Source organism: Butyrivibrio sp. (genome assembly GCF_017635265.1).
Lineage (GTDB): Bacteria > Bacillota > Clostridia > Lachnospirales > Lachnospiraceae > Butyrivibrio.
Genome location: NZ_JAGBLU010000150.1, coordinates 1 through 50,474, shown reverse-complemented (window position 1 = coordinate 50,474; position 50,474 = coordinate 1). Strand labels below are relative to the sequence as shown.

Sequence of the window (50,474 nt, the reverse complement as noted above, 5' to 3'; positions counted from 1 at the left end):
CTACAGACATGTATAACTGTTAGTAAAGCTCCTTGATGATATCTGATGAGAGGGGAATCCTCCCTTCAATCATTACTTAGATTTGGAAATAGAAACTATTAACTGTAGTCCTTAATGACTACATCATTACTATACTAGGATGATTGAATATGGAAAGTTACACACTTAAGGAAGAAAGACCTTATTTAAAGGTTATTACAAATATTTTTTTAGTCTTTTGGGCTATTGTAAACCTTTTTCCTATTTACTTCATGTTCACGTTTTCATTAAAATCCAACGAAGAAATTTTTGGAAAAAATGTAATTGGTCTTCCTAAGCAGTGGCTGTGGTCCAATTACTCGTCGGCCATGAATACGGGAAATATGGGATTGTATTTTTTTAACAGTTTACTGGTTACAACACTTGCTATAGCAATTTCCATGATGGCAGCCATGATGGCATGTTATGCAATTACCAGAATAAAATGGAAATTCAGCGGACTTGCAAATGCATTTTTTATGCTGGGACTGACAATCCCGATTCAGGCATCAATCGTGCCTGTTTACGTTGTTTTGTCAAAGCTGCACTGGCTCAATAAGTATTCGACGCTTATCGTTCCCTATTCGGCCTTTGCGCTGTCAATGGCAATCCTTATCTGTTCGGGCTTTATGGCAGAAATACCGACAGCACTTGATGAAGCGGCCAGAATAGACGGATGCGGGCTTTTCGGAACATTTTTTAAGATAATACTTCCTCTTATGAAGCCTGCGGTTTCAACTGTAGGAGTTTACTCATATCTTCAGTGCTGGAACGAGTTCATGTTTGCCAATGTATTTATTTCCGATTCGGCACACAGAACACTTCCTGTTGGTATAAAAGCACTTTCAGGTCAGCATACAACAGATTGGGGACCGATTGGCGCAGCACTTGTTATAGCAACGTTTCCAACCCTTATATTCTATATATTCCTTAGCGGCAAGATACAGGCCAGCTTTATAGCTGGCGCCGTTAAGGGGTAAAGAGACGAATCAGGTTTTGCTCAGTTTACCAAGTTCATTGGTCTCGATGACTACAAGGAGTGTGGTATCGGAAGTAAGATTTCGGGTAGGGTCGACAAAGCCCCACTTTGTCCGGTTGTTTTTAACAGCTACAACATTGAGCTTGTATTTTTTACGAAGATCAAGCTCCATAAGATTTTTGCCTATCCAGCTTTCTTTTGGTTTGATTTCCACCATTGAGAGGTTTTCATCGAGCTGGAAGTAGTCAATAAATGAGTCTGAGATCAGGATTCGTGCAGATTGCAAACCACCAAAGTCCTCAGGAATGATGATCTTGTCTGCTCCGACTTTTTTGAGTATTGAAGACATCCTTTCTGAGGAACTTTTTGCTACAACCAAAGGAACGCCCAGCTCTTTTGCAACTGCAACAGACATGATGCTTGCAGACAGATTCCTGCCCATGGCACAGACAACAATGTCCATGTTTTTTATATCAAGTGCCTTTATTTCTTCTTCGTTTTCAAGGTCGGCACATATGCCAACGGTGCAGAAATCTGCCATTTCCTTTACAAGATCTTCATTTTGATCAGCAACAAGCACGTCTGCACCCATTTCAAAAAGACTTTTTGCAAGGCTGATTCCGTATCTTCCAAGTCCTAAAACTGCAACTGATTTTTTCATTTTGATTCTCCTTTATCCTACATAAAAATTGCCTTCGATATATTGAGCTGAATTGTTTTTGGGTTTTCTTTTGGCAAAAAAGATTGCCATGGAAATAGGTCCAATCCTTCCGAGGTACATTGATATAATTACGATAATCCGCCCTGCCGTGTTCAGGGTGGATGTTATGTCCCGGGAAAGCCCGACTGTGGCGGATGCGCTAATTATCTCAAACAAGGCATCGGTAATTGAAACTGATGGGTTTGTTGCCATTAGTAAAAGAGTAAATAAGACAGCCGTAAATGCGCTGACAGTCAGGATTACGGAAGCTTTGCGCATAAGCTCATAAGAAACTTTGCGGTTAAACACAAGATTTTTATCATCATTGTTAATGTAGCTAAAAATATTCAAAGCTGCCAGGAAAAAAGTGACAGTTTTGATTCCACCGGCGGTTCCTACAGGTGAACCACCGATAAACATGAGTAAATAAGCCATGATGCAGGATATATCAGTCATTGATTTTTGTGAAAAGCTTGAAAATCCGGCAGTTCTAAGGGTTACTGATTCAAACAGACTGTTAAGCAGTTTTTGAGAAAACGGCATATTTCCGATTGTTTTGGCATTGTTATATTCAAAGAAAAAGAAAGACAGGGTGCCGAGTAACAAGAGGATAAACGTAAGTGAAAGAACAAGCTTGGTATGTTCGGATAGTCTTTTCCAGATAAGCAGCGGAGTATATTTCTTTTTTATACCATTTACTACTGCGGAGGTAAGGTCAAACCAGACCACATAGCCAAGACCACCAAGGATTATGAGCACCATGGTAGTGGAAAGTACCAATACGTTTGAATTAAAAACAGCCATGCTGCTTGGACCCACAACATCCATTCCGGCATTACAAAAGGCTGATACAGAATTGAAAACAGATGCCCAGATTCCCTTTTTATATCCCAGAAGAGGGATAAAACTGATGGAATAGAGGATGGCTCCGACTAACTCAACAATGAGAGTTCCACGTATGATACGAACCAGCATTTTTAAGATGCCTGATCGCTCATTTAAGTTAAGGGCATCCTTTAGCATTATTCTTTGGCCCATTGAAAACTTTTTTCTGGTAAAGAGCATGAACAATGCGGCGACTGTAATGATTCCAAGACCACCGATCTGCGCAAGGATCATGATGACAGCCTGACCGAAGATACTCCAGTGGCTGTAGGTATCGACCACAATAAGGCCTGTAACGCATACAGATGTGGTTGCAGTAAAAAGAGCTGTCATAAAGTCAGTTGAACATCCACGGGCGGATGATACAGGAAGGAGCAAAAGAACAGTTCCAATTAATATGGCTCCCAAAAAACTAAGTGGTATAAGATGTTCTGAAGAAAAACTCCATTTTTTCAAAAAATTATCCTCCTGAAAAAAGGTTATTAAACAGAATTATACTTCCATGTCATTTACTTAACAAGCAGGCGCAATTTATAAAAAATCGGTTATAATTAAAGCAATATGTAGATTTCAGAAATCCGCATATACTGCGGATTACGTGAGAGTATCATACAAGATTTAAGTGGGTATTCGGGGATATCGGGGAAATGAAATATTGGCTGATCAATAAAAATAATAAGCAAAATACGCTTTCTTTTAGCCTGAAAAGGCTTATTCTGGGAATAGTTCTCGTGGCGACTGTTGTTTTTGCTCTTTCTACTTACATTATTACGAAGCAGGAACAAAGAGATTACGCCATCAGAGATTCTGAAAATGTTCTTAAGACGCTTTCAAGCAACATAAGTTCCGATATACAAAAGTATACATCTCTTTCCAGGCTGATAATGATAGATGACAGAGTACTTACATTCCTAAGGGCCAGAATGCTGTCGGTGGATATCAGTATGATAAACGATGCCAGATATGGCGTTATGGATATTCTGAATGTAACCGAGGGAGTTGACAGCGTGATGATATTCAGAGAAGACATGATAATGCTGGCAACAAACCGTTTTACATATAAATATGATTATGGTCTTATGAACAGTAATGAGTGGAAATGTGACATCTATGAGGGGCTTGGAAGGGCGGTTGTTTCTCTTAACAGTAACAAAATAGCTTCCAAGCAGGACGGAAGACCTGTAGTTACCATCGGAAGAGCAATTTACGATATAGATTCTCAAAAAAGAACCGGAATTCTCATGATGAATATATCATCGCTGGTGTTTGAGAGAATGCTTGCACGACTAAGCTATGACAATATATGTATCATGGGAAGTGACGGGACTTTTCTTGCGGGGAACAAAAAATATGTGGATTTTTTTGATACGCAATTCATAAGCCCCACCATAAAGCATGAGGATGTTTTTATTGGTGGTGAAAAGGAGCTGCTGTCAGGGTGCCTTGTCGGTGACCTCCCCATAGTAATTCTCAGGGTGTCACCCTACGGAACAGAAGGTATTCCTTTCAGAATGCTGTACGTACTGCTTTTTTTGATGATAGTTTTTATTATTCTCGCGGTTTTTGTGGTTTCTTTTATCAGACAGAACATAACAGATCCTATCTTTGAATTGTCAGGCTCCATGGAGAAAAACAGAGAGCTTGGAGAACTTAAGAAGATAAATGTAGATGTTCCGTATAGCGAGCTTGACATGCTGCAGGGAGACTACAACGGAATGATCGATCATGTTAATGACCTTATTGACAAGCTCATGGAAAAAGAAAAGACGCTTCAGAGGGCAGAAATGAGAGTGCTGCAGGAGCAGATAAAACCTCATTTTCTTTATAATTCCATTGAGACAATAGGCTTCATGGCTTTGGATGCCGGGGCCGGAAATGTTCATGATGCCCTTGAAACCCTTGGAAGCTTTTACAGAAATTTTTTGAGCAAAGGCGACAGAGCAATACCACTTTCAAGAGAAGTGTGGATAGTTAAGGATTATCTTTCTCTTCAAAAACTAAGATACGGCGATATTTTGGAAGATGAGTATGACATAGCTGAGAATACACAGGAATTTGTGGTTCCAAAGCTTATTTTGCAGCCGCTTGTGGAAAACAGTATATATCACGGTATACGATTAAAGGGTGAAAGAGGTAAAATAAAGATAAGCAGCAGACTTGAAGATGGTAATCTGCATTTGATCGTTCGTGATACCGGAATAGGAATGAGTCAGGATAAAATAGATCAGATACTGTCCCTTGAGAGGAAGGACAAGAATGATCTTGATACTGAGAGCTTTGGGCTTTGGGGGACTATAGAGCGAATAAGATATTACACCGGAAAAGAGGATGTTGTCAGGATTGAAAGTGAGATTGGGGAATATACTGAAATTGAGTTTGTAATTCCCGGTGTTTTTTGAACTATTTAAGGAGCTGACCGGTACAGGTATTTTAAATATAGATGTTTTGGGAGAGACTATTATGGGAAGAATATACAGGGTTATGGTAATTGACGATGAAGAATCAGCTAGAAAACTTATGAAGGCCGCAATTGATTACGAGAGCCTTGGAATGGAGGTTGTCGGCGAGGCGGCAAGCGGAATTGAAGCTATAAATGTAATTGATGAGATAAGACCGGACATTGCTTTTGTGGACATATCCATGCCTTTTATGGATGGAATAGAGTTTACGGAAATCGCCACCTCAAGATATCCAAACCTTATCATTATTATAATGACGGCGATAGATCAGTTTGAATATGCGAGGAAATGCGTATCTCTTCCTGTTTTTGACTATATGCTAAAGCCTATGATAAGAGCGGAAGTTACAAAGGTTTTAGAGAGAGCAAAAGAAAAGCTTGATGGGGCAGAGCAAAATCTGATGCGAAGGAATAATTCGGAAAGGGATGCTGAAGGAGATGATTTCGATAAACTATCCGGTTTGGAAGAACTTTCCGGAGAAGTTAATTCTACGGAGCTTATAGAAAAGTATGTAATGGAAAATTTCACGGACCCCAAGCTTAATCTTACCTTTATTGCCCAGAATTTTGGGTTTAGCGTAAGCTATTTGTCACGAAAATTCAAAGCAGACACAGGCAAAAACTTTGCAAAATATCTTACGGATCTTCGGATGAAAAAAGCCCTTCGATATGCAGAACTTGGCTACAAAATGTATCAGACTGCTTCTGAAGTCGGGATTCCTGATCCCAATTATTTTGGGAGGTGCTTTAAAAAATATACAGGCATGAGCTATTCGGATTATGTGCTTGAGAAAAGTTCTTAAAATGGAATTATACATTTTATTATTAATAACAAAACAATAAGTAAAATAGTATTAGTAACTGTTTTCAATCAGATAGACATTTATTATATATCGTAATTCCATTAAAATGAGATTATAATTAAACATGAAAGGACATTGCAAATGACGTATTGGATGGAAGATCATGAGAATATGAAGAGGAGGTTTCGGAAAAGATGAATGAACAGATGAAAAAAATCGGCAGACAAATGGGAATCAGAATGGGAATTCTTATGAGCTTTTGTCTTGCTCTTACAGGGACGATTTCTTCAGGTCATTTTACGCCTGTAGGATTTTTATTTAGTTTCATTGTAAGTGCGATCATCAGTATTTTTATCGGATTTTTGGTTCCTGTGGGAAAAATAACCGGTGATGTATGCCGCAGGGCAGGCTTTGCGCAGGGAACTATAAAAGAGCGTCTTTTAAGCAGCCTTATTTCAAATCTTATCTATACACCGCTTATAACTTTCGTTATGGTGCTGCTTGCATATACAATGGCTATGAAGCAAAGTGGCGGAATGGCGCAGCTTTCGTTCATCCCGATGTTTCTTCATTCACTTGTTATCTGCTTTATTGTGGGCTATGTTCTTATATTTATATTCCAGCCGCTGTTTTTAAAACAGCTTATGAAAAAATATAATTAAAATTTTTGCCACAAACGCTATTTACTTCGTATAAATGTACATAAAACAAAAACAATTAAATGGTTAGTTTTTCTGATACAGTTCAGAAGCTAAGCATTAACGTTTTCTTATATGGAGGTTAAGACAATGGCTGAAAATATTAATAAAAAAATGCAGATTACAGATGAGTACCTTGAGGATGTAATTGGTGGTTCAAAGAATCGTAATGCTTGTCCCAAGGGTGGAGACCATGAATTTGAAAAAACCAATGTAAAGGTGTTGAAAAAAGTTGTTCTCAAATGCAAAAAGTGTGGAAAACGCGTTGCATCTAAATAATAACTTAAACTTCCCGCTTGCAGAACCGGGCAGGCTGCCATATATTCTTTTTTCTTGTCTAAGAGAGTTTTGAGGTGTCCATGAGTTTTAAATTTTCTATAGTTTAATCCTGTTTTGTCGCAACATGTTTGAGTATTCAAGGATTTTGCTCTCTCCGGCGCAGTGCAGTTTCGTTTTGCTTCTGACACGAAAATGAAACTTTTCTATGTGCTCATGCAGCTTTTCTTTATTACGCATGCTTCAACTAAAACTCGCAGGGCAAAAATACAGATAAATAGGTCTAGGTGCACTGCACCTATGGCAGAAAAAGAGGCTTTCTTCCAAGCTCATATGAGTTTGGTAAAAAGCCTCTTTACTTCTGCCAAAATGCCCACGAAGTGGGCAAGACCAATTTATCTTTATTTTTGTCCTGCTCAGACAACGTTTCCGCATGCGCAGACAAAGCTGCTTATGAGCACAAGAAAAATGACATTTTCGCGAAATCAGCAAAGCCAAAACTGCACTGTGCCGGAGAGAGCGAAATCCTTGAATATGAGTTTTGCGACATAGGATTAAACTATAGAAAATTTAATACCATGAACACCAAAACTCGAAACGGCAAGAAAAAAGAATATATGGCAGCCTGCCCGGTTCTGCAAGTGGGAGGTTTGAGTTAATGAGTACACAAAGCCGGTGCACCAAAGCGGTTTGAACAGACGTAATTAGCTTACCTTACTTCTGGGAATCACATATGGATCTCCGGTTTCCGGGTCAAGGATAATTGAACTTTCCATGCCGTATATTTCATGCATGAGGTCGGAAGTGATGATATCTTTTGGACTTCCGTTTGCCACAAGTTTACCTTTATTCATGGCAAATATGTGATCGGCATATCTGATAGAGAGATTAATATCGTGAAGAATAGCAACGATTGTTACTTTCTTTTCCCTGTTTAGCCTTGCGAGACAGTCGAGAATCTCTACCTGATATGCAATATCAAGGTATGTTGTTGGCTCGTCAAGGAGCAGTATATCTGTGTCCTGAGCAAGGGCAAGTGCTATCCATACACGCTGCCTTTGTCCGCCGGATAGTGAATCAACCTGCTTATCTGCAAGATCTGTGATACCCATTGCACACATTGCGTAGGAAATAGCTTCATAGTCAGTTTTTGAAAGCTGTCCAAAAAGATTCTGATAGGGAAATCTTCCTCTTGCTACCAGGTCTGCAACTGTTATTCCTGCAGGAACTATAGGAGACTGAGGAAGGAGTCCCACCTTTTTGGCAAGCTGCCTGGTAGGAAGCTCGCATATTGGCTTTCCGTCAAGAAGGATATTTCCTTTTGAAGGCGCCAGGAGTCTTGCGAAACTCTTAAGAAGCGTTGACTTTCCGCATCCGTTTGGACCGATAAGGACGCTGAATTTTCCGGCAGGGATACTTAAGTTCATGTCTTCTATGATCAGTCTGTTATCATAGCCTGCGTTTATTCCGTTTGCAGTAAAAGTGTGACTCTGTGCGATCTTACTCATCAGATCTTTTCTCCTTTTTTGTTGATATTAAGTAACAGCAGTAGTAAATAAGGTGCTCCCAAAAGTCCTGTTATGACTCCAACAGGATAACTGGTTTCGAACAGATTTTTTCCTATAAGCTCAGATGCGTAAACAATTATTGTTCCCACAAGACCTGAGGTTAACATTGCAATCGATCCGTTTTTGGTTAACCTTGTTGCAATGGGGCCTGATAAAAAAGCTACTGAAGCTATGGGACCTGTTGCTGCGGTTGCAACTGATGAAAGCAGCAAAGCACAAATAAGGCAGCAGATTCTTATGAGATTTATGGATGCTCCGAGTGTTGTGGCATACTCATCTCCAAGCTGCATTATTCTCAGCTCTTTGTTACAAAATAAAAGTGCTCCGCCGGAAAATAATGTCATGATTAAAATGGCGGGAACGTCGGACATTTGTACCGGATTTAGGCTTCCACGCAGCCACCTTAAGGCAGTTCCTACATCATATTCCGAACCAACCAACAGCATCCATGAAATAAGGGCGTTTAAAACCGCCTGAAATCCTATTCCGATAAGGATCATTCTGCTGCTGAAGGCTTTTCCTTTCCCTGAGAGAAGGAGAATAAGTCCTGTCACCAAAAGACCTGCAACTACCGAGAATACCGATGCAACTGCACCGCTGATACCAAGTATCAAAATGCAGAAAACTGCAGCAGCAGAGGAACCTGCAGTGACGCCGATTATATCGGGAGATGCCAAAGGGTTTCTTAAAAGATTTTGAAATGTGTACCCTGCAAGCCCAAAAGAAAAACCTGCAAGACCTCCGACAATGAGCTTTGGAAGCCTTAGACTTTTTATGGTGTATGCTGCTCCTTTGGTTTCATCACTGAGCAAAACTCTTATAACTTCCCTTAAGGAATAATTGGTATTTCCTATTGTCATCATAAAAATGCCGAGGATGGCAATGATAACAACAAAGAACACTACGCAGGCGATATTTCTTTTGCTCTGTCTTGAGTATATATTTTTTAAATTTGTTTCCAGATTGGTTGTCATATATTTTTGGCCTTTGTCATCCATACAATTGATATAAATACCGGCGCTCCCATAATGGCTGTAATGATGCCAACCTCCAGTTCTCCGGGACGCCCTAAAATTCTTCCCAGTACATCGGAAATAGTCAAAAGAGCTGCACCGCCAAGGGCAGAGAGCGGAACTATAATCCGCATGTCATTGTCAAACAGCTGTCTTATGACATGGGGGAGCATAAGTCCCACAAATCCTATTGGTCCTGCCAGAGCAGTTACTGATGCGCACAGAAGTACACCGGCAAAAGCAGATATTATCCTTATCTGTCCCACTTTTACACCGAGAGATATAGCCATCTCATCCCCAAGTGACAGGGCATTTAAGGGGGAGGCGCATAAGAGAGAAAGAATCAGTCCGGCTATGAAAAAAGGGAAAAGAAGCTTTACATCTTCCCAACTGCCTCCGCTTATACTTCCAACCTGCCAGAAACGAAACTCTTTCATAACCTGTGAGTCCGGGAGCATTATGGTATTTACTATGGCGCCAAGGGCTGTGGATACCGCAGTTCCTGCAAGGGCAAGCTTTAAAGAGGTTGCACCGCCATAGCCGACACTGGCAATCCCATAGACAAAAAATGCAGTGGCCATAGCTCCGATAAAGGAAAGACCAATCAGTCCAATGCCTGAAGAAATATTAAGATAAGCGATACCGATCACCACCATGAGAGAAGCACCGGTGTTCACACCAAGGATGCTTGGATCCGCTATGGGATTTCTGGTGATTGACTGCATCATTGCTCCTGACACACCAAGGCAGCCTCCGGCGATGAGGCCGAAGACTGTCCTTGGAATTCTGGCTGCTATAACAGCCGAGATGAATGCATCTGTTTCCTTTCCGGTAAAAAAGCTGACAATATCGCCGGGTGCTACAAACTTACTGCCATATACTATTGAAAGGATAGTGCCCGCTATCACAAAAATGATCAGCGTTATTATTCCTATTATTAACTTACTGTTATTGTATTTTGTTTGCTGCTTCATTTAACACTTCCAGATAATCATCAATTGCATAAGGAATCGAAAGAACTGTCGGAGTACTTGCTGCTGCAAGAGCATCGTTTGAATCAAGAAGTACAAATGCTCCGTTGTTTACGGCAGGAATGTTTGAAAATCTGCCATCGTTTTGCATTGCTGTAACAAGGGACTCTGTTCCATAAGTTATGATGATGTCTATATCGCTTAGAACATCTGCGTTTTCAGCACTAACAGTAATTGAAAAAGCAGTAGGATCATCTATAAGCGAAGTTACGCTATCGGGAGTTACAAATCCAAGGTCACCAAGGAATGCTGCTCTTGGATCATTGTTTGTATAAATATAGAAGGTTCCGAGATCATCTTCAGAAAGCCAGAAGAATGCAACTCTTTTGCCGCTAAGGTTAGGATAGTTAGAGAGTTTGTCGGCAATGAGCTGTTCTACATCGGCAACAAGTGCCTTTCCTTCTTCCTCAAGACCAAGGGCAGTAGCATCATTTATGGTCTCTTCCTGCCAGGTGGTAGTCCATGCAATGGTAGGATATGCAACAACAGGAGCAATCTCGCTTAATCTGTCATATTCTTCCTGACTAAGTCCTGAATAAGCAGCCAGGATTACATCAGGCTGGCAGTCTGAAATAGCTTCATAGTCCAATCCATCTGTATCATCAAATACGTTAGGCGTAGCGCCGAGATCTTCGAAAGCCTTAGCTGTCCATGCAAGAAGACCGTTTTCATCTCTCGGGCCGAAGTTTGCTTCTGAAATTCCAACAGGAACTATTCCGAGAGCAAGAGGAACGTCAGGATTTCCCCATGCGATTGCGACAACGTTTTCAGGCTTCTCTTCAATAACTGTTTCACCAAGTCCGTGTGTGATTGTAATTGGGAAAGTGGTGTCAGATGAACTGTCTGCTGTATCGAGAGATAATTCAGCTGTTGATGCTGAATCTGAAACTGAAGCTTCCTCTTTTGCTTCAGTATCGGCTGCTGCAGTAGTATCTGCAGTGGGTGTTTTAGATGCTGATCCGCATGCCACAGCGCTAAGACTAAGAATACCTGCAAATAATGCTGAAATAAATTTGTTTTTCATAATTAACTCCTCTGATGTTTGTAAGTAGATAGGTAATGCTAACAAAAGTTAGCGTTTGCTAACGATAATCTCATATAAAATCCGGATTGTCAACAATTAAATTAAGCAAAGCTGATGCTTTTGGAGGCTGATATTTTATTCCGATAATTTTAATATTATAAAAATGATAACAACAGGAAAGAGTTGATATAATAGATAATGAAGTATTGTGGCGTTTGGGCGCTTTAAATATGAGGAGTTTGAAAATAAGGATTATTGCATGAATAAAAGATTATCTCTGACAATTATATTATCGTTTGTGTTTATTGGTGTTGGTTCTTTTTTGGTTTTTACAGTAAAGGCTGAGGCTGCGCGCGTCAGATGGGAATTTGCGTCCTTTGGCACGGGAACTTCAGATAGAATTGATGATTCGGGATACATGAAAAACGATGACGGATCAGTCACCTTATGGAGCCTTAACAAGAAGGGTAAAATAGTTTCCGAAAGTACTGACGGTTTGTCTTTTTACTATGTGACAATTCCTTCAGACAAGAACTTTACACTTACCGCAACTGCAGTAGTTGACTCCTGGACTTTTACAAATGGACAGGAGGGCTTTGGACTTATGGCTTCCGACAGGGTAGGGGAGCATGGTGATAACGAAGCTTTTTGGAATAACTCCTATATGGCATTGGGAGGCAAGATTGAATATTATTACGATCCTCAAAAGGGTGAAGTTGTTAATGATGAGTCCCATGTAAAGATAACCATGAAAAACGGTCTTGGTGTGCTGGAAAAAAGCGGCGTTACCATGGAAAATCTTTCCCTTTTTGAAGCCAATGACACTGTAGCGGTTAACCAGCAGTTTTCTTCCAATATCTATCCGCTTGAGACATCCTGTGCAGCTTTTGGAACCGGTGTTTATAACATATGGGGCAACGAGCAGAGCGGCTTGGATACTACTGTAAACAGTCCGTTAACTGAGGTTAGATTACGTATTCAGAAGAATAATACAGGTTATTTTGTAAGCTATCTTGATGAAAAAGACAATGTTATCGCCATGAAGAAATTCTATGAGCCGAAAGCTCTTGAACAGATTGATGGGGAAAATGTCTATGTCGGCTTTTTTGCTTCCAGAACAGTTAAGGCAACATATAAAGATATAGCGCTTGCTATTACAGATCCTTTAGATGATGCACCGGCAGAAGAAAGACCGATAACATATGTTGATCCTTCCTACAAAGTAGTGTCTGCATCTTATGCAAACAGTGATGATTATCTGCTGGAATTTTTAGGAAATGCTGACGGAAAGCTTACTGTTACCAATTCATATGGAGAGGAACTTTTCAGAGAACAGACTGTTCGTGCCGGAGAAGTGATAGCCACTTCAACTACGCTTAAAAAGGGGGTTAATTCTTTTAAGGTTGTCTTTACACCGGATGAGAACTTTACTCCTGATAATGACGAGTATAAAAGACTTTCTTCTTATGAAACGGATGAATTTAACTACGCAGTTAAGTATGAAACCATAAATGACGGTGAAAAAATCTACGTATCACCCGGTGGAGATCCTAATGGAGATGGGAACAACGATCATCCTGTAGATATTTATACTGCTGTAAAATATGTAAAACCAGGGCAAACGATAGTGCTGGAAGAAGGGCTGTACAGCCTTGATGAGACAGTTACAGTATACAGAGGAATAAACGGAACTAAAACCCGGCCTATCAGTATGATTACAAATAGTGGCCGAGCAGTATTTGACTTTAACGGAAAGTGCGCAGGCTTTGTTTTCGGCGGTGATTATTGGTACGTAAAAGGAATTGACTGCACAGGCTCAGGAGACGGATGTAAAGGCATACAGATTTCCGGCAGTTTTAATACTTTTGAAGACGTATACACCTATAAAAACGGTAATACAGGTCTGCAAGTAAGTAGATTCCATGCAAGTGACGAATATGAAATGTGGCCCAGTGACAATCTGATCTTGCATTGTATTTCCTGCGGAAATGCTGATTCAGGGTTTGAGGATGCAGATGGTTTTGCAGCCAAGCTCACAGTGGGAGAGAGAAATGTTTTTGACGGCTGTATCTCATACAACAACGCAGATGACGGATGGGATCTTTTTGCCAGGATTGAAACCGGAAGTATTGGTAAAGTGACCATTCAAAACTGCGTATCTTTTTCCAACGGCTACGGACTTGATGGTGCCGGGCAGGGAAACGGCAACGGATTTAAAATGGGAGGCTCAAGTATGCCGGGTCAGCACAAGCTGATAAATTCGGCAGCATGGGGGAACAAGGGCAAAGGAATTGATTCCAATTCAGGTCCGGACATTCAGATATATGACTGCATAGCATTTAATAACGGATCGTATAATGTGGCACTTTATACTAATGGTACTTTAGATACATCATATTATGTGGACGGTCTGATTTCCTATAGGACAAAAGATACCGGTGTGGGCGACAAAGTGGAACTGTATGGTTTCCAGAATGAGGAAGATGTATATAACACAAAGAATTTCTTTTGGAATGATGAAAAGTCCTGCAACAGTCAGAATATTGCTGTAAGTGATGATTGGTTTGAATCTTTGGATATGCCTCTTGCTGATGAAAATAATCCGCTCTCTGTTGCCATGAGCCTTAGAACTGATGATGGATCAGTTGATCTTGGAGATTTTTTGAAATTAAGTAATATCGGAACTATGGAAATTGAAAAGGCCGGTTCGTCAACTGATTCGGCAAAAGAAAGCTCGGTAGATGAAAAAAAGAATGAAGCTTCTTACGAAAATGCTGATGATAGTGAAGTAAATAAAGATAATGAGCAAAATGAAGAGGCAAGTGGCGATGAGATTTTACTTATTGCTGGAATCATAATAGCTCTTTTAGCGGTAATTTTTGTTAAATTTTTTTTAATTTAAATCGCTAAAGCTTGATTTTATAGTCCAAGTGGGGCATGATAAGAAAAGATGCGGTCAAAATAGCTAAAATTAGCTGTTGCAAGGAAACTTGCGTTAAGGAAGGCTTTCAATAAGCCATTTGTGTTGAGGAAGTATATGAAAAAATTAGTTGAAATCAAGGATGTAAGCAAGATTTACAATCCCGGTGAAAATGAGGTAAGAGCACTTAACCATGTGAATCTTACCATTGGTGAGGGAGAGTTTGTCGCTATAATTGGTCAGTCCGGTTCCGGAAAATCTACCCTTATGAATATGCTTGGGTGTTTGGATACGCCAACAAGTGGAAAGTACTATCTCCATGGTCAGGACGTTTCACATATGACAGATGATGAGCAGTCAGATGTCAGAAACAGAGAGATTGGTTTCATATTTCAGGGGTTTAACCTTATACCGTCTCTTACGGCCCTTGAAAATGTTGAATTGCCGCTTATTTATCGCGGAGTTGGTAAAAAAGAAAGAGAAAGGCTCTCTAATGCTGCGCTTAACAGCGTAGGTCTGGAGAAAAGAAAAACCCACAAGCCATCGGAGATGTCCGGCGGTCAGCAGCAGAGAGTTGCCATAGCAAGGGCTATTGCTCAGGCACCGCCTATTCTTTTGGCTGATGAACCCACAGGTAATCTGGATACAGGATCTACAAAAGAAATCATCAGTATAATCAAAAGACTTTATAAAGAAGGAAGAACCGTTATCATAATCACTCACGATCCCGGAATTGCAGCTCAGGCCAAGAGAATTATTACAATCTCAGATGGGCAGATAAAGAGTGATGTGATAAATAAGGACTACAGTGAAGACTAATATGCCAACGCATAGCGCGGCTATATGACAGGGCAGCTACAGATATGGAGGAGAAAAATGTCAGATAACATGAAAGATAAAAAACTTGAAGAAAACAAGGATTTAAATACCAAAGAAACGGAAAACAAAGAAACAACCGTAAATACAGAAATTAAGGAAACAACAGGTTCCGAAACCGAAGTTTATGATGATTATGAGGAGGCAACCTTACCGGACGAGGTTACAGGTAAAAAGAAATTTAAACTAAAGAAGAGATATGTTGTTGGCGGCATAGTAGCTCTTTTGGTTCTGGGTGCTGTCGGAAGGTCGATTATTGCCGGAAAAAATCAGGTGACAATGGTTCAGACAACTCCTGTGGCACTTGGAAGTATCGAAAATGTTCTTTCTATTTCAGGAACAGTTCAGAGTGCTGAAACCAAGACTTTCTTTTCAGAAGTAGCCGCACCTGTTGAAACTCTCGATATTAAAGTCGGAGATAAGGTTTCTGCAGGGGATGTACTTTACTCTTATGATGCAGAGGCTCTTGACCGTGCACAGAAAACAGCTGAGCTTGCTATAACTCAGGCAAAGGGAAGTTACAGTTCGCTGTATTCAGAAGTAGGGGCAGCTGACAGAAAGTACGCTGAAGGAATGACAGCACAGCAGATAAATGACAGGCTTGATGCCATTACAGCGGAAATAGATGCTCTTAATACAAAGATTACCGAGAAAACCAACAGAATAAACCAGACTCTTAAAGATCTGCAAAATGTTGCACTTGATATCAATCAGAATGGCATAGCCGATAGCAGCGAAGGACTGTTTGACAACGGCAGTGACAGTTATATCTACAGAAATGAAAATAATACAAAAGATGATGATGGAAACTATACTGAGCCTACAGAAGAAAACAAACAGGCCTCCCTTGCAATTCAGCAGACTATAAATGATGTGACATATGCTCTCAAATCAGATGCAGAGATACAGTCCTGGAATGATCAGATAACAGCGCTAAAAGAAGAACAGAGCCATCTTTCTTCTGCAAAGGCAGCTCAGATTAACGGCGGAACAGCAGTTTCATCCAAAGCTCAGTACGAATCAACCCAGATTACTCAGGAAGATACTATTGAAAAGATTGAAAATGCAAAAGAAGGTGTAAAAGCTGAGTTTAACGGCGTTGTAACTGAAGTTGCGGTTGTAGAGGGAGCAACAGTTACTGCCGGAACCAAGATGGTAACAATGGCTAATCTTGATGATGTTCAGGTTGCTTTGTCAGTATCCAAAAGTGACCTTCCAAAGATTGCCCTTGGACAAAACGTTGATATTACAATAAACGGCAAGGCATATAGCGGAGAAGTTACCAAAATATCCGGTAATGCTACAAAGAACTCAAACGGTGTCGCAGTGGTAGAGACTATCATTCAGGTTACAAATCCTGACAGTGATATCATTCTTGGAGTTGAAGCTACCAACAAGATTCATGCTGAAAAGGCAGATAACACAATAGTACTTCCATATGAATACGTACAGACAGATGCTGACGGCGACTATGTTTATGTTGTGGAAAACGGTCTGGTGACCAGAAAAAATGTAACTGTGGGAATATCTACAAGTACTGATGCACAGATTGTTGAAGGACTTGCAGAGGGTGATGAAGTTATCACATCCGATGCGACACTTCTGACAGAAGGTATGCCGGTAGCAGTTAACAATATGTAAGTAATGATAAATTAAAATATATCATAGTAATATGTGGTTAAAACATGGGACAATTTGGAGAGTATTTTAAAAGTGCAATCAAGCAGATAATCGGTAATGGCTACCGCACGCTTATGACTATGCTTGGAATTGTTATAGGTATTGCGGCGGTAATTGCCGTTGTTGCTCTTGGCAACGGCATGACTGAGTTTGTGCAAAGTCAGTTAAACGGAATAGCCGGTAACTACGGAATAATCAGTATCAATACCAAAAAAACTTCGGATTTTTTTACAAGCGAAGATATGAGAATCATCGAGGAGCAGCTTACAGACATTAAGGGCATATCTCCTAATTTTAGCGGCTATGGAAAAGTAAAGGCAAAAAGAGGTACTTTTGAAGCCAGCGTAAGTGCCGGAACACAAGCTTTGGAGTATGCTCTTGGAAATGGAATTGTGAAGGGTTCGTATTTTACAAGGCAGCAGGTTGAAAGCGGGCAAAGAGTATGTGTAATGCTCATAGATGATGCGGTAAAGCTTTTTGGAACGGAAGAGTGTATTGGAAATGAAATAGAGCTGACCATGTGGGGAAAAACTGCAACATATACTGTTGTAGGGCTTCGTGATCACATGAATGAAATGTACACTTTTCTTATGGAGGGACAGGATTATTTTGCCACAATCGAAACTCCATATACCGCATTTTGTGCAGACTTTGACTACGAAGCTGAAAAGCTTTATAATCTGGTTCTTTTTGCTGATCAGGGAATATTAAACGACAGAGTTACAGAAGCTAAAAATATTCTTATGAATATTCATGGTCTTAGAGGAACCAATGCCATAACAGGTTACAGTATGGCTGATTTTTCACAGCAGCTGGATCAGATTCTTGGCTATGCCTCATCATTTCTTTTGCTGGTTTCAGTTATATCCCTCGTTGTAGGCGGAATTGGAGTAATGAATATCATGCTGGTTTCCGTAACGGAGAGAACAAGGGAAATCGGTATAAGGAAATCTATCGGTGCCAAGACAGGGGCCATAATGTCGCAGTTTTTGTTCGAAGCATCTATCCTGACTTTTCTTGGAGGAATTGTAGGGATAATTTTGGGAATAGTGCTTGCAAATATTATTTGTTCGGCTATAGGATTTAGTGTTATCATAACGCCTTCATCGGTTTTGGGAGCAGCATTTTTCTCAGTTCTTGTGGGTTTGTTCTTCGGACTTTATCCCGCAAGAAAAGCTGCAAAGATGAAACCTATAGATGCGCTCAGGTTATAAGGAAGATAGAATGGGAACTTTTGGAGAATATATAAAAAGTGCGTTTTCAAGCATAAAGAACAATAAGGGAAGATCTTTTCTTACCATGCTTGGAATTATCATAGGAATAGCAGCGGTGCTTACTGTTCTTATTATCGGTGATGGAATGAAGGCAACAGTAAACAGCGAGATGGATTCCATTGGCGCCACTACAATAAGTGTTTCACTTGACAATACCAAAACGGATAAGCTTTTTACCAAAGATGATCTGGAAGAAATAGAAGCAGCAATTGATAATATTTACGGAGTTTCTCCAAGCATCAGCGTGTGGGGCGAAACACAGGTCAGAGGCGAAAAGTATGATATGGACATAAGCGGTGGAAGTCAGGCAATGGAACATGGCTCCGGAGTGAAGATGGTTCACGGCCGTTATTTTAGTGCCTCAGATGTGGAAGATGGAAAAAAAGTTTGTGTACTTAGCCAGATTGCTGCCAAAAAACTCTTTGGATATGAAAATGCAGTCGGAGAGACTGTTACTATCACGGCTTATGATCTTACAGCGGATTTTCAGGTAATTGGTATAAGGGAAGATACTTCAATGGATGAGGCCTATGCCAGCTATATGGAAGAGCCGGCATATATGGGAGATGTACCTTATACTGCGGCTGCCGGAGCATTTAGTCTGAATATAGACAATATGAGTAGTTTTACAATTTATCTTGAGAGTGAGAATAAGAATGCTGTTCTGTCAAAGGCACGGTCTGTGGTTGAGAATGTTATGGGGCTTAGAGGTGAGGGAGCAGTAAAGATATCATCAGGTTATGGATTTGATCAGACTACGGATACTATACTTACGATTATTACTTCGGTTGTGGCAATTATAGCTGCAATTTCACTTCTTGTCGGCGGAATTGGCGTAATGAATATAATGACGGTTTCAGTAACGGAGAGAACCAGAGAGATAGGTATAAGAAAGTCTCTCGGTGCCCGTACTTCTTCGATTCTGACTCAGTTCCTTGCTGAAGCTGCAATTCTTACCTTTACAGGAGGAATTATAGGAATAATACTGGGGATTTCCTTGTCGTATTTGATCTGCCGTATAATTGACTTCTCTTTCACGGTAAATCCTATGCTTGTGGCACTTGTAGTGGCAATTTCTACAGGTATCGGACTTTTCTTTGGAATATATCCGGCCAGGCGTGCTGCAAAGCTTGATCCGATAGAAGCCCTCAGAACAGAGTGATTGTGTAATCCTCTTACAGCGACAGTACTAAAAACATCCTCAGTGTGATATACTAATTATCAAGAATGTTTTTTGGGGTGAGCTGGTGAGAGAGATAATTGATAGGCTCCTTAAGGGGCAATTTGAATATGAGGATAAGAGCCTGGATTTTTCTGTGCCCAGAGTTGAGATAGCTTTGGGACCGGATGAAGAAGTCGAAGGCTCTTTTACTATATTCGGATCGGAAAACAGCCCATCTGTTGGCAGGGTTTCGGCTACAGACCTGCGTATGGAAGTCATTACTCCTGAATTTTCAGGATCTCCCTATGAGGTTTCCTACAGATATAATGCAAGAGGCCTGTCAAAAGGAGATGTACTTCAGGGGGAATTTAGAATTATATCTAATCAGGGTGAGTACACATTGCCCTTTGTTATTACCGTCAGACATGATCATATTTCATCAAGTCTTGGCGATATCAAAAATCTTTTCCATTTTGCAAATTTAGCTAAAACTGACTGGAAAGAAGCTGTGAGTCTTTTTTATTCAAGTGAGTTTATCAGTATTTTTCAGGGAAATGACAGTCAGTACGAAAGCCTTTACAGAGGGCTTTCTGCCCAGTATATGAACGAGCAGAATGTCGAAGAGTTTCTTATCAGTATCAACAAGAAAAAACCTGTTGAATATCTTCTTGATCAGGAAGAGATACGCATAGATTTTACCGGAACCAGCCATGAAAACGGCATAATGATAACCAGAAACGGATGGGGCTACACAGCTCTTCATGCCGAGGTTTTGGGGGATTTTATATATCTTGATAAGACCAGCTTAACTGAGGAGAGTTTTAGCGGAAGCTCATGCCATATAAAAATAAGGTTAAGGACAGAGGCACTCCATGAGGGCAATAATTTCGGTAAGATTGTTTTTTCCAATGCGTTCATAAAAAAAGAACTTCCCGTAACCGTTGCCGTTGAGCTTACAGGTAAACACCCAACGGCGGATTATCAGGAGAAAAAACAGCTACTAGTTGATCTTGTAAGGGCATATGAAAACTACAGATGTAAGAAGATTACTGCAAGGGTGTGGGTTTCTGAGACAGGTAAGATTATTGCCAAGATGAATGCCATAGATGACAAGGACTTGGAATTCAGGTTATATACGGCTCACTACTATATAACAGCCGGAAGAGTCAATGAAGGCAAGTGGATCCTTGACAGGGCAGAAGCAGAGGCGCTTGATGCACCGGGAGATACCCTATACAGCTATTATTTATATTTGTCTACTCTATGCAGCAAGGAAGAGAGCTTTTTAAATGATGTGGCCGAGAGGCTTGAGGGAATATTCAGAAGAAATCCCGATAACTGGCGAATTGCGTGGCTATTGCAGTATGTAGCCGAGGAGTATTCCTCTTCAAGTCCCAGAAAGTGGATGAGCCTTGAAGAGCAGTTTGCACTTGGATGTCGAAGTCCGATTTTATATCTGGAAGCTATGGGACTTTTAAACGAGACACCATCCATGCTTACAAGACTTGAGGACTATGAGCTCTATGTCCTTGAATATGGTGCCAAAAAACAGATCATAAGTCTTAACCTTATTGATCAGATTGTGTATTTATCCGCACGTGTAAGAGGGTATAGTGAGAAACTGTACAAAATACTGACGGCGTGTTATGAGGTAAAAGAAAATGATCTTATTTTGGAGGCTATTGTATCTCTTTTGATAAAGGGAGGCAAAACAACCAAGGGAGCTTTTGAGTGGTATCGTCTGGGAGTTGACAGGCAGCTTCGCATTACAAGGCTCTATGAATATTACATGATGTCCATCTACACTACCGAAGAGGGACTTTTGCCCTGTGAGATCAGCAAGATGGTCCTTATGTATTTTTCTTACCAAAGTGACCTTGAGTATGACAAAAGTGCTATTCTTTACAGATACATACATGAGAGGAAGGACGATTGTCCCGAGCTGTACGAGTCATATGTGCCGCAGATAGAAAAATTTTTAATGGCCCAGCTTGACAGAGGCAGAATAAATAAGGATCTCGGATATCTTTACAAGAATCTTCTCACTAAAAAGATGGTGGATGCTTCCAACGCACCTAAAGTTTTGTATGTGATCAATACTGCAGAAATCAGAACTTTGGATAAAAGAGTTAACAGTGTCTGTGTGGTATATGACAAGTGTGAAAAAGAGATGCGCTATCAGGTGATAGATGGAAGGGCTTATGTTCCGCTGTACGGAAATGAATACACAATTCTTTTGACGGACAGGGATGATAACAGATATGCAACATCTATTGCCTATACCAACATAAGGATGATGCTTCCCGGAAAGCTAACAGGCTTTGCACTTCCCTACATACAAAAGGGAAAAGAGAATCTTGATCTTTTCCTGTGCGATCTTGGCAAGAATGCATATACCATTGATATGGACAATGTCAGCAGGTACAGGGATCTTGCGGAATCGGATCTTGTAAGGAAAAATGTTCGTAACGAGATCAGGAATAATCTTATTAAGTTCTATTATGACAATGATTTTACAAGGCAGCTTACCGAATATCTTGTGAATGTTGATCCCCTTGATATAAGCAGTCTTGAGAGAAATGAGCTTTTAGAACTTATGGTAATGGCAGGGCTTTATGATAAGGCTCTTGAATGGGTTAAGGCATACGGAACACATTCACTTGATCCAAAGGTGATTCTTAGGATGTGCGGAAGGATGCTTGACAGGGATATCTATGAAAATGAACGCCAGGAAGTTGAAATTGCCTACTACGCATTTTCGAAGGCTAAATATGACGAGCAGCTTTTAAAATATTTGGTTGCCAACTTTAACGGAACCATAAAAGAGATGCGCGATGTGTTCAGGGCAGCAGAGTCCTTTGGACTTGACACATATCCTCTTGCTGAGAGAATGCTGATACAAATGCTCTACAGCGGTTCATACGTGGGAGAAAAAATTGAAATCTTCAGGTCTTACGTTAAGAGCGGCGCCAATACGGATGTGGAAGTTGCGTTTTTGTCTCAGAGTTCCTATGACAGCTTCGTCCGTGGAAAAATAACGGATGGATTCATATATGAGAGGATTGAAAGCCTTGCGCTGAACGGAGTTCCTCTTTTGGATGTGTGTAAACTCGGTTACCTTCGTTACTATGGAACTGAAAAGAAAACCGGAGAGGAATACAATACTGATGTGGCGGTTTCTTTCCTGAAGGAACTCATAAATGAGAATATTTACTTCCCGTTCTTTATTGAGTTTGAAGATCTTTTACCTGAAATGGTTCAGTTTACGGACAAGACTATGCTTGAGTACAGGACAAAGAGGGGGAGTCACTGCTTTGTACACTACAGACTCTCGGCTGATAGCGACAATGATTACAAAAGTGTTGAAATGCGCGAGATGTACGACGGAATATATGTGGCTTCCTTTGTACTTTTCTTTGGAGAGCAGCTTCAGTACTACATAACAGAGGATAATGAAGGAAAAGAGGGGACTCTTACCGAGAGCGGAACTATCCAAAAGAGCGATATAATTAAGAGTCAGACAGGAAGCAGATTCAGCTATATCAATGATATTATGATTGGCGAAACGTTGCAGGACTATGACACTGTAGATAAGCTTCTTTTGGAGTTCAGTAAAAAGAGATTTGTTTGTGACAGGCTGTTTACAGCCCTTTTAGATGATGGCGAAGAAGGATGACAGGATATGCTTTTTGGCAGTTTGGATGAAAAGCACTTTGTGCTGGGATATGATTTGGGAGATAAGGTTTCACAGATAAGCTATTTGGCTTCTGATGCTGATATGCCGGAGACTCTCTCTGTCCTTGCAGGAGCAGAACTTTATAATATTCCTACCGTGCTGTGTAAAAGAAATGACGTTAACCAGTGGTTTTATGGAAAGGAGGCTGTACGCCACATAGATGATGGTGATGCGCTTCCTGCGCCTGATCTTTTATCTTCTGCCAGGGCGGGCAAACCGGTAATGGTGGGCGATTGCGAGTATGATCCTATAGCTCTTTTGACGCTTTTTGTAAAAAGAAGTTTGTCGCTTCTGTCACTTGAACTGTCACTTGATAATGTGGATGCCATAATGATAACCACCAGAAGTCTGGATCACAGAATGGTGCAGGTACTTAATGCCGTAACATCAGCCCTTGAGCTTAAAACCCGGAATATTTTTTATCAGAGTCATAAGGAAAGTTTTTATAACTATATGCTATATCAGCCGGTTGAACTGATGCATCATGTGATACTTGCCTGCGACTATGATATGGATGACCTGAATGTTTATGAGATGACGTTAAACCACAATACTACGCCTATTGTGGCAACGATTGATGACAGCTCTTTTGATAATCTGAAGCTTGAAAACAGCTGTTTTCCAAAAAATGCAGCCTTGTACCATAAAACCTGTGAAAAACTTGATGATGAGTTTTTGACTATCATGCAAAAGGTCTGCGGTGATAAGATCATATCCACTGTATTTCTTTTGGGAGATGGATTTAGAGATAAATGGGCCAAGAGATCTCTGGAATTTCTGTGCAGGACCAGAAGAGTATTTCAGGGAAACAATCTCTTTAGTAAGGGAGCAAGTATCGCCGCAAGAGAGAGGATAAAGCCCTCGGAACATTCCGGAAAGTACGTATTTCTGGGAGAAGATAAGCTAAAATGTAATCTCGGAATGAAACTGATGAAATGCGGAACAGAAGTATACTGCGCACTTCTTGATGCCGGTACCAACTGGTATGAGGCGGAAGTTTCCATAGAAATCATAATGGATCCAAGCGGAATACTAAATGTTGAAGTTACGCCTCTTACAGGCAAGAGCCCTAAAGTGGTGCAGCTTTATCTGGAAGGTCTTGAGAAAAGACCAAACGGCACCACGAGACTTCGCGTTTTGATGCATATGAATTCTGTAAATGAGGTGGCAGTAAAGGTTCAGGATCTGGGCTTTGGTGAGCTGTTCCCATCCTCCGGTAAGACCTGGGAGCAGATTATAGAATTGTAATGAGGATGTTTTATGAGTAAGCCAATTCTTTGTATAGGAACATATGCGAAGACTCCTTTTCATATTGAAAAAGTCGGCAAGAATGTCTACTGCATAGAGGAGCTTTGCTACATACTTGTAAATAATGCATTTCTTTTGGATGAGGACAGCTTTGGTGATGATCTCTTTGACTGGATCGAACACGAATGTTCTTTGGAGAGGTTGTCAGATGAACTTAGAAGCATGGCTATGAAGAAATGCTCTATAGCGTCACTTGCGGGAACTATACTTGATTATGTCGGATACAACAGCAAAAAAGAGGTAGACAGGACAGAGGAAATATTAAGAGCAAACGCCGGAATGGACGTTTATCGCAAAAAGATGGCAAGGGCGGACTTTCTTCTTAAGAACGGTCGCTACAGCCTGGCCTTTAAGGAATATGAATTTCTTTTAAAAAATACGGATGAGCTGGACAAGAAGGCCAAGGCAAAGATAGAGCATAACGAAGGGGTTATGTATGCAAGACTCTTTTTGTTTGAAAGGGCTGCGGACATGTTCCTTAAAGCATATAAGGATGGCGGAGACAAGGAGTCTTTAATACAGTATTTGGGGGCTATGAGAATGAGCCTTTCTGATAAGGAATATGTTTCTTTTGTGGCTGACAATGAAGAACTGTATGAGATTTCGCTGGTCCTTGAAGGAAAAGTCAATGAGCTTGAAGAACTTTTTGGAAGCAGTAAGACCAATCTGTCAGTGGGAACCATGGCGGTATATAAGGCAGAGGGCAAAATGAATGAGTATTATGATGTGGTAGGAAACATCACGCAGCAGCTTAAAACTGAGTACAGAGATCTCGTAAAAGATAAAGTGGGGTAATCCGTAATTAATCTAGGGGGAATTAGAGTATGGGGCTTTTGGATCTTATTTTCGGTAAAAACAGACCTGACGATAGGGTGATGCAAAATGAGCTTGAGGACTGGAATGATATTGTCTATACCAGAAATGATCTGGATATGGATGATCCGGTTCAGCGAAGAGAGTACATTGAAAGCTGTTTGCAGCAGATGGAAGAGGCTTCGAGGCAGCTTGATGCTCTTGAAGTTGAATATGCAGATGTTACCAGTCATTTGAGAGACATGGAAGAGATAGATGCTCTTCCTCCCGAACAAAGGGCTGAAGTCACTGATTGCGCCCAGAGGATAATAGAGGCTGAGCAGCAGCAGGATAAATTTACCAATCGCAAGAGTAAAATGAGCGATGAAGAGTTTGAACATATGGAGAGGCTTCAGACTGAAGCTAAAATTGGCGCAGAGAAGCTTCTTGAGGCAGAAAACTACCAAAAGAAGATTAAAAATGATTTAAAGAGACTTGATTCGGAGCACCAGGCTTATCTTTTCAGACAAGAGGAACTTGAAAGAACAATGGATACATCCAAAAAACTGACTGTAGCTGTTGGAGTAGCTCTTTGCCTGATAATTGTCTTTTTATTAGTATTACAGTTTGGGCTTAAGCTTAACGTTAGTCTGGGCTTTATGATAAGCATTCTTTTGGCTGCAATTGCTGCAACTGTTTTGTATGTGCAAAGTACAGGTGCTGTGGTGGAGCTTAAGCTGGTAAAAAAGTCTATTTCAAGACTTATAATGCTTCAGAATTCAGTAAAGATCAGGTATGTGAACAATACTAATCTTATAGATTATCTGTGCATGAAGTACAGAGTAATGAATTCAACGGAGCTTAATAATATGTATGACAAGTACATAAAGGAGCGCAAGGAAAGGAAGAAATATGAGGATTCAATGAAAACTCTTGATGCAAACAAAAAGGATCTTATCTATATTTTAAGGCATTACAGAGTAAAAGACCCTGATATATGGGTTCATCAGGTTGAAGCTCTCATAAGTCACAATGAGGAAGTTGAAATAAGGCATAGCCTTAATACCCAGAGACAGTCCCTCAGAAAGCGAATGGAGTACAATAGAATGGTTGTGGCAGGCAATGCCAAAAAGGAAATTGAAGATACTGCCAAACTCTATCCGCAATATGCGCAGGAAATACTTGATATGGTTTCAAGATACGAAGAAAAATACCCAAATGTTTAAAACATTTGGGTGTTTTTTACATTGTCATAAAAAAAGATAGATGGTATTATTTTGGTGTTTGAGCATTAATTTCACATTAGTTTCAGAGGAGAACCAAATGGTGGGAGAAAACAGATTAGAGAATTACAAGCACCTGGGCGAGGAGTGCGGTGTCTTTGGCATGTACGACTTCGATGGTGGCGATGTAGCAGAATCTATCTATTACGGACTTGTTTCGCTCCAGCACAGAGGACAGGAGAGCTGTGGTATTGCTGTGAGTCAGACTAACGGTCCAAAAGGCAAGGTTTCAAGTTATAAAGATATGGGACTTGTCAATGAAGCATTTACACCGGATATTTTAGATGGACTAAAAGGCGATATCGGCGTTGGTCACGTCCGCTATTCTACAGCGGGAAGCAGCACCAGAGAAAATGCTCAGCCTTTAGTTCTTAATTATGTAAAAGGTACCCTGGCACTTGCCCATAACGGTAACCTTGTCAATGCACCGGAGCTGCGTCAAGAGCTCGCTTACACAGGTGCGATTTTCCAAACAACTATTGATTCAGAAGTAATTGCATATCATATTGCCAGAGAGAGACTTGTGACAAACTCTGTTGAAGAGGCAGTGGGAAGGGCTATGATCAAGATAAAAGGCGCATACAGTCTTGTTATCATGTCACCGAGAAAGCTTATTGGTGCAAGGGATCCGTATGGATTTAAACCTCTTGTTATAGGAAGAAGAGAAAACTGCTATATTTTGGCTTCTGAAACCTGTGCTTTGGACACCATCGGTGCGACCTTTATAAGAGATGTGGAGCCCGGCGAGATAGTTACTATTTCTCCTGAAAACGGCATTGTATCAGATAAATCAATGTGCATCGAAAAAGAAAAACATGCAAGATGTATATTTGAATATATTTATTTCTCAAGACCTGACAGTACAATTGACGGAGTCAGTGTCTATGATGCCAGAATAGCTGCCGGAAGATTTTTGGCAATAGATTCACCTGTTGATGCAGATATGGTTGTTGGCGTTCCTGAGTCGGGAAATGTTGCAGCCCTTGGCTATGCTATGGAGTCAGGAATTCCATACGGACAGGCATTTGTTAAGAATTCATATATTGGAAGAACCTTTATCAAGCCCAAACAGAAAAACAGAGAGAGCAGCGTTCAGGTCAAGTTAAATGCTCTTGCCAGTGGAGTCAAGGGCAAAAGGATCATTATGATAGATGACTCTATCGTAAGAGGAACAACCTCTGACCGTATTGTCAGGATGCTTCGTGATGCCGGGGCAAAAGAGGTGCATATGAGGGTAAGTTCTCCTCCGTTTTTATGGCCGTGTTATTTTGGAACAGATGTACCGGCCAGAGACCAGCTCATTGCATATAACAGAAATGTTGAGGATATCTGCAAGATAATCGGAGCAGATTCACTTGCCTACCTGAATATTGAAAGATTAGAGGAAATGGTTGGCGGAAAGCTTGGAATATGTAAGGGATGCTTTACAGGAAAATATCCTGTTGATCCACCAAAAGAAGATATAAGGGGGTACTACGAGAAATGAGTACAGACAGATACACAAGTCCATTATCAGAGCGTTATGCCAGCAAGGAGATGCAATACATCTTTTCACAGGATATGAAGTTTAAGACCTGGAGAAAGCTGTGGATTGCACTGGCAGAAATAGAAAAGGAACTGGGCCTTAACATTACTCAGGAACAGATAGATGAGTTAAAAGAGCATAAGGACGACATAAATTATGACGTTGCAAGAGCAAGAGAAAAAGAGGTTCGTCATGATGTAATGAGCCATGTATATGCCTATGGTGTGCAGTGTCCCAAGGCAAAGGGAATCATTCACCTTGGTGCTACCAGCTGCTATGTCGGTGATAATACAGACATCATCATAATGACAGACGCACTTAAGCTTGTGCGTAAGAAACTTGTAAATGTAATTTATGAGTTGTCAAAATTTGCTGACAAGTATAAAGATCTTCCAACACTCGGATTTACTCATTTCCAGCCGGCTCAGCCAACAACTGTCGGAAAAAGAGCTTCTTTGTGGCTTCAGGATTTTACAATTGATCTTGAGGATCTTGATTATGTGATTGATAATATGAAGCTTTTGGGATCAAAGGGAACAACGGGAACACAGGCATCTTTCCTTGAGCTTTTTGACGGAGATCTTTCCAAGGTAGACAGACTTGATCCTATGCTCGCAGAAAAGCTTGGATTTAAGGGCTGCATGGCAGTATCAGGTCAGACATATAGCAGAAAGATAGATATGAAGGTTATAAATGTTCTTGCGGGAATTGCTTCATCTGCAACCAAGATGGCGCAGGATATAAGGCTTCTTCAGCATCTTAAAGAGGTAGAGGAGCCCTTTGAAAAGAGTCAGATCGGTTCATCTGCTATGGCATACAAGAGAAATCCTATGAGAAGTGAGAGAATATGTTCTCTTGCAAGATATGTTATAATAGATACTCTTAACCCGGCTATTACAGAAGTTTCACAGTGGTTTGAAAGAACTCTTGATGATTCTGCCAATAAGAGACTCTCTATTCCGGAGGGATTCCTTGCAACAGACGGCATTCTTGATCTGTGCCTCAATGTTGCTTCAGGACTTGTTGTATATCCTAAGGTTATTGAAAAGCACCTTATGGCTGAGCTGCCTTTCATGGCTACCGAGAATATCATGATGGATGCGGTAAAGCTTGGCGGAGACAGACAGGAGCTCCATGAAAAGATCCGTGAGCTTTCAATGGAAGCCGGAAAGACAGTTAAGGTAGAGGGTAAGGACAATAATCTTTTAGAGCTTATTGCAAATGACCCTGCATTTAAGCTTTCACTTGAACAGCTGCAGGCTTCAATGGATCCTAAAAAGTATGTGGGATGCAGCGCTCATCAGGTTGAAAAGTTCCTGAAGGAAGTTGTAAATCCAATCATAGAGGAGAATAAGGAGTATCTCGGAGTTACGGCAGAGATCAATGTATAAAGGGAAAAGTATGAAAATAAGAGATATTTTGAAGGAAAAAGAAGTAACTCTGTCATTTGAAGTTTTTCCACCAAAGACAGATAATGGTTATCCGGCAGTTGAAAAGGCTGCAGCTGAAATTGCAGCTCTTTGTCCTGACTTTATGAGTGTCACATACGGAGCCGGTGGCGGAACCAGCAAGAATACAGCCAATATTGCTGCTGATCTTCAGGATAAATATAATGTGCCGGTGCTTGCTCATTTGACATGCGTTTCTTCCGACAAGGAGCATGTAAAGGCTATGATCAATACCTACAAGGAAAAGGGTATTGAGAATATTATGGCACTTAGAGGCGATATTCCCAAAGAGGGAAGAACTCATTTTGATTATGACCATGCTACAGAGCTGATATATGATATCAAGTCTATCGATTCTGATATCTGTATCGGAGGAGCGTGTTATCCCGAGGGACATATTGAGTGTGCAAGACAGTCTGAGGACATTCAGCATCTTAAGGAAAAAGTAGAGGCAGGCTGTGACTTTTTGACTACTCAGATGTTTTTTGACAATTCGACACTTTATCAGTTTCTGTATCGCATAAAGGAAAAGGGAATTGATGTTCCTGTGATTCCTGGAATCATGCCAATTACCAATGAAAGACAGGTTGCCAGAAGTGTTGCGCTTTCCGGTTCAACTATTCCGCAGAAAATGAAAATTATGGTTGACAGATTTCAGGATGATCCTGAAAAGCTTAAGGAGGCAGGTATCATTTATGCCTGCGATCAGATAATTGATCTTATTTCAAACGGTGTGAGCCATATTCACGTTTATTCCATGAACAAACCGGACATTGCCGCAGGCATCATGCGCAATCTGGGGGCTATTATCAAATAAGAAGCTTAAGCTGAAATATTTTGGCTTTGCTTTCGATGCAATTAGGGGAAAAAGGATGTACGAACATAACAATATAAACAAGGAAGACTTTGATTATTCACAGGACGTAATCAGAAAGCTGTCTGATTATTTTGATTCTAAGGTTGTTGGACAAAGAGGGCTTAAGTTTTCACTTATTGCCTCTATCATAGCAGATGGACATATTCTTGTGGAATCTGTGCCGGGACTTGCTAAAACAACTGCAGCCAAGGCAATTTCAGATGCTGTTGATGGGAAATTTGCACGTATTCAGTGCACACCGGATCTTTTACCCGGTGATATCGTGGGTACTCAGATATACAATCAGTCCACACAGAAATTCGAGACAATTCTGGGACCTGTATTTGCAAACTTTGTTCTTCTTGACGAGGTGAACAGGTCAAGTGCCAAGACTCAGTCCGCAATGCTGGAGGCAATGCAGGAGAAGCAGGTCACAATCGGCGGCAAGGCATATCGCATGCCCGAAGATATTTTTATAGTAATTGCTACTCAGAATCCTATTGAGCAGGAGGGAACATATCCTCTTTCCGAAGCACAGACTGACAGATTCCTGATAAAAGAGGTTATTACTTATCCTACAGCTGCCGAAGAAGTTGAAATTCTTAGCAGAATCGAATCGGGAACAATATCAAGAGTTGATCCGCCGGTACTGACAATTAAGGACATTGATAAGGTACAGGATATTGTAGATCAGGTTTATGTTGATGATGCGGTTAAGTGGTATATTTCCAGTATTGTAGTAGCAAGCAGAAGAGCAAGCCAGATACCGGGCTTTGAACTTGGAAAGTATGTTCGTATCGGTGTAAGCCCCCGTGCATCAATTGCTTTCCTTAAAATGTCCAAGGCAGCAGCTCTTATGCAGGGAAGAACATATGTTACACCTGAAGATGTCAAGCTTGTGCGCCATCAGGTTTTAAGACACAGAATTGGTCTTAACTATGCAGCTGTTGCAGATAATGTTTCTGTTGAGACAGTTATTGACGGAATTGTTAATTCTGTAAAGACACCATGATAGAAAGCTGACAATATGAACATAGATTACGAATATTTATCAAGGATTCGAAGGGCAGTAGCTTTTTATACCACCAAAAAAACTTCCAATATTCTTGAGGGGGATTTTCATTCTATCCATAAAGGAAGAAGTATGGATTTTGAGGATCTTAAGGAATACACTCCGGGAGATGAAGTCCATGACATAGATTGGAAATCTTCATCAAGAATGGGAACTATTTTGGTGCGCAGATATATGACTGACAGAAGACACAACGTTATGTTTGTGTGTGACAGCGGACTGAAAATGCAGGGAGATACACCCTGCGGTGATTCCAAAAAAGAAGTTGCGCTCATGACTTTTGGGACGCTTTCATATATTTCAGGCAGAAATGGCTCTGACTTTGCTATTGCTTATCCCAAAGAAGGTCAGACAAGCATTAGTCTTTTTAAGTCCGGCCCGGATCATCTTGAGAGACTTCTATATGAATATGAGAAGCACATCTGTGAGAAAACTGACAGAAGCTTAAGTCAGACGCTTATGGATGTTTTGAGCATGGTTCCCAAAAGGATGATTATTGTGGTCATTACCGATATGGACGGACTTGCAGGGATAAGTAATGATACTTACAGAGCCATTACCAAAGACAACGATCTTTTGGCTTTTGGCATAGAGGATGCCTCTTTAGTTGGCGAGAATATTTTTGATCTGGACAGCGGCCGCTATGAGAGATTTTTCTTTTCACATAACAACAGACTAAAAAAGCTGGATCGGGAAATACGAAAAGAAATGTGTGATCAGATTCATGAGGCTTGTAAACAGGGAAAAGTCTCGGCAGTGTCTATAAAAAAGGAAAGTGAAATAATAGACAAGGCTATTGTCCTATTTGAAAGGTATAGGCATGGAAACTACGGTTACATTACAACCACCCTTTGAGTACGGTATTTGGGTGCTTGTGGTTTTTAGTATTTTACTTGTGGCAGGTATTGCAGCCACTGTTATAGCAGTTATAAAGATAAAAAATACGTTTACTGTGGCAGATAGGGAAAAGTTAAAAAACGCTTATCAAAAGCCAAGGCAGATAGATCTTTATAGTGCGAAGATAAAATATACATTGCAGATTCAGCAGCTTATTGCTGATTTTAAACAGAACAGGATTTCAAAAAGAGACGGATATCAGCGCCTTAGCCTCATAATCAGGGGATTTGTGTTTGAAGCGACAAATATAGATGTTACCAAGTGTACATTGAGAGATTTGAAGGCGTTAAAGCTTGCTAATCTGGATGCTCTTATTGAGGAATATTATGTGCCTGAGTTTGGGGAAGATGTAAGGGCCAATGGTATGAACCTTGAATTTTCGTGCAATAAGGCGATGGGAGTGATCAAAGCATGGAGCTGATGTATGAAAAGGTTGTTGTTATTGGAATAATTGTTTTGGCAGCAGTTGTTTGTATTCTTTTTTATTCACAAAAGAAAACAAGAGTTAAATATTCTGAAGGAATCAAGGCGGCCAATACCGGAAGACTAAAAGAAACAAAAGCGTATAAGAGTCTTGAAAAGAAATATCTTGTACTTAGATGTTTACTGATAGCGGGTATAATCGGGAGTATTGTTTCATCTTTATTTTTGGTCGCGCGGCCTTACAGAAAAGATGATATATACAGTGGAGTGAAAAAAAGAGATATTATTCTTTGTTTGGACGTTTCTTATTCTCTTTACGATCTTAACTACGAGATTACAGATTATTTAAAAGAAGTGGTTAAGGGGCTTGAAGGAGACAGAATCGGAATAAACATCTTTAATACGTCTACAGTAACTTATGTTCCCTTAACGGATGATTATGAATATGTTCTTCAAAAGCTTGATGAACTAAGCGAATACTTTGTCCTTCAGAAAGAATATCAGGACAAGTATGGCGAGTATATCTATATTCCTGACGAACTTCTTGAGGAGTACAAAGAGATTTCTTTTAAGCTGGACTATTATGATGCAGGAACCCTGTACAACAACAGGAATAAGGGCTCTTCTCTTATTGGTGAAGGACTTGGCACGGCTTTGTATTCATTCCCTTATCTGGGGGAGTCGGATAGAACCAGAGTTATCATCATGTGTACAGACAATGAGTTAAATGCGAGAACGTCGCAGGTTATGGATCTTGAGGATGCCGCAAAAGCCTGTGCTCAGAATAAGGTAACCGTATTTGGAATCTTCCCGCGTCAAGAGGCTTTCTACAATCCTGAAGAGTACGATTATGACAGTTGCCTTGATGAGTTCAAAAGTGCCGTTGAATCTACAGGCGGAAAGTTCTATGTTCGCACGGTAGATCAATCAGTATCGGAAATTGTTCAGGATATTCAGAAACAGGAAGCGATGCTTGTAAAAGTTGTGATGTCAAGACAGACGGTTGACCTTCCGTATATTCCTTTTTTAGCTTTGATTATTTGTCTGGCATTTAGTTTGTCAGCGGGATTGGTGTTGCAAAGATGAGTATAAGACCTATTTTTCCTGTGGCTTTAATGATTTTTGTTTTTTTTCTTGCTCTGCTTATTACCTTGACGATAGTTTACAGGAATCCGATCAGATTAAAAGATAAGATTTTAGCAACCGTTCGTATTGGCCTTATTTATGTTTTAACCCTCTGCATTGGACTTAGACCGGTTATTGTGGATGAGGAGTACGAGTTTTCTACCAAAAATCTGGATGTTCTTTTTGTTGTGGACACAACACTTAGCATGTGGGCAGAAGATTATAACGGGCAGAATATGAGGATGGACGGAGTTATAGATGACGCTGAGTACATAATAAATGAGCTTGCGGGATCGAATTTTGCACTTGTGACATTTGACGACAAAGCAAATGTTTTATCTCCGTTTACTCAGGACTTTCATTATATAGAGAATCTTTTGAGTACGTTGTATTCACCTGATTCCGAAACTGCGACAGGCAGTGATCTTTCACTTCCGTATAAAGATATAGAATCTCTTTTGCTTTCTTCTTCAAGAAAAGAAAACAGAAAGACCATAGTTTTTTATTTCAGCGATGGTGAGATTACAAATGGCAGCGAACTTGCTTCTTATGAAGATCTTGCCCAGTATGTTGATGATGGTGCTGTGTTTGGCTATGGTACAGAAAGCGGCGGCAAAATGAAAGACGGAAGCTGGGGATATATCTATGACTATGAGACTCATCAGGACGCAGTTTCCAGGATTGATGAAGAAAATCTTAAGCTGGTGGCTGAGGATCTGGGCATTTCCTACTACAATGTAAACGACGGTAATTCAGCCATTAAGGGCGGAATAGAACTGATAAAGCAGAGTAGCAAGACTATTGTGGAAAAGGGATTGGGTGCAGAAGTATTTAAGGATATATATTATTATTTTGCCATTATTCTTGCACTGGTTCTTGTTTGGGAACTTGTGGTTATCGTTAGAAAGGGGAGACTTTGAACGTGAAAAAGACACCTCTAAGATATATAGTTCTTTTTATAGTTTCGGTGGCAGTTGTTATAGTTTCAATATCTGCTCTTATGAGAGTATTTGTTAACAAAAAATTTGTTGCTGCATATGATAAGGGAACATATTTTACGACAATGGAGCAGAAACTCTTTTTATTTAATTTTCCGGAAGGATATATTCCGCTCTACAATGTCGGAAATGCTGCGTATATGAATGAGGATTATTTAAGCGCAATAAGCTATTATACGGATGCATTAAAGTATAATCCGGGTGAGCCGCAGGATTGTATGATAAGGATAAACCTTGCTCTTGCTCTTATACATACTATCGATTTTGATAATCTTGATTCGGATAGCAAGGTTCAGGATGCGCTTTCTGTTCTGTATCAGGCAAGGGGAAAACTTACCCAAAATGGCTGTGCCGAAGAAGATGGAGAAAATGGCCACAATAAAGATGCTCAGCAGTTAAAAGACGATATTGATAAGATGATTGAAAAGCTCCAAAAGGACAATCCTGATAATGGGGAAGAAAACAAGGATCAGAATGATTCTGATGAAGACGAGGAAAAAAATGAGTCTCAATCTTCATCCGGTTCCAATAAACAAAAGCAGCAACAGCAGGCTCTTGAGCAGAACAAGAAAAATGCTATGCAGGAGAGACAGGAAGAAATTGATCAGCTCGATGAGTATCAGAAAAATACAACCGGAAGCTCTGACGGTTCGGGAATGGGCGGTGAAGCCGGTGATGAGGAAGGCGATGGCTCTTCTCAAGGTCCGACTCATCCATGGTAAAGCAACAGTTAATAAATGGGCTACATACAGATACTTTGAATAAGGCACAAGATGATGTATAATGTACATTGAAAAAGTGAATATATTGTGCGAAAGGGGAAAACTATGAAAAAAGGTTTATCAACTGCTGCTTACGTGATTCTTACGTTTGTTCTTGTAGTTGCTATGGGACTTTTTGTACCTACGGTTGCAGAGGCTACCGAATCTACATTTTCAGGTACGGTTTCAGACAAAACTACTTCGGATATAATATATCTTTCAACCAGCGGTGGAACGATGGAACTGAAGGTGGATAGCAATACATCCATCAGTGGTACTAAACTCGTTCTTCCCGGTACGACAATCAGCTGCTCATGCTACAGAGGTAGTGACGAGTACTGGCATGTATCATCAATTTCGGGGACGAGTCAGGTTGGTAAAGTAACTTTAGACAGTTCTACCAAGGCAACAGTTACAGGAAGTATTGCAAAGGGAACTTCAGAGGAGCTTTTATATCTCGTTGTAGATAATGGAACCATGCAGATAAAAATGGATGATGATACTGATCTTAGCGGTGTAACGATGCTTATTATTGGCAAAGAGGTCAGCGTTGTTGTTGAGAGAGGGTCCGATGCATATATGCATGCTGTTTCGATTTCTGATGTGACCGGTTCATCTTCTACAACAACTACGAGCACAAGCAGCAGTACAAGTACAAGTTCTTCGTCTTCAGAGAATACTGTTACAGGAACTGTTGAAAAAGGAACTACATCATCGATTCTTTATCTTTCAACATCAGCAGGTACAATGGAATTTGTTTTGGATCTTGGAACCGATGCAAGTGCATGCAGAGTTCTTTTGCCGGATCAAAAAATCACGGTGAGTTTCTATAGAGGAAGCGACGCGTGGAATCATACATCCAAACTTGTTAATAATTCGGAAAGTGCTTCTTCGACAGCTACGCTTGATTCCTCTACTCAGGTAACGATTACCGGAACAGTTGATGATGATACAGATGAGGCAACACTGCACCTTGATACAAATGATGGAGTAATGGAGATAAGACTTGATTCAAATACAAACTTCTCCAAGTGTCCTGTACTTCTTCTTAATAAGAGTGTTACAGTAGTTGCTCAGCGCGGAAGCGATGCGTACTATCACGCTGTATCTATTACATCAAATTATTGATGAGATATTTATATAAAAAAAGCTCGTAAGAGCTTTCATCCCACTTTGTCTACAGTCTGAGGCTTCGCACGTAAAATCCGTGCGAAGCTTTTTTTTACAAATTTTGATATAACTGATACACTAAAATTGGTATATTAAATTTTCTTTCCGGGGCAATTTTTGAATCCCGGATTCAAGTTGCTTTGGGAAAACACCGGGGGAAAACGGAGCTGTGACGTTAAAGAGAGGGAAGCAGATATGGGACAAAAGCCGGATATAAATTTCAAGTATGAAACTGCACTAATAAAAAGAAGTGCATTAAGGTATATAATTCCCGCTACATTTGCGCTTATTTTTGAACAGATAGCACCGGTCGTAGATGCTGTGTGCGTATCCAACGGGTTGGGAAATGAAGCGCTGTCTTCCTTCAGCAATGTCTCACCTATGATCTGGGTAACAAATATAATAGGTTCTCTTGGTGGAGTGGGCTGTGGGATCATGGCATCAAAATGTCTTGGATCGGGCGAGGTAAAAAAGGCAGGACGGGCCTTTACTATTGCGCTTAAACTGATGATAGTCACGACAGTGATCTACAGTATCATTTCTCTTATTTTTCTTGATCCGATTCTTAAATTCATATGGTGTACGCCGGAAAACATCGGATACGCCAAGGAATATCTGACTGTTTATCTTATGGGAGCGGTTTTTGTTGTACTATCTTTCTCCGGAGCCTATATCCTTACAGATGACAATAATCCCAAACTTGCCCTTTGCGGAAGCATTGTGGCGGCTACAGTAAATATCATCATAGATGTCACAGGTATATTTGTGCTTGGGCAGGGAATATGGATAACGGCTTTTGGGACGGTTTTCAGCAATTTCTGTGCCTGCATCATTTATACGTTTCACTTTAGGAAAAAAGAGAGCGTCTGCCGGCCTACTTTTAAAAGAGAAAGTAATGACCCCGGGGTATTGGAAATAATCAAGCCCGGAACAGCCCAGGCCATGATGTATTTATTTGTCGTCCTGCAGATATTTGTCCAGAACTATGTTTTAAGTGACAGTGCAGGCACCAGTGGCCTTGGAAATTCAGCTGTGATTGAGAATCTGACCATGATACTTGCGATCACATTCACCGGAGCCAGCGAGGCTGTGATGCCTCTTACAGCAGCATATTATGGAGAAAAAAACCGCTGCGGACAGCTTATGGTAAAGAAAACACTCCTGAAAATGGGACTGGTGATCGTAATTCCCTTATCGGGGCTCATAATACTGTTTCCACATATTTTTATGGCAATATTTTCTATAAATGACACTGTTATGGCAGCAACTCTTCCTGCCGCAATAAGGATAACCTGCATAGCTGCTGTAATCAATTTTATCAACCTTGTTTTTATCTATTATCTGACTGCTGTCGAACAGGAAAAACAGGCAAACATTGCATATGTTATACAATCGCTGACCAGTATAGCAGCCATGATCCTGCTCATGAAGACTATAGCGGAAAATGCCCCCTGGTATGCAAATCTCATATCAGTTACGGCATGTCTTGTATTCCTGCTTGCGTGCGGATCCGGTAAGGGGTTAATTGCGACGGATTCCGAAAACGTACTGCTTATGACAGGTATACACAAAAAAGAGGGAAGTCTCTCTGACTGGAGGTCTTTGGCGAGCACTGTGCTGACAAAAGAACAGGTAGATATCGTAGGCAGGAAAATGATGGAACCCTTTGATGCGGTGTTGAAGATAACAGAAAATCCACTTTGTGTATTTCTGGTATTGGATGCGGAAGATGGTCATAAAAATGTGATCCTCAGATATGATTCAAAGACCGATGAAGATGCGGGAAGTGAGGCAGAGACTGAAGACAGTGACTGTAAATGCATCTGTTCGGAATTTAATTCATTGAAAAGAATGATGATAATCTTTGACGAAGGAGACAATCTATGATAACAGAGAAGGCTTTTTCAGAATTATTAAAAATCCATGACACGGATGTGGAAGTGAGAAAGAGACCTGCATACAAACTGCTTGAAGAGTGTGCATCTTATTTTGCTGAAAAAAACGCTGTTATTGCTACTGACCGCACACTTACCTATAAAGAATTGAATGAAGAAGCAAATGCAGTGGGCAGAAGGCTTCAGAGAGAGGGCGCCGAACCTGAGACAATCATTGCGGTATTTGCAGACAGGGACAGCTATGCCTATGTAATGCGTCAAGGGATTCTAAAGAGTGGCGGAGCATTCCTTCCAATAGACCCGGATTATCCTGAGGAGAGGATCCGGTACATATTAAAAGACTCCTCATCAAAGCTGATCGTTACTACAAAAGCCATAATCAAAAGAAGGAAAGATCTCTTTGACAGACTTACCTCAGAAGGCATGAAGGTAATTGATGCCCGGGAAGCAATCAAAACCGAAAGCACTGCCAATATCGGGGTAGAGGTGTCAGGTGAAGCACCGGCTTATGTGATCTATACATCCGGATCCACCGGAAAACCAAAGGGTGTAATAATAACGAACAAAAATCTGGTAAACTTTGTCGATGATAATGAAAAGAACAGAGAAATCAGAGGTTATACCGGGAAGGGAAGCGTGAGCCTTGCCATAGCTGCCCTTACTTTTGATTTTTCGATCATGGAGGAATTTGTGCCGCTGTCAAACGGCATGACAGTGGTTCTCGCAACCAAAGAACAGATCATGGATCCAAAGAAGCTGTGCGAGCTGATGACCGGGACAGGGACAGATATCATGAGCTGTACACCAAGTTATATGCTAAATCTTCTTGATATAGATGAGGTAAGACCCTGTATAAAAGCCCTTAAGAGTGTAGACTTTGGTGCGGAAGCCTTTCCTCCTGCTCTTTTCAAAAGATTAAGAAGCATCAACCCGGATATATACATTATGAACGGATATGGGCCTACAGAGGCCACCATCAGCTGTACCATGCAGGTGATTGAAGATGAGAAGAGTATTAATATCGGTCTGCCAAACGCAAATGTCCATGTAATTACCATGGACGAGGATGGCAATGTACTGTCTCCCGGGGAAAAGGGTGAGCTGGTCATCCTTGGCGATGGCGTCGGCAGAGGATATATCGGAAACATAGAACAGAACAAAAATTTCATAGAGCTCTTCGGGATAAGAGCGTATAAAACAGGGGATCTCGGGCTGGTCAGAGAAGATGGAGAAATAGAATTTTACGGCAGAAAGGATGATCAGGTCAAGCTTCGTGGCTTAAGAGTTGAACTTGGAGAGATAGAGAGTGTTATATCCTCCTATGAAGGGATCGACAATGCAGTGGTTGTAGTAAAAGATAAGCCCTTTGAACATCTTGCTGCATATTTCACCGGAAATCCGGAGACAGACAAGCAATCGCTGAAAAAACATATCAGAAAATATCTGACTTCCTATATGGTTCCCCAGAGCTTTACATGGATCGATTCCATTCCTCTTAACGCAAACGGAAAGGTAAACAAGGATGCCCTGCCGGAGGCTGAGCCGGATGAACAGGTCATAGATCCTGCGGAGACACCTGCACAGGAAGAACTTCTTACTCTGGTACGAGAGATCCTTAAGACTGAGAAAATAGGTGTAACAACCAATCTTTTTGAAATGGGACTCTCATCCCTTGGTGCCATACGACTATGTAACGATATACAAAAGCAGTTCAATGCGGTAGTTAAGACTTCGGATCTTACAGACGGTATAAATGTAAAGCTACTGGAAAAACTGATAGAACCAAGTAGTGCCGGAGCTGATCTTTCAATGCGTGAAAGCTATCCGCTTAGCATGACGCAAATGGGTATCTTTATTGAATCTGAGAAACATCCGGGCACTACTGTTTACAACATACCTGTTCTGTTAGAGATACAAGGCAGTGTTGACAAACATAGACTTTGCGGGGCCATCCGGAAGGCAGTAGCTGCCCACCCCTATCTCTTTATGAAACCGGAAGAAAGAGCCGGGGAAGTATGTGCAGTCAGGAGAGATGATCACAGCTTTGAAGCAAAGCTGATAAATTGTAAAAGACTTCCCGATGAGGCGGACCTGGTCCGTCCTTTCGACCTGCTTTCAGATGACATACTTTTCAGGGCTGAAATATACGATACAGATGAGGGTTTATATCTGTTTCTTGATACCCATCATATTATCTCAGACGGAGGTTCTCTTGACATCCTGACGAGAGATATCAGCAGGGTATATCTGGAAGGGACGGTTGAGAAGGAGGATTACACAGGTTTCGAGGCATCTCTTGATGAGCAGTACGTAAGGGGGACTGCAAAGTTTGAAAAAGCCAAAGCGTGGTACGACAGGATTTTTGACGGGTGTGGAGGTGAGACCATTCCGCCAAAGGATGGGAAAGGCGATGCTCATATAGCTTTTTACAGGAGACTTGGCGACACAAATGCGGATGATATCAAAGAATTCTGTCAAAGAAACTCTCTGTCTGTAAATGCTTTTTTAACATCTGCTTTCGGATTTGCGTTAAAGGAATATACGAATGCGGAACATGCAGTCTTTTCCACCATCTACAACGGCAGGAACGATCCGAGACTTAAAAACACTGTTTCAATGCTGGTTAAGACTCTGCCTGTTTATTTTAATCCCGGGGCAGACAGTTTCATCGTGTCTGTTTTAGAAAACTGCCAGTCGTATCTGTTGTCGGCCATGGCCAATGATATCTATAGTTTCGCGGAGATACGAAATGTCTATGATATAAGGGCAGACATTCTCTTTGCATATCAGTCGGATGCAGAGACAAATATAGATTTTTGCGGTGTAATGGCAAAGAGCCGGGAGCTTAAGCTTTCACAGGCAATGGCCGCCTTAAGTCTGGACACTATGATAGAGGACGGCAGATTATCATTTGATGTATCTTATGACCCGGCACAGTATTCAGAATACACTGTAAGCGGTTTAGTCAGGCTTTTTGATCATATTGCCGGAGAGTTTCTTAAAAGAGAAAGACTGGCGGAAGTGAGCCTGGTGTCGAAAGAAGATGAGCAATACATTAAAAACCTTCATGATACAGCATTTGAGGTACCGGAGAGGCCGGCTTACCGGCTTTTGCAGGACAGCGCCCACAAACACCCCGATAAGACGGCTCTTATCGCCACAGACCGCGTCCTTACCTATCGCGAGCTGAATGAAGAAGCTAATGCTGTGGGCAGGAGACTAAAGAAAGAAGGCGTCATGCCAAACAGCACAGTTGCGGTATTTGCTCATCGTGACAGCTATGCATATGTTATGAGACAGGGTGTATTAAAAAGCGGAGCTGCGTTTTTGCCTATAGATCCGGATTATCCGGAAGAAAGAATAAGATACATACTGGATGATTCAAAGACAAAACTGATCCTTACGACAAATGATATCCTTGAAAAGAGAAAATCGCTCTTTGACAGGCTTTCTGAAAGCGACATAATGACTTTGTGCGCGCAGGAGGCGATAAAAGAGGAGAATACGGAGAATTTGAATATTGAAGTGCCTTACGAGGCGCTGGCCTATGTGATCTACACTTCAGGATCTACCGGAAAGCCCAAGGGAGTCATGCTCACCAATAAAAATCTGGTGAATTTTGTTGATGACAACGATAAAAACAGGGAAATACTCGGATATACCAAAAGTGGCAAGGTAAGTTTGTCTATCGCCGCACTTACCTTTGATTTCTCGATTATGGAAGAGTTTATTCCTCTTGCAAATGCAATGACAGCTGTTCTTGCATCCGAAGATGAAATCATGAACCCTCAAAGGCTTGGCGAGCTTATGAAAAAAACAGGGGTCGATGTAATGAGCTGCACCCCGAGTTATATATCAAATCTTCTGGATATTAGCGATTTTTCCGCCTGCATCAGGGAGGTAAAGAGTATTGACTTTGGGGCAGAGGAATTCCCTCCTTCGCTTTATAAGAAGCTCAAAAGCATAAATCCCGATATTCATATAATGAATGGGTACGGCCCTACGGAAACTACAATCAGCTGCACCATGAAGGTAATAGAAAGTGAAAACGACATTACCATAGGTATACCAAATGCAAATGTTCATGTAGCTACAGTAGATAAAGACGGCCATCTGCAACCACCGGGAGCTATGGGGGAGCTTGTCATCATGGGTGATGGCGTCGGCATAGGATATGTAGGACGTAAGGATCTGACCAGAAAAAGCTTTATCAAACTTCTGGGAATGAAAGCTTACCGGAGCGGCGATCTTGTCAGGCTCCTTGAGAATGGGGAAATTGAATATCATGGCAGGATTGATGATCAGGTAAAGTTAAGGGGACTTCGCATAGAGCTTGGAGAGATAGAAAACGTAATAAACACCTATCCGGGAGTACGATCGAGCATCGTGGTCGTGGTCAGGGGACAAACGGACTACCTGGCTGCGTATTTCACCGCGGATGAAAAAGTTGATATTAAAGAGCTGAAAAGCCATCTGGGGGCTTATCTTACGGGTTATATGGTCCCCCAGGCCATTATGCAGCTGGAAATGATGCCCCTTACATCTAACGGGAAAATAGATAAAAAGGCATTACCGCTGATAGAAAACAGTGAAGAAGAGATTTTGCTTCCGAAGACTCCACTCCAATCGGATATTCTTCTGATAGCCAAGGAGATAATTGGCAACGAACTTATAGGGATAACGACCGATCTTTTCGCATACGGACTTACGTCTATAAGCTGTATCAGGCTCTGTTCACGCCTGTCTGAGAGATTTGGCGCCGATATCAGCATTCGGGAGATATTTGAGAACAAGGATATAGAGAGTCTTGAGAAACTTATTCTCAGAAAAAGAGAGGCAGACAGTTCTTCATTTGTATTACATGAGGAATATCCACTTACCCGGACGCAGCTTGGCATCTACATTGACAGTGCCAAATACGAAGGAACCACTGTATATAACATTCCTTATTTGTACCGGCTTGATAGCAGTGTCGATATGCTGCGGCTTTCTGATGCGGTTTCCAAGGCAGTGATGGCACATCCCTACATGTACATGACCATCAGAAGTGATGAAAATGGGGAAGTGATGGCTGTTCGTAATAAACCGGAATATATTTCGTTCCCGGTTTTGAAACAGGAGCCGGGTATGCAGAAGGCGGTTCGTCCCTTTGACCTGAACAGTGGGGAGAAACTCTTCCGGATAGAGCTTAATGATGCCAAAAGCGGTAAATATCTATTTATCGATATGCATCATATCATAAGTGACGGCGAGTCCTACGACATCTTTTTACGAGATATAAACAGGGCATACATAGGTGAAGATATAGAACCCGAGAGCTATACATGTTTTGAGTCAGCAATGGATGAGAAAGAAAAGCTGGCTTTGGATGTACATGAAAATGCAAAGAACTGGTATGACAGCATATTTAAGGGCTGCGGCGGTGAGACAACCCCTGTAAGGGATGGAAATCCGGAAGGCGAAAGGATCTGCAGTAAAAAGATCTGCGGAAAAACCGGTGCTGATCTTGTCAGAAGGTTTTGCCGTGAGCATGATCTGACCGAAAATGCCTTTTTCGTCACAGCCTACGGAATAGCATTAAAGGCATATACAAATTCAGAGCAAGGCGTGTTCTCGACAATCTATAACGGAAGAAGTGACAGCAGGGTATCGGACTGCATAGGAATGTTTGTAAAAACAATTCCGGTTATGGTTAATGCCTCAAACGAGGATACAGTAGTCAAGGCTGTTAAAAACTGCCAGTCCTATCTTCTTGGCGCCATGGCAAATGATATTTTCAGCTTTGCAGAAATACGCAGCGCATACGATATCAGAGCGGATCTTTTGCTTGTCTATCAGGGCGAGGATGAACCGGATAAAATCTGCGGCTTTGAAACTGAGAGCGTGGAACTTAATCTTTCACAGGCAAAGGCTGCACTCAGCATAGAGATACGACTGCGCGGCGATGAGATCATATATGAGGCGGAATATGACCCAAGGGAGTACTCACAATACACTATAGAAGGTCTTGTGGGGCTGCTTGATCATATAGCGGGAGAATTCACTAAAAGAGAGATTGTTCAGGAATTGTCTCTTGTTTCAGTTGAAGATGAGCAGAGGATAAGAAATCTTCATGATACTGATTATAAGGTTCCTCAAAAACCGGCGTACAGATTTTTGCAGGACAGCGCCGACAGATATCCTGACAGAAACGCAGTAATTGCTTTTGACAGGACTCTGACCTATCGTGAACTGAATGAGGAAGCGAATACCGTTGCTCACAGGCTCATAAAGGAGGGCATTGTACCAGATGATATTGTTGCCGTATTGGCTAATAGAGACAGCTATGCCTATGTAATGCGACAGGGAGTATTAAAGAGCGGAGGCGCCTTTTTGCCTATTGATCCTGAGTATCCTGAAGAGAGAATACGCTTTATCCTTGAGGATTCGGGGGCAAATATCATCCTTACCTCGCAGCAGGTTATAGAAGAAAAAAAGAACTTATTCGATAAGCTAAGCTCTGAAGGAATAAAGATAATCTGTGCCCAGGATGCGGTTTCCGGGGAAAAGAGGGAAAATCCGGACATACAAGTGTCCGGAGAAAACCTTGCATATGTCATATATACTTCCGGCTCCACAGGAAAGCCCAAAGGGGTAATGCTGTTCAATCACAACCTTGTCAATTTTGCGGCTGAAAATCCCAAAAATCAGTTTCCTGTCTATTATACAAAGCGCGGAAGTGTAAGCCTTGCCATTGCTGCCCTGACCTTTGATATGTCAATCCATGAGGAAATCCTTCCCTTAGCCGATGGGATAACAATAGTCCTTGCCACAAGGGAGGATATATTAAATCCTGAGAAGCTGAGCAGGCTCATGATTCTCACGGGTGTTGATCTCATGGTATGTACTCCCAGCTTTGTTTCAAATCTGTTAGATATAGACGTCTCACAGAAGGCTTTAAGGAACTTAAAGAGTATAGTGGTAGGTGGAGAGGCCTTTACACCGTCTCTTTTCGACAGGTTGAAAGAAATCAATCCGGATATCTGTGTGATAAACGGATATGGTCCTACAGAGACCACTATCTGCTGCACTATGCAGATAGTAAAAGACAAAGATCATATCAATATAGGAACTCCTAACGGTAATGTTCATGTGGCAACTGTAGATAAGGACGGTCGCTTGCAGCCGCCGGGTGCCATGGGTGAGCTTGTTATCATGGGGGAAGGTGTCGGAGGAGGCTATATCGGCAGAGAAGATCTGACAAAGCGGAACTTCATAAAACTTTTGGGAATGAAGGCATACAGGAGTGGTGATCTGGCGAGGATACTCGAAAACGGAGAGACGGAATATCACGGCAGGATAGATAATCAGGTTAAACTTCGTGGACTTAGAGTGGAGCTTGGGGAGATTGAAAATGTGATCAACAGATATCCCTTGGTGCAGACCAGTATAGTGATATTAGTGAAGGGAAGTACGGATTATCTGGCAGCATATTTTACCGCAGATGAAAAGATTGACATTGAGAAACTGAAAAAACATCTTGCATCATATCTGACAGAGTATATGGTACCTCAGGCCATCCTTCAGCTCGATGAGATGCCACTGACCGCCAACGGAAAGATTGATAAAAAAGCTCTTCCCGTTATTGCAGAAACAGGGCGGGATAAGCAGGTTCGGGCGCCTGAAACAGAGCTTCAGGAAATATTGTCGGATATTTTCAAAAGAGTACTTAATCTTAATGATGTGGGAACAGATGAAAGCTTTTTTGCCCTTGGAGGTACGTCGCTTACTGCCGCCAAGGTTATGATGGCTGCCAAAATGAGAGATATTCCTTTAGTATATCAGGATCTGTTTGACGCGCCCACGATTCTGCAGCTTGAAAAAAAGATCATGGAAAAGAAGTCGGGTAAAGAAAAGGCGATAGAGGGCAGCGAAGAAAGAAGAACAGAAGAAAGTGACGGCGCCGGAGTACTTTTTGGTGAAAAGAAGGTGCTCTCTCATAATGTACCTGAGTATGTCAGGGAAATACAGGCGGGAGATATCGGTGATGTTCTGCTGACGGGCTCTTCCGGCTTTTTGGGAAGTCACATATTAAAGGATCTGCTTGATAACACTGATGCAAAGATATACTGCCTGATGCGTGAAAGCGGCTCCGATTGCAGCAAACGTCTCCAAAACCTGATGTACTACTATTTTGACACGGATGTATTCGAAGCGTATCCCGGCAGAATCACAATCCTCACGGGGGATATAACAGACAAGGACAGCTTAAATGCAGCATTTTGCGAATGTTTCAGTACAGTTATCAATTGTGCAGCAAGTGTAAAGCATTTTGCAAACATCGAGTCACTTATGTCGGTGAACCTTCATGGAGTCGAGAATCTGTCTGAGCTGTGTATTGAAAAAGGGATGAGGCTTATACATGTATCCACTGTGTCCGTAGGTGGGGATATGTTAAAGAGCTCTATCCTGGGTGCAGTGCTTAGGGAAAATATCCTGGAAATGGGACAGGATGTGGAATCCAATATGTATGTCTACTCAAAGTATCTTGCTGAAAAATATATAATCGACAGGATAGAAAATGATGGACTAAAGGCCAAGATCATGCGTGTCGGAAACCTCATGGGAAGAGACAAAGACGGCGAGTTTCAGATGAATTTCAAAACCAATAATTTTGTAAATACATTAAGAGCTTATAGCGTACTGGGATGCTTTCCGTATTCAGGACTTGATGAAAGAGTGGAGTTCTCACCTATAGATGAAACCGCCTCTGCAATTGTAAAGCTTTCGGGTACAGGGGATGATTTTAATATTTTCCATGTATATAATTCCAACTCGGTTGAGATGGGCGAAGTCATAAGTATCATGAGACAATGCGGTATGAACATTGATTTTGTTGAGGATGAAACCTTTGAGGAAAAGTTAAAAAATACCCTGCTTGATGACAGGCTCAACTCTTATGTATCGCCGCTTATCAATTATGATACGGAAAACAGTGAGGAGTATGAGGAAGTACCTGCCGATAACAAATTTACGGTCAAAGCATTGTACAGACTTTCATTTCACTGGAAAGTAACAGAAAGCGAATACCTTTTCAGGCTGATAGACGGTCTTAAAACTTTGGGATTTTTTGATATAATTATAATCTGAAAGTTTGGCAAAGGTGCCTGCGATACCTCTTACAAGGTCGTAAGATACAACAAGCAAAGGCGCTTATGTTATAGGTGTGCTTTGCTTGTTGGGAGGAAATAGCTATGATGAACATTATTATCGGACTATGCGACAACTATAAGTATCATAGTCCGATAATAGGTAAAAGCTCGTAAGAGCTTTTTTATTTTGCAGTCCAGCGGCCACTGGCACCGCAGGGAAGAACGAGACCATTGCCTTTTACGGGAAGACCGATCTCGTTTGCTTCTATAGTACCGTCATGAATGGGATCAAGAACTGTATGGAGCATATACGAAAGTACTGCGGGCTGTAAACCTGTTGTATATGAATTAATAAGGAAGAATAAAGGATTATCGGAAAGAAGTTTTGAAGAAAGCTGTATAAATGGGAAAACAGATTCTTCAATTTTCCAGATTTCACCCTTTGGGCCTCTTCCATATGAAGGAGGATCCATTATAATTCCGTCGTACTTGTTTCCTCTTCTTATTTCTCTTTCTACAAACTTAACGCAGTCATCAACAAGGTATCTGATAGGTGCATCTGATAAGCCTGAAGAAGCAGCATTTTCTTTTGCCCAGGCAACCATTCCCTTTGCTGCATCAACGTGTGTTACGCTTGCGCCGGCTTTTGCGGCAGAGATAGTAGCACCACCGGTATAAGCAAAAAGATTAAGTACCTTAACCGGTCTGTCTGCTTCCTTTATTAATGAAGAAAACCAATCCCAGTTTGTTGCCTGCTCCGGGAAAAGACCTGTGTGTTTGAAACTAAAAGGCTTGAGATTAAAAGTAAGTTCTTTATAGTTTATAGTCCATTCCTCCGGAAGCTTATGGAATTCCCATTCGCCTCCACCTTTATTACTTCTATGATAATGTCCGTTTGGTTTTTTCCATCCAAAGTGTTTTTTTTCTGTGTTCCAAATAACCTGAGGATCGGGACGAATAAGGAGATAATCTCCCCATCTTTCAAGCTTTTCACCGCTTGAGGTGTCCAGAACTTCATAGTCTTTCCAGCCATCTGCAATCCACATATGATAATGCCTTTCTACTATATATTAATAATGTTGCCAGAAAACAAGTTATAGTCTCTATGCTCGAAACATTGTATGTTACTGTTCAGTTCCTGACCAGTAACAAAGCAATTTTGCAATTAAATCGCTTCGCGATGGGCAAAATTGCCACATGAATCACTTTTTTACGCAGCCCAGCAGCACAGTGCTGGCTGCTGACTGAATAGTAATCATTGTACTACAGCGATCAGTTTTCCGTCATCACAATAGTACAAAAAGATTAAAATACATCAAGAAAAATAGTCGAAAAAGGCTGATTTTATGATAAAAGTGATTAATTTTAAAAAAGTAGTTGCATTATAAAATAAAATGCTTTATAGTAAAACATGCTGTGACATGATAGCTATGAAGCGTGAGGTTGCTGCTTTATCCAGTTAAGCAGGTTTTCCGTGGAGCGAATGTCTAGAGGCCTTTAACATTGGCCAACCAAACTGACGACAAGTCACTGTACAGTTAATTCAATGTCTGCCGACTAACCCAAGGCAGAAACGACGTGTAGAGATTCATAACCTTACTATGTATTGAAGGTTAGGACACACACGGGAGAGTGTACAGTCACCGCTTGTCGTACTTCATTAAAAGTGCGAAAAGGAGGCGACTTTTTTTATGGCAAATCAGGTAATGAGAATTACACTTAAGGCATATGATCATCAGCTTGTTGATGCATCTGCCAAGAAGATTATCGAGACAGTCAAGAAGAACGGTTCTCAGGTAAGTGGACCAGTACCTCTTCCTACAAAGAAGGAAGTTGTTACTATTCTTAGAGCGGTTCACAAGTACAAAGATTCTAGAGAGCAGTTCGAGCAGAGAACACACAAGAGACTTATCGATATCATCACACCTACATCAAAGACAGTTGAGGCTCTTCAGAGACTCGAGATGCCAGCAGGTGTAAACATAAACATCAAAATGAAATAATAAAATCGATTCACCTCTACTAGTATGATGCGAGACGCATGATGCCGTGATTAACTGGAGAATTGACACTAAGGTGCAATTGAAGCGACATTGCGAACGAAACAAGCATCCGCTGTAGACGTAATAAGGAGGTAAACAAACATGAAGAAGGCTATTTTAGCTACAAAAGTTGGAATGACTCAGATCTTCAAAGAAGACGGTTCATTAGTACCTGTAACTGTTCTTCAGGCAGGTCCATGCGTAGTAACTCAGGTTAAGACAGTTGAGAACGATGGTTACAGCGCTGTTCAGGTTGGCTTCGTTGACAAGAAAGAAAAAGTTGTTAACAAAGACAAGAACGGAAACAAGACAATCTACCACCGTCATGGTGCAACAAAGGCTGAGCAGGGACACTTCAAGAAAGCTGGAGTTTCTTGCAAGAGATATGTAAGAGAGTTCAAGCTTGAGAACGCAGCTGAGTATTCACTTGGCGCTGAGATCAAGGCTGATATCTTTGCTGAAGGCGACAAGATTGATGCTACAGCAGTATCAAAGGGAAAAGGATTCCAGGGTGCTATTAAGAAAAACGGTCAGCACAGAGGACCTATGGCACACGGTTCTAAGTTCCACCGTCATCAGGGTTCTAATGGTTCAAGTTCAGATCCTAGCCGCGTATTCAAGGGCAAGGGAATGCCTGGTCACATGGG

At 41.1% G+C, this 50,474-nt stretch carries 36 protein-coding genes; 29 read left to right on the top strand and 7 right to left on the bottom strand.

Features of this window, described 5'->3' with window-relative positions:
• Nucleotides 1-149 precede the first annotated feature (149 nt).
• The gene (locus J6O61_RS19380; RefSeq protein WP_292215954.1) at nucleotides 150-998 is read left to right on the top strand and encodes a carbohydrate ABC transporter permease; all 849 of its coding nucleotides are present in this window, start codon (nucleotides 150-152) and stop codon (nucleotides 996-998) included.
• A 9-nt stretch (nucleotides 999-1,007) separates the two neighbouring features.
• Here the strand turns inward: J6O61_RS19380 and J6O61_RS19375 are convergent, their stop codons facing one another.
• Together J6O61_RS19375 and J6O61_RS19370 are read right to left on the bottom strand one after the other, a co-directional pair.
• Nucleotides 1,008-1,658 carry a potassium channel family protein gene (locus tag J6O61_RS19375; protein ID WP_292215953.1) on the bottom strand — a complete coding sequence of 217 codons (651 nt, stop codon included), beginning with the start codon at nucleotides 1,656-1,658 and terminating at the stop codon, nucleotides 1,008-1,010.
• Between the two features lie 12 nt (nucleotides 1,659-1,670).
• Nucleotides 1,671-3,038 carry a TrkH family potassium uptake protein gene (locus J6O61_RS19370; RefSeq protein WP_292215952.1) on the bottom strand — a complete coding sequence of 456 codons (1,368 nt, stop codon included), beginning with the start codon at nucleotides 3,036-3,038 and terminating at the stop codon, nucleotides 1,671-1,673.
• Nucleotides 3,039-3,229: 191 nt separating this feature from the next.
• Here J6O61_RS19370 and J6O61_RS19365 point away from each other — a divergent pair, with 191 nt between their 5' ends.
• The 5 genes from J6O61_RS19365 (at nucleotide 3,230) to J6O61_RS19345 (ending at nucleotide 7,476) form a co-directional block, all read left to right on the top strand.
• Nucleotides 3,230-4,981, top strand: a complete 1,752-nt coding sequence (locus J6O61_RS19365; protein ID WP_292215951.1) for a sensor histidine kinase — start codon at nucleotides 3,230-3,232, stop codon at nucleotides 4,979-4,981.
• Nucleotides 4,982-5,042: 61 nt separating this feature from the next.
• Complete coding sequence (locus tag J6O61_RS19360) at nucleotides 5,043-5,843, top strand: response regulator transcription factor (RefSeq protein WP_292215950.1); 801 nt, start codon at nucleotides 5,043-5,045, stop codon at nucleotides 5,841-5,843.
• A 194-nt stretch (nucleotides 5,844-6,037) separates the two neighbouring features.
• Nucleotides 6,038-6,505, top strand: a complete 468-nt coding sequence (locus tag J6O61_RS19355) for a hypothetical protein (protein ID WP_292215949.1) — start codon at nucleotides 6,038-6,040, stop codon at nucleotides 6,503-6,505.
• Nucleotides 6,506-6,631: 126 nt separating this feature from the next.
• Nucleotides 6,632-6,820, top strand: a complete 189-nt coding sequence (locus J6O61_RS19350) for a hypothetical protein (protein ID WP_292215948.1) — start codon at nucleotides 6,632-6,634, stop codon at nucleotides 6,818-6,820.
• Nucleotides 6,821-7,104: 284 nt separating this feature from the next.
• Nucleotides 7,105-7,476, top strand: coding sequence for a hypothetical protein (locus J6O61_RS19345; RefSeq protein WP_292215947.1), 372 nt, complete (start codon nucleotides 7,105-7,107; stop codon nucleotides 7,474-7,476).
• Between the two features lie 45 nt (nucleotides 7,477-7,521).
• Here the strand turns inward: J6O61_RS19345 and J6O61_RS19340 are convergent, their stop codons facing one another.
• Genes J6O61_RS19340 through J6O61_RS19325 form a run of 4 tightly spaced genes read right to left on the bottom strand, consistent with a single transcriptional unit; the run spans nucleotide 7,522 to nucleotide 11,453 of the window.
• Nucleotides 7,522-8,325, bottom strand: a complete 804-nt coding sequence (locus tag J6O61_RS19340) for an ABC transporter ATP-binding protein (protein ID WP_292215946.1) — start codon at nucleotides 8,323-8,325, stop codon at nucleotides 7,522-7,524.
• Nucleotides 8,325-9,383, bottom strand: a complete 1,059-nt coding sequence (locus J6O61_RS19335; protein WP_292215945.1) for a FecCD family ABC transporter permease — start codon at nucleotides 9,381-9,383, stop codon at nucleotides 8,325-8,327. Before J6O61_RS19335 ends, J6O61_RS19340 begins: the two co-directional genes overlap by 1 nt.
• Nucleotides 9,356-10,372, bottom strand: a complete 1,017-nt coding sequence (locus J6O61_RS19330; protein ID WP_292215944.1) for a FecCD family ABC transporter permease — start codon at nucleotides 10,370-10,372, stop codon at nucleotides 9,356-9,358. The genes J6O61_RS19335 and J6O61_RS19330 overlap by 28 nt, the downstream gene beginning before the upstream one ends.
• Nucleotides 10,347-11,453 carry an iron-siderophore ABC transporter substrate-binding protein gene (locus tag J6O61_RS19325; protein WP_292215943.1) on the bottom strand — a complete coding sequence of 369 codons (1,107 nt, stop codon included), beginning with the start codon at nucleotides 11,451-11,453 and terminating at the stop codon, nucleotides 10,347-10,349. Before J6O61_RS19325 ends, J6O61_RS19330 begins: the two co-directional genes overlap by 26 nt.
• A 259-nt stretch (nucleotides 11,454-11,712) precedes the next feature.
• Between J6O61_RS19325 and J6O61_RS19320 the strand changes: the two genes are divergently transcribed.
• The 21 genes from J6O61_RS19320 to J6O61_RS19220 all read left to right on the top strand — a co-directional run bounded on the left by J6O61_RS19320 (nucleotide 11,713) and on the right by J6O61_RS19220 (nucleotide 47,783).
• Nucleotides 11,713-14,355 (top strand): right-handed parallel beta-helix repeat-containing protein, encoded by a 2,643-nt coding sequence (locus J6O61_RS19320; RefSeq protein WP_292215942.1) that lies wholly within the window; start codon nucleotides 11,713-11,715, stop codon nucleotides 14,353-14,355.
• 135 nt (nucleotides 14,356-14,490) lie between these two features.
• Nucleotides 14,491-15,192 (top strand): ABC transporter ATP-binding protein, encoded by a 702-nt coding sequence (locus tag J6O61_RS19315; protein ID WP_292215941.1) that lies wholly within the window; start codon nucleotides 14,491-14,493, stop codon nucleotides 15,190-15,192.
• Nucleotides 15,193-15,249: 57 nt separating this feature from the next.
• Nucleotides 15,250-16,890: an efflux RND transporter periplasmic adaptor subunit gene (locus J6O61_RS19310; RefSeq protein WP_292215940.1), complete on the top strand. Its 1,641-nt coding sequence runs from the start codon at nucleotides 15,250-15,252 to the stop codon at nucleotides 16,888-16,890.
• Nucleotides 16,891-16,934: 44 nt separating this feature from the next.
• Complete coding sequence (locus J6O61_RS19305; protein WP_292215939.1) at nucleotides 16,935-18,143, top strand: ABC transporter permease; 1,209 nt, start codon at nucleotides 16,935-16,937, stop codon at nucleotides 18,141-18,143.
• A gap of 10 nt (nucleotides 18,144-18,153) precedes the next feature.
• On the top strand, nucleotides 18,154-19,365 hold the full coding sequence (locus J6O61_RS19300; RefSeq protein ID WP_292215938.1) for an ABC transporter permease: 1,212 nt from the start codon (nucleotides 18,154-18,156) through the stop codon (nucleotides 19,363-19,365).
• Between the two features lie 85 nt (nucleotides 19,366-19,450).
• The gene (locus tag J6O61_RS19295; RefSeq protein ID WP_292215937.1) at nucleotides 19,451-23,041 is read left to right on the top strand and encodes a DUF5717 family protein; all 3,591 of its coding nucleotides are present in this window, start codon (nucleotides 19,451-19,453) and stop codon (nucleotides 23,039-23,041) included.
• A gap of 6 nt (nucleotides 23,042-23,047) precedes the next feature.
• Nucleotides 23,048-24,349, top strand: a complete 1,302-nt coding sequence (locus tag J6O61_RS19290; RefSeq protein WP_292215936.1) for a DUF5716 family protein — start codon at nucleotides 23,048-23,050, stop codon at nucleotides 24,347-24,349.
• Nucleotides 24,350-24,361: 12 nt separating this feature from the next.
• Nucleotides 24,362-25,204 (top strand): hypothetical protein, encoded by an 843-nt coding sequence (locus tag J6O61_RS19285; protein WP_292215935.1) that lies wholly within the window; start codon nucleotides 24,362-24,364, stop codon nucleotides 25,202-25,204.
• Between the two features lie 29 nt (nucleotides 25,205-25,233).
• On the top strand, nucleotides 25,234-26,427 hold the full coding sequence (locus J6O61_RS19280; RefSeq protein WP_292215934.1) for a hypothetical protein: 1,194 nt from the start codon (nucleotides 25,234-25,236) through the stop codon (nucleotides 26,425-26,427).
• 97 nt (nucleotides 26,428-26,524) lie between these two features.
• Nucleotides 26,525-27,970 carry an amidophosphoribosyltransferase gene (gene purF / locus J6O61_RS19275; RefSeq protein ID WP_292215933.1) on the top strand — a complete coding sequence of 482 codons (1,446 nt, stop codon included), beginning with the start codon at nucleotides 26,525-26,527 and terminating at the stop codon, nucleotides 27,968-27,970.
• Entirely contained in the window at nucleotides 27,967-29,400 is a 1,434-nt protein-coding gene (gene purB, locus J6O61_RS19270; RefSeq protein WP_292215932.1) for an adenylosuccinate lyase, read from the top strand. Before purF ends, purB begins: the two co-directional genes overlap by 4 nt.
• Nucleotides 29,401-29,410: 10 nt before the next feature.
• Nucleotides 29,411-30,274 carry a methylenetetrahydrofolate reductase [NAD(P)H] gene (gene metF / locus J6O61_RS19265; protein ID WP_292215931.1) on the top strand — a complete coding sequence of 288 codons (864 nt, stop codon included), beginning with the start codon at nucleotides 29,411-29,413 and terminating at the stop codon, nucleotides 30,272-30,274.
• A gap of 55 nt (nucleotides 30,275-30,329) precedes the next feature.
• A complete protein-coding gene (locus tag J6O61_RS19260) occupies nucleotides 30,330-31,325 on the top strand; it encodes an AAA family ATPase (protein WP_292215930.1) in 996 nt (331 codons plus the stop codon).
• Nucleotides 31,326-31,340: 15 nt separating this feature from the next.
• A complete protein-coding gene (locus J6O61_RS19255) occupies nucleotides 31,341-32,240 on the top strand; it encodes a DUF58 domain-containing protein (RefSeq protein WP_292215929.1) in 900 nt (299 codons plus the stop codon).
• Nucleotides 32,206-32,703, top strand: a complete 498-nt coding sequence (locus tag J6O61_RS19250; protein WP_292215928.1) for a hypothetical protein — start codon at nucleotides 32,206-32,208, stop codon at nucleotides 32,701-32,703. The genes J6O61_RS19255 and J6O61_RS19250 overlap by 35 nt, the downstream gene beginning before the upstream one ends.
• Nucleotides 32,694-33,791, top strand: a complete 1,098-nt coding sequence (locus J6O61_RS19245) for a hypothetical protein (RefSeq protein WP_292215927.1) — start codon at nucleotides 32,694-32,696, stop codon at nucleotides 33,789-33,791. The genes J6O61_RS19250 and J6O61_RS19245 overlap by 10 nt, the downstream gene beginning before the upstream one ends.
• Nucleotides 33,792-33,820: 29 nt before the next feature.
• On the top strand, nucleotides 33,821-34,750 hold the full coding sequence (locus J6O61_RS19240; protein WP_292215926.1) for a vWA domain-containing protein: 930 nt from the start codon (nucleotides 33,821-33,823) through the stop codon (nucleotides 34,748-34,750).
• A 2-nt stretch (nucleotides 34,751-34,752) separates the two neighbouring features.
• On the top strand, nucleotides 34,753-35,550 hold the full coding sequence (locus tag J6O61_RS19235; protein WP_292215925.1) for a tetratricopeptide repeat protein: 798 nt from the start codon (nucleotides 34,753-34,755) through the stop codon (nucleotides 35,548-35,550).
• Nucleotides 35,551-35,655: 105 nt separating this feature from the next.
• Nucleotides 35,656-36,717: a hypothetical protein gene (locus J6O61_RS19230; RefSeq protein ID WP_292215924.1), complete on the top strand. Its 1,062-nt coding sequence runs from the start codon at nucleotides 35,656-35,658 to the stop codon at nucleotides 36,715-36,717.
• Nucleotides 36,718-36,954: 237 nt separating this feature from the next.
• Nucleotides 36,955-38,646 (top strand): MATE family efflux transporter, encoded by a 1,692-nt coding sequence (locus tag J6O61_RS19225; RefSeq protein WP_292215923.1) that lies wholly within the window; start codon nucleotides 36,955-36,957, stop codon nucleotides 38,644-38,646.
• The gene (locus J6O61_RS19220) at nucleotides 38,643-47,783 is read left to right on the top strand and encodes a non-ribosomal peptide synthetase (protein WP_292215922.1); all 9,141 of its coding nucleotides are present in this window, start codon (nucleotides 38,643-38,645) and stop codon (nucleotides 47,781-47,783) included. Before J6O61_RS19225 ends, J6O61_RS19220 begins: the two co-directional genes overlap by 4 nt.
• 184 nt (nucleotides 47,784-47,967) lie before the next feature.
• Here J6O61_RS19220 and J6O61_RS19215 read toward each other — a convergent pair whose 3' ends face one another.
• The gene (locus J6O61_RS19215) at nucleotides 47,968-48,831 is read right to left on the bottom strand and encodes a class I SAM-dependent methyltransferase (protein WP_292215921.1); all 864 of its coding nucleotides are present in this window, start codon (nucleotides 48,829-48,831) and stop codon (nucleotides 47,968-47,970) included.
• A 645-nt stretch (nucleotides 48,832-49,476) separates the two neighbouring features.
• Between J6O61_RS19215 and rpsJ the strand changes: the two genes are divergently transcribed.
• On the top strand, nucleotides 49,477-49,788 hold the full coding sequence (gene rpsJ, locus J6O61_RS19210; RefSeq protein ID WP_013279995.1) for a 30S ribosomal protein S10: 312 nt from the start codon (nucleotides 49,477-49,479) through the stop codon (nucleotides 49,786-49,788).
• A 141-nt stretch (nucleotides 49,789-49,929) separates the two neighbouring features.
• The coding region (gene rplC / locus J6O61_RS19205; RefSeq protein WP_292215920.1) for a 50S ribosomal protein L3 at nucleotides 49,930-50,474 on the top strand (545 nt) is incomplete at its 3' end.

Excerpts from the sequence above, each read along its gene's own strand:
- J6O61_RS19380 (WP_292215954.1), top strand. The coding sequence starts at position 150 with ATGGAAAGTTACACACTTAAGGAAGAAAGACCTTATTTAAAGGTTATT.
- J6O61_RS19375 (WP_292215953.1), bottom strand. The coding sequence starts at position 1,658 with ATGAAAAAATCAGTTGCAGTTTTAGGACTTGGAAGATACGGAATCAGC.
- J6O61_RS19365 (WP_292215951.1), top strand. The coding sequence starts at position 3,230 with ATGAAATATTGGCTGATCAATAAAAATAATAAGCAAAATACGCTTTCT.
- J6O61_RS19360 (WP_292215950.1), top strand. The coding sequence starts at position 5,043 with ATGGGAAGAATATACAGGGTTATGGTAATTGACGATGAAGAATCAGCT.
- J6O61_RS19355 (WP_292215949.1), top strand. The coding sequence starts at position 6,038 with ATGAATGAACAGATGAAAAAAATCGGCAGACAAATGGGAATCAGAATG.
- J6O61_RS19350 (WP_292215948.1), top strand. The coding sequence starts at position 6,632 with ATGGCTGAAAATATTAATAAAAAAATGCAGATTACAGATGAGTACCTT.
- J6O61_RS19340 (WP_292215946.1), bottom strand. The coding sequence starts at position 8,325 with ATGAGTAAGATCGCACAGAGTCACACTTTTACTGCAAACGGAATAAAC.
- J6O61_RS19335 (WP_292215945.1), bottom strand. The coding sequence starts at position 9,383 with ATGGATGACAAAGGCCAAAAATATATGACAACCAATCTGGAAACAAAT.
- J6O61_RS19330 (WP_292215944.1), bottom strand. The coding sequence starts at position 10,372 with ATGAAGCAGCAAACAAAATACAATAACAGTAAGTTAATAATAGGAATA.
- J6O61_RS19325 (WP_292215943.1), bottom strand. The coding sequence starts at position 11,453 with ATGAAAAACAAATTTATTTCAGCATTATTTGCAGGTATTCTTAGTCTT.
- J6O61_RS19320 (WP_292215942.1), top strand. The coding sequence starts at position 11,713 with ATGAATAAAAGATTATCTCTGACAATTATATTATCGTTTGTGTTTATT.
- J6O61_RS19315 (WP_292215941.1), top strand. The coding sequence starts at position 14,491 with ATGAAAAAATTAGTTGAAATCAAGGATGTAAGCAAGATTTACAATCCC.
- J6O61_RS19310 (WP_292215940.1), top strand. The coding sequence starts at position 15,250 with ATGTCAGATAACATGAAAGATAAAAAACTTGAAGAAAACAAGGATTTA.
- J6O61_RS19305 (WP_292215939.1), top strand. The coding sequence starts at position 16,935 with ATGGGACAATTTGGAGAGTATTTTAAAAGTGCAATCAAGCAGATAATC.
- J6O61_RS19300 (WP_292215938.1), top strand. The coding sequence starts at position 18,154 with ATGGGAACTTTTGGAGAATATATAAAAAGTGCGTTTTCAAGCATAAAG.
- J6O61_RS19290 (WP_292215936.1), top strand. The coding sequence starts at position 23,048 with ATGCTTTTTGGCAGTTTGGATGAAAAGCACTTTGTGCTGGGATATGAT.
- J6O61_RS19285 (WP_292215935.1), top strand. The coding sequence starts at position 24,362 with ATGAGTAAGCCAATTCTTTGTATAGGAACATATGCGAAGACTCCTTTT.
- J6O61_RS19280 (WP_292215934.1), top strand. The coding sequence starts at position 25,234 with ATGGGGCTTTTGGATCTTATTTTCGGTAAAAACAGACCTGACGATAGG.
- purF (WP_292215933.1), top strand. The coding sequence starts at position 26,525 with ATGGTGGGAGAAAACAGATTAGAGAATTACAAGCACCTGGGCGAGGAG.
- purB (WP_292215932.1), top strand. The coding sequence starts at position 27,967 with ATGAGTACAGACAGATACACAAGTCCATTATCAGAGCGTTATGCCAGC.
- metF (WP_292215931.1), top strand. The coding sequence starts at position 29,411 with ATGAAAATAAGAGATATTTTGAAGGAAAAAGAAGTAACTCTGTCATTT.
- J6O61_RS19260 (WP_292215930.1), top strand. The coding sequence starts at position 30,330 with ATGTACGAACATAACAATATAAACAAGGAAGACTTTGATTATTCACAG.
- J6O61_RS19255 (WP_292215929.1), top strand. The coding sequence starts at position 31,341 with ATGAACATAGATTACGAATATTTATCAAGGATTCGAAGGGCAGTAGCT.
- J6O61_RS19250 (WP_292215928.1), top strand. The coding sequence starts at position 32,206 with ATGGAAACTACGGTTACATTACAACCACCCTTTGAGTACGGTATTTGG.
- J6O61_RS19245 (WP_292215927.1), top strand. The coding sequence starts at position 32,694 with ATGGAGCTGATGTATGAAAAGGTTGTTGTTATTGGAATAATTGTTTTG.
- J6O61_RS19240 (WP_292215926.1), top strand. The coding sequence starts at position 33,821 with ATGATTTTTGTTTTTTTTCTTGCTCTGCTTATTACCTTGACGATAGTT.
- J6O61_RS19230 (WP_292215924.1), top strand. The coding sequence starts at position 35,656 with ATGAAAAAAGGTTTATCAACTGCTGCTTACGTGATTCTTACGTTTGTT.
- J6O61_RS19225 (WP_292215923.1), top strand. The coding sequence starts at position 36,955 with ATGGGACAAAAGCCGGATATAAATTTCAAGTATGAAACTGCACTAATA.
- J6O61_RS19220 (WP_292215922.1), top strand. The coding sequence starts at position 38,643 with ATGATAACAGAGAAGGCTTTTTCAGAATTATTAAAAATCCATGACACG.
- J6O61_RS19215 (WP_292215921.1), bottom strand. The coding sequence starts at position 48,831 with ATGTGGATTGCAGATGGCTGGAAAGACTATGAAGTTCTGGACACCTCA.
- rpsJ (WP_013279995.1), top strand. The coding sequence starts at position 49,477 with ATGGCAAATCAGGTAATGAGAATTACACTTAAGGCATATGATCATCAG.